The sequence below is a fragment of the Amycolatopsis sp. NPDC051128 genome (genome assembly GCF_040682715.1).
Lineage (GTDB): Bacteria > Actinomycetota > Actinomycetes > Mycobacteriales > Pseudonocardiaceae > Amycolatopsis.
Genome location: NZ_JBFBBN010000045.1, coordinates 1 through 54,539, shown reverse-complemented (window position 1 = coordinate 54,539; position 54,539 = coordinate 1). Strand labels below are relative to the sequence as shown.

Annotated in this window: 60 protein-coding genes (1 of these 60 running past the window's edge); 40 read left to right on the top strand and 20 right to left on the bottom strand. The window is 71.3% G+C overall.

Features of this window, described 5'->3' with window-relative positions:
• From pucL to AB0M82_RS34520, 4 genes are all read right to left on the bottom strand, one after another.
• Positions 1 to 282, bottom strand: the 5' portion of a protein-coding gene (gene pucL / locus AB0M82_RS34535) for a factor-independent urate hydroxylase (RefSeq protein ID WP_364731114.1). The gene continues 600 nt to the left of window position 1, outside the view; only the first 282 of its 882 coding nucleotides appear in the window; it begins with the start codon at positions 280 to 282; its stop codon lies beyond the left edge, outside the window.
• 2 nt (positions 283 to 284) lie between these two features.
• Positions 285 to 602, bottom strand: coding sequence for a hydroxyisourate hydrolase (gene uraH / locus AB0M82_RS34530; RefSeq protein ID WP_364731111.1), 318 nt, complete (start codon positions 600 to 602; stop codon positions 285 to 287).
• Positions 599 to 1,072 (bottom strand): 2-oxo-4-hydroxy-4-carboxy-5-ureidoimidazoline decarboxylase, encoded by a 474-nt coding sequence (gene uraD / locus AB0M82_RS34525; RefSeq protein ID WP_364731181.1) that lies wholly within the window; start codon positions 1,070 to 1,072, stop codon positions 599 to 601. The genes uraH and uraD overlap by 4 nt, the downstream gene beginning before the upstream one ends.
• Before the next feature lie 79 nt (positions 1,073 to 1,151).
• The gene (locus tag AB0M82_RS34520; RefSeq protein ID WP_364731108.1) at positions 1,152 to 1,625 is read right to left on the bottom strand and encodes a helix-turn-helix domain-containing protein; all 474 of its coding nucleotides are present in this window, start codon (positions 1,623 to 1,625) and stop codon (positions 1,152 to 1,154) included.
• Between the two features lie 143 nt (positions 1,626 to 1,768).
• Here AB0M82_RS34520 and allB point away from each other — a divergent pair, with 143 nt between their 5' ends.
• On the top strand, positions 1,769 to 3,097 hold the full coding sequence (gene allB, locus AB0M82_RS34515) for an allantoinase AllB (RefSeq protein ID WP_364731105.1): 1,329 nt from the start codon (positions 1,769 to 1,771) through the stop codon (positions 3,095 to 3,097).
• 1 nt (position 3,098) lies between these two features.
• On the top strand, positions 3,099 to 4,112 hold the full coding sequence (gene alc, locus AB0M82_RS34510) for an allantoicase (RefSeq protein WP_364731102.1): 1,014 nt from the start codon (positions 3,099 to 3,101) through the stop codon (positions 4,110 to 4,112).
• On the opposite strand, the gene AB0M82_RS34505 is transcribed toward alc, so the two are convergent.
• The 4 genes from AB0M82_RS34505 to AB0M82_RS34490 are packed head-to-tail and all read right to left on the bottom strand — an operon-like array spanning position 4,109 to position 6,867.
• On the bottom strand, positions 4,109 to 4,282 hold the full coding sequence (locus AB0M82_RS34505; RefSeq protein WP_364731099.1) for a hypothetical protein: 174 nt from the start codon (positions 4,280 to 4,282) through the stop codon (positions 4,109 to 4,111). The two genes, alc and AB0M82_RS34505, sit on opposite strands and share 4 nt — an antisense overlap.
• 25 nt (positions 4,283 to 4,307) lie before the next feature.
• Positions 4,308 to 5,057 carry an MBL fold metallo-hydrolase gene (locus AB0M82_RS34500; RefSeq protein ID WP_364731097.1) on the bottom strand — a complete coding sequence of 250 codons (750 nt, stop codon included), beginning with the start codon at positions 5,055 to 5,057 and terminating at the stop codon, positions 4,308 to 4,310.
• Positions 5,058 to 5,107: 50 nt separating this feature from the next.
• Positions 5,108 to 5,584 (bottom strand): CoA-binding protein, encoded by a 477-nt coding sequence (locus tag AB0M82_RS34495; RefSeq protein WP_364731094.1) that lies wholly within the window; start codon positions 5,582 to 5,584, stop codon positions 5,108 to 5,110.
• Positions 5,581 to 6,867 carry an O-acetylhomoserine aminocarboxypropyltransferase/cysteine synthase family protein gene (locus AB0M82_RS34490; RefSeq protein ID WP_364731091.1) on the bottom strand — a complete coding sequence of 429 codons (1,287 nt, stop codon included), beginning with the start codon at positions 6,865 to 6,867 and terminating at the stop codon, positions 5,581 to 5,583. The genes AB0M82_RS34495 and AB0M82_RS34490 overlap by 4 nt, the downstream gene beginning before the upstream one ends.
• A gap of 278 nt (positions 6,868 to 7,145) precedes the next feature.
• Here AB0M82_RS34490 and AB0M82_RS34485 point away from each other — a divergent pair, with 278 nt between their 5' ends.
• From AB0M82_RS34485 to AB0M82_RS34470, 4 genes are all read left to right on the top strand, one after another.
• The gene (locus tag AB0M82_RS34485) at positions 7,146 to 7,673 is read left to right on the top strand and encodes a DUF3887 domain-containing protein (RefSeq protein WP_364731088.1); all 528 of its coding nucleotides are present in this window, start codon (positions 7,146 to 7,148) and stop codon (positions 7,671 to 7,673) included.
• A gap of 40 nt (positions 7,674 to 7,713) precedes the next feature.
• Positions 7,714 to 9,012, top strand: a complete 1,299-nt coding sequence (locus tag AB0M82_RS34480) for a serine hydrolase (protein ID WP_364731085.1) — start codon at positions 7,714 to 7,716, stop codon at positions 9,010 to 9,012.
• Positions 9,009 to 9,446: a VOC family protein gene (locus AB0M82_RS34475; protein ID WP_364731082.1), complete on the top strand. Its 438-nt coding sequence runs from the start codon at positions 9,009 to 9,011 to the stop codon at positions 9,444 to 9,446. Before AB0M82_RS34480 ends, AB0M82_RS34475 begins: the two co-directional genes overlap by 4 nt.
• A gap of 62 nt (positions 9,447 to 9,508) precedes the next feature.
• Positions 9,509 to 9,922, top strand: a complete 414-nt coding sequence (locus tag AB0M82_RS34470; protein WP_364731079.1) for a PPOX class F420-dependent oxidoreductase — start codon at positions 9,509 to 9,511, stop codon at positions 9,920 to 9,922.
• Here the strand turns inward: AB0M82_RS34470 and AB0M82_RS34465 are convergent.
• Entirely contained in the window at positions 9,919 to 10,779 is an 861-nt protein-coding gene (locus AB0M82_RS34465; protein ID WP_364731077.1) for an SDR family NAD(P)-dependent oxidoreductase, read from the bottom strand. The genes AB0M82_RS34470 and AB0M82_RS34465 overlap by 4 nt on opposite strands.
• A gap of 70 nt (positions 10,780 to 10,849) precedes the next feature.
• Between AB0M82_RS34465 and AB0M82_RS34460 the strand changes: the two genes are divergently transcribed.
• Positions 10,850 to 11,779: a LysR family transcriptional regulator gene (locus tag AB0M82_RS34460; protein ID WP_364731179.1), complete on the top strand. Its 930-nt coding sequence runs from the start codon at positions 10,850 to 10,852 to the stop codon at positions 11,777 to 11,779.
• 78 nt (positions 11,780 to 11,857) lie between these two features.
• Positions 11,858 to 12,715: a sigma-70 family RNA polymerase sigma factor gene (locus AB0M82_RS34455; protein WP_364731076.1), complete on the top strand. Its 858-nt coding sequence runs from the start codon at positions 11,858 to 11,860 to the stop codon at positions 12,713 to 12,715.
• Here the strand turns inward: AB0M82_RS34455 and AB0M82_RS34450 are convergent.
• Together AB0M82_RS34450 and AB0M82_RS34445 are read right to left on the bottom strand one after the other, a co-directional pair.
• Complete coding sequence (locus tag AB0M82_RS34450) at positions 12,712 to 13,338, bottom strand: (2Fe-2S)-binding protein (RefSeq protein ID WP_364731074.1); 627 nt, start codon at positions 13,336 to 13,338, stop codon at positions 12,712 to 12,714. The two genes, AB0M82_RS34455 and AB0M82_RS34450, sit on opposite strands and share 4 nt — an antisense overlap.
• 43 nt (positions 13,339 to 13,381) lie before the next feature.
• On the bottom strand, positions 13,382 to 14,233 hold the full coding sequence (locus tag AB0M82_RS34445; RefSeq protein ID WP_364731072.1) for a putative RNA methyltransferase: 852 nt from the start codon (positions 14,231 to 14,233) through the stop codon (positions 13,382 to 13,384).
• A gap of 173 nt (positions 14,234 to 14,406) precedes the next feature.
• Between AB0M82_RS34445 and AB0M82_RS34440 the strand changes: the two genes are divergently transcribed.
• The 3 genes from AB0M82_RS34440 to AB0M82_RS34430 are packed head-to-tail and all read left to right on the top strand — an operon-like array spanning position 14,407 to position 18,455.
• On the top strand, positions 14,407 to 15,795 hold the full coding sequence (locus AB0M82_RS34440) for an ammonium transporter (RefSeq protein ID WP_364731070.1): 1,389 nt from the start codon (positions 14,407 to 14,409) through the stop codon (positions 15,793 to 15,795).
• On the top strand, positions 15,792 to 16,130 hold the full coding sequence (locus tag AB0M82_RS34435; RefSeq protein ID WP_093952295.1) for a P-II family nitrogen regulator: 339 nt from the start codon (positions 15,792 to 15,794) through the stop codon (positions 16,128 to 16,130). Before AB0M82_RS34440 ends, AB0M82_RS34435 begins: the two co-directional genes overlap by 4 nt.
• 9 nt (positions 16,131 to 16,139) lie before the next feature.
• A complete protein-coding gene (locus AB0M82_RS34430) occupies positions 16,140 to 18,455 on the top strand; it encodes a [protein-PII] uridylyltransferase (protein ID WP_364731067.1) in 2,316 nt (771 codons plus the stop codon).
• 94 nt (positions 18,456 to 18,549) lie between these two features.
• On the opposite strand, the gene AB0M82_RS34425 is transcribed toward AB0M82_RS34430, so the two are convergent.
• From AB0M82_RS34425 to AB0M82_RS34415, 3 genes are all read right to left on the bottom strand, one after another.
• Entirely contained in the window at positions 18,550 to 19,854 is a 1,305-nt protein-coding gene (locus AB0M82_RS34425; protein WP_364731176.1) for a GGDEF domain-containing protein, read from the bottom strand.
• A 233-nt stretch (positions 19,855 to 20,087) separates the two neighbouring features.
• Positions 20,088 to 20,849 (bottom strand): glucose 1-dehydrogenase, encoded by a 762-nt coding sequence (locus AB0M82_RS34420; protein WP_364731065.1) that lies wholly within the window; start codon positions 20,847 to 20,849, stop codon positions 20,088 to 20,090.
• Positions 20,850 to 20,872: 23 nt separating this feature from the next.
• Positions 20,873 to 21,460 carry a TetR/AcrR family transcriptional regulator gene (locus AB0M82_RS34415; RefSeq protein WP_364731062.1) on the bottom strand — a complete coding sequence of 196 codons (588 nt, stop codon included), beginning with the start codon at positions 21,458 to 21,460 and terminating at the stop codon, positions 20,873 to 20,875.
• Positions 21,461 to 21,601: 141 nt separating this feature from the next.
• Between AB0M82_RS34415 and AB0M82_RS34410 the strand changes: the two genes are divergently transcribed.
• Positions 21,602 to 21,982 carry a hypothetical protein gene (locus AB0M82_RS34410; RefSeq protein WP_364731060.1) on the top strand — a complete coding sequence of 127 codons (381 nt, stop codon included), beginning with the start codon at positions 21,602 to 21,604 and terminating at the stop codon, positions 21,980 to 21,982.
• Positions 21,983 to 22,035: 53 nt separating this feature from the next.
• Positions 22,036 to 22,917, top strand: coding sequence for a Ku protein (locus AB0M82_RS34405; RefSeq protein WP_364731057.1), 882 nt, complete (start codon positions 22,036 to 22,038; stop codon positions 22,915 to 22,917).
• 276 nt (positions 22,918 to 23,193) lie between these two features.
• On the opposite strand, the gene AB0M82_RS34400 is transcribed toward AB0M82_RS34405, so the two are convergent.
• Positions 23,194 to 23,658, bottom strand: coding sequence for a MarR family transcriptional regulator (locus AB0M82_RS34400; protein WP_364731055.1), 465 nt, complete (start codon positions 23,656 to 23,658; stop codon positions 23,194 to 23,196).
• Between the two features lie 9 nt (positions 23,659 to 23,667).
• Positions 23,668 to 25,461 (bottom strand): ABC transporter ATP-binding protein, encoded by a 1,794-nt coding sequence (locus tag AB0M82_RS34395; RefSeq protein WP_364731052.1) that lies wholly within the window; start codon positions 25,459 to 25,461, stop codon positions 23,668 to 23,670.
• 217 nt (positions 25,462 to 25,678) lie between these two features.
• Here AB0M82_RS34395 and ffh point away from each other — a divergent pair, with 217 nt between their 5' ends.
• From ffh to AB0M82_RS34310, 17 genes are all read left to right on the top strand, one after another.
• Entirely contained in the window at positions 25,679 to 27,220 is a 1,542-nt protein-coding gene (gene ffh / locus AB0M82_RS34390; RefSeq protein ID WP_364731050.1) for a signal recognition particle protein, read from the top strand.
• Positions 27,217 to 28,308, top strand: coding sequence for an amidohydrolase family protein (locus AB0M82_RS34385; RefSeq protein ID WP_364731047.1), 1,092 nt, complete (start codon positions 27,217 to 27,219; stop codon positions 28,306 to 28,308). The genes ffh and AB0M82_RS34385 overlap by 4 nt, the downstream gene beginning before the upstream one ends.
• Before the next feature lie 46 nt (positions 28,309 to 28,354).
• Positions 28,355 to 29,080: a type II CAAX endopeptidase family protein gene (locus tag AB0M82_RS34380; RefSeq protein WP_364731044.1), complete on the top strand. Its 726-nt coding sequence runs from the start codon at positions 28,355 to 28,357 to the stop codon at positions 29,078 to 29,080.
• Positions 29,081 to 29,183: 103 nt separating this feature from the next.
• Entirely contained in the window at positions 29,184 to 29,990 is an 807-nt protein-coding gene (locus tag AB0M82_RS34375; RefSeq protein ID WP_364731042.1) for a type II CAAX endopeptidase family protein, read from the top strand.
• A gap of 171 nt (positions 29,991 to 30,161) precedes the next feature.
• Positions 30,162 to 30,605: a 30S ribosomal protein S16 gene (rpsP, locus tag AB0M82_RS34370; protein ID WP_364731040.1), complete on the top strand. Its 444-nt coding sequence runs from the start codon at positions 30,162 to 30,164 to the stop codon at positions 30,603 to 30,605.
• Complete coding sequence (locus tag AB0M82_RS34365; protein WP_003103110.1) at positions 30,602 to 30,841, top strand: RNA-binding protein; 240 nt, start codon at positions 30,602 to 30,604, stop codon at positions 30,839 to 30,841. Before rpsP ends, AB0M82_RS34365 begins: the two co-directional genes overlap by 4 nt.
• Before the next feature lie 20 nt (positions 30,842 to 30,861).
• Positions 30,862 to 31,374 (top strand): ribosome maturation factor RimM, encoded by a 513-nt coding sequence (rimM, locus tag AB0M82_RS34360; RefSeq protein ID WP_364731037.1) that lies wholly within the window; start codon positions 30,862 to 30,864, stop codon positions 31,372 to 31,374.
• A 1-nt stretch (position 31,375) separates the two neighbouring features.
• Complete coding sequence (gene trmD / locus AB0M82_RS34355; protein ID WP_364731035.1) at positions 31,376 to 32,155, top strand: tRNA (guanosine(37)-N1)-methyltransferase TrmD; 780 nt, start codon at positions 31,376 to 31,378, stop codon at positions 32,153 to 32,155.
• 132 nt (positions 32,156 to 32,287) lie between these two features.
• Positions 32,288 to 32,656 carry a 50S ribosomal protein L19 gene (gene rplS, locus AB0M82_RS34350; protein WP_364731032.1) on the top strand — a complete coding sequence of 123 codons (369 nt, stop codon included), beginning with the start codon at positions 32,288 to 32,290 and terminating at the stop codon, positions 32,654 to 32,656.
• A gap of 31 nt (positions 32,657 to 32,687) precedes the next feature.
• Positions 32,688 to 33,626 carry a signal peptidase I gene (lepB, locus tag AB0M82_RS34345; RefSeq protein WP_364731030.1) on the top strand — a complete coding sequence of 313 codons (939 nt, stop codon included), beginning with the start codon at positions 32,688 to 32,690 and terminating at the stop codon, positions 33,624 to 33,626.
• Positions 33,627 to 33,716: 90 nt separating this feature from the next.
• Positions 33,717 to 34,559: a ribonuclease HII gene (locus AB0M82_RS34340; RefSeq protein WP_364731174.1), complete on the top strand. Its 843-nt coding sequence runs from the start codon at positions 33,717 to 33,719 to the stop codon at positions 34,557 to 34,559.
• On the top strand, positions 34,556 to 34,879 hold the full coding sequence (locus AB0M82_RS34335) for a DUF2469 domain-containing protein (protein WP_091297407.1): 324 nt from the start codon (positions 34,556 to 34,558) through the stop codon (positions 34,877 to 34,879). The genes AB0M82_RS34340 and AB0M82_RS34335 overlap by 4 nt, the downstream gene beginning before the upstream one ends.
• Positions 34,880 to 35,155: 276 nt before the next feature.
• Entirely contained in the window at positions 35,156 to 35,533 is a 378-nt protein-coding gene (locus AB0M82_RS34330) for a YraN family protein (RefSeq protein ID WP_364731027.1), read from the top strand.
• Positions 35,533 to 37,044 carry a YifB family Mg chelatase-like AAA ATPase gene (locus tag AB0M82_RS34325; protein ID WP_364731025.1) on the top strand — a complete coding sequence of 504 codons (1,512 nt, stop codon included), beginning with the start codon at positions 35,533 to 35,535 and terminating at the stop codon, positions 37,042 to 37,044. Before AB0M82_RS34330 ends, AB0M82_RS34325 begins: the two co-directional genes overlap by 1 nt.
• 121 nt (positions 37,045 to 37,165) lie before the next feature.
• Positions 37,166 to 38,308, top strand: a complete 1,143-nt coding sequence (gene dprA, locus AB0M82_RS34320; protein ID WP_364731022.1) for a DNA-processing protein DprA — start codon at positions 37,166 to 37,168, stop codon at positions 38,306 to 38,308.
• A gap of 102 nt (positions 38,309 to 38,410) precedes the next feature.
• Entirely contained in the window at positions 38,411 to 39,391 is a 981-nt protein-coding gene (locus AB0M82_RS34315; RefSeq protein ID WP_364731020.1) for a tyrosine recombinase XerC, read from the top strand.
• A gap of 109 nt (positions 39,392 to 39,500) precedes the next feature.
• Complete coding sequence (locus AB0M82_RS34310; RefSeq protein ID WP_364731019.1) at positions 39,501 to 40,349, top strand: FliA/WhiG family RNA polymerase sigma factor; 849 nt, start codon at positions 39,501 to 39,503, stop codon at positions 40,347 to 40,349.
• Here AB0M82_RS34310 and AB0M82_RS34305 read toward each other — a convergent pair whose 3' ends face one another.
• Positions 40,350 to 40,841: a M23 family metallopeptidase gene (locus AB0M82_RS34305; RefSeq protein WP_364731171.1), complete on the bottom strand. Its 492-nt coding sequence runs from the start codon at positions 40,839 to 40,841 to the stop codon at positions 40,350 to 40,352.
• A 600-nt stretch (positions 40,842 to 41,441) separates the two neighbouring features.
• On the opposite strand from AB0M82_RS34305, the gene rpsB reads away from it, so the two are divergent.
• The 5 genes from rpsB (at position 41,442) to AB0M82_RS34280 (ending at position 45,720) form a co-directional block, all read left to right on the top strand.
• Positions 41,442 to 42,314: a 30S ribosomal protein S2 gene (gene rpsB, locus AB0M82_RS34300; protein WP_364731017.1), complete on the top strand. Its 873-nt coding sequence runs from the start codon at positions 41,442 to 41,444 to the stop codon at positions 42,312 to 42,314.
• A 97-nt stretch (positions 42,315 to 42,411) separates the two neighbouring features.
• Positions 42,412 to 43,227, top strand: coding sequence for a translation elongation factor Ts (tsf, locus tag AB0M82_RS34295; protein WP_364731014.1), 816 nt, complete (start codon positions 42,412 to 42,414; stop codon positions 43,225 to 43,227).
• Between the two features lie 145 nt (positions 43,228 to 43,372).
• Positions 43,373 to 44,116 (top strand): UMP kinase, encoded by a 744-nt coding sequence (pyrH, locus tag AB0M82_RS34290; RefSeq protein ID WP_364731012.1) that lies wholly within the window; start codon positions 43,373 to 43,375, stop codon positions 44,114 to 44,116.
• A gap of 48 nt (positions 44,117 to 44,164) precedes the next feature.
• Positions 44,165 to 44,722, top strand: a complete 558-nt coding sequence (gene frr / locus AB0M82_RS34285; RefSeq protein WP_364731009.1) for a ribosome recycling factor — start codon at positions 44,165 to 44,167, stop codon at positions 44,720 to 44,722.
• Positions 44,722 to 45,720 (top strand): phosphatidate cytidylyltransferase, encoded by a 999-nt coding sequence (locus tag AB0M82_RS34280; RefSeq protein WP_364731006.1) that lies wholly within the window; start codon positions 44,722 to 44,724, stop codon positions 45,718 to 45,720. The genes frr and AB0M82_RS34280 overlap by 1 nt, the downstream gene beginning before the upstream one ends.
• Here AB0M82_RS34280 and AB0M82_RS34275 read toward each other — a convergent pair.
• Positions 45,717 to 46,562 carry a VOC family protein gene (locus tag AB0M82_RS34275; RefSeq protein ID WP_364731004.1) on the bottom strand — a complete coding sequence of 282 codons (846 nt, stop codon included), beginning with the start codon at positions 46,560 to 46,562 and terminating at the stop codon, positions 45,717 to 45,719. The two genes, AB0M82_RS34280 and AB0M82_RS34275, sit on opposite strands and share 4 nt — an antisense overlap.
• Positions 46,563 to 46,674: 112 nt before the next feature.
• Between AB0M82_RS34275 and AB0M82_RS34270 the strand changes: the two genes are divergently transcribed.
• Complete coding sequence (locus AB0M82_RS34270; RefSeq protein ID WP_364731002.1) at positions 46,675 to 47,484, top strand: class I SAM-dependent methyltransferase; 810 nt, start codon at positions 46,675 to 46,677, stop codon at positions 47,482 to 47,484.
• Here the strand turns inward: AB0M82_RS34270 and AB0M82_RS34265 are convergent.
• Positions 47,424 to 48,035 carry a PadR family transcriptional regulator gene (locus AB0M82_RS34265; protein WP_364731000.1) on the bottom strand — a complete coding sequence of 204 codons (612 nt, stop codon included), beginning with the start codon at positions 48,033 to 48,035 and terminating at the stop codon, positions 47,424 to 47,426. The genes AB0M82_RS34270 and AB0M82_RS34265 overlap by 61 nt on opposite strands.
• A gap of 242 nt (positions 48,036 to 48,277) precedes the next feature.
• Here AB0M82_RS34265 and AB0M82_RS34260 point away from each other — a divergent pair, with 242 nt between their 5' ends.
• The 3 genes from AB0M82_RS34260 (at position 48,278) to AB0M82_RS34250 (ending at position 52,083) form a co-directional block, all read left to right on the top strand.
• Positions 48,278 to 50,587 carry a pyruvate dehydrogenase gene (locus AB0M82_RS34260; RefSeq protein ID WP_364730997.1) on the top strand — a complete coding sequence of 770 codons (2,310 nt, stop codon included), beginning with the start codon at positions 48,278 to 48,280 and terminating at the stop codon, positions 50,585 to 50,587.
• A gap of 83 nt (positions 50,588 to 50,670) precedes the next feature.
• Complete coding sequence (gene rlmN, locus AB0M82_RS34255) at positions 50,671 to 51,777, top strand: 23S rRNA (adenine(2503)-C(2))-methyltransferase RlmN (RefSeq protein WP_364730995.1); 1,107 nt, start codon at positions 50,671 to 50,673, stop codon at positions 51,775 to 51,777.
• Positions 51,778 to 51,810: 33 nt separating this feature from the next.
• The gene (locus AB0M82_RS34250; protein ID WP_364731168.1) at positions 51,811 to 52,083 is read left to right on the top strand and encodes a hypothetical protein; all 273 of its coding nucleotides are present in this window, start codon (positions 51,811 to 51,813) and stop codon (positions 52,081 to 52,083) included.
• 676 nt (positions 52,084 to 52,759) lie between these two features.
• Here the strand turns inward: AB0M82_RS34250 and AB0M82_RS34245 are convergent.
• A complete protein-coding gene (locus tag AB0M82_RS34245) occupies positions 52,760 to 53,683 on the bottom strand; it encodes a hypothetical protein (RefSeq protein ID WP_364730993.1) in 924 nt (307 codons plus the stop codon).
• Positions 53,684 to 53,878: 195 nt separating this feature from the next.
• On the opposite strand from AB0M82_RS34245, the gene AB0M82_RS34240 reads away from it, so the two are divergent.
• Complete coding sequence (locus AB0M82_RS34240) at positions 53,879 to 54,064, top strand: trypco2 family protein (protein ID WP_364730990.1); 186 nt, start codon at positions 53,879 to 53,881, stop codon at positions 54,062 to 54,064.
• The last annotated feature ends 475 nt before the right edge of the window (positions 54,065 to 54,539 follow it).

The following is a 54,539-nucleotide window of genomic DNA, read 5'->3' as shown; positions in this document are numbered from 1 at the left end:
GATGTTGGCCTGGGTGCCGGTGAAGTGGCGCGCCAGGCGCAGGCCGAAGTCCTCGATCTCGCCGACCGGCGCTTCCTTAGCGAAGGCGTACACGGTGTTCTTCTGTGTGTCGGTCGCGAGCACCTCGGCGTTGTCGCCGGTCAGGTGCGTCGCGGCCAGCTCGCCGCGCAGCGCCGTCGACACAGTGAGGTCCTTCAGGTGGTGCACATGACCTTCGCGGCGCACCGTCACCAGACGGACCTCCGCCTTGCCGTACTGGTTGGGGCCCAGGGTGATGGCCACGGTCAGCTCCCTCGGTAGGTCGAATAGGCGAACGGGCTGAGCAGGAGCGGCACGTGGTGGTGCGCGGCGCCGTCGGCGATCCGGAAGGTGAGCGCCACCTCCGGGAAGAACGCGTCCGGGCCCAGGTAGGCGCCGGTGTCGAAGACCAGCCGGTAGCCGCCGGGTTCGAGGGTTTCGGGGCCGAGGTCGCGGACGCGGCCGTCGTCGTCGGTGCGGCCTTCGGCGATGGGCTCGCCGGTCGCGGTTTCGAACCGGACGGCGATCCCGGCCGCGGGCCGGCCCTTCGCCGTGTCGAGCACGTGGGTGGTCACCAGGCTCACGCGGTCACCGCCTTGGCCAGCCGCAGTTCGGCGATCTTGAGCAGTTCCCGCCCGGCGACGGCCAGTTCGGTCGCGGGGTCGTTGGCCAGCCGTTCGCGCAGGATCTTCAGCAGCTCGTCGCCGCCGCGGCCGGTGGCGCAGACCAGGTAGACGTGCCCGAACCTGGCTTCGTACTCGGCGTTCGCGGCGGCGAAGGCATCGGGGTTGTCCACACCGGACTGTTCGCTCCGCGACCACTCGCCCTCGGTGTCCCGGCGGGCCGGCTTTTCCCCGATCCGGGGGTGCGCGGCCATCGCCTGGCGGATCTCGTCGCTGCTCAGCGGCAGCTCGGCCGCGGCTCGCAGGGCGTCCAGGCTTTCGTACGGCCGGTGGCGCAGGATCGCGTCCACCCAGCGCGGGACGGCGAGACACGCCGTCAGCGCCGGGCGGAGATCGCCGGCCTCGGCGGCGTTGAAGTCGGTGAGCAGCACGGGGAACTCCTCGTGGGTGGCGTCCCGGTGACCGTACGTCGGCACCGGAGTTCCGTCAACATTCTGTTGAAAGACCTGGTCAGTCCGCTTCCCGGTTGAGGTAGTTGTAGACGGTGAACCGCGTGACGCCGAGCGCGTCGGCCACCGATGAGACGGATTTCCGCAGGCCGAAGGCGCCGCGTTCGCGCAGCAGCCGCACGGCGCGCTGCTTGCCGGGCCGGTCGAGTTCGCCCAGCCGGGCGCCCAGTTCGCGCTCGACGTCGGCGATGAGCCGGGCCAGCGCGTCGTTCAGTTCGACGGCCGGGGCGCTTTCGGCGTCGGCTCGGCGCAGTTGCAGCGTGACGCGCGTGGCGCCGCCCTCCAGTGCCGCCTTCGCGATCGCCGGAAGGGCTTCGAGCAGTTCCTTCGCCTCGCCGCGGGCGAGCGTGCCGAGCGGCCCGAAATCCGTGTCCAGCCCGGCTTCCACGGCGGCGTCGCGCGCGGCGACGGCGTGCTCGGGCGGCGAACCCTCGCCGCGGAACGGTTCGCTGGTGAACTCCGCTTCAAGCCGCACGAGGATGACGGTAACGCGCCACGTCCGTCGTTGACGAGCGGCGCGCGCCGTGGTTACTGTCGTTGTGCGAAACCGCCTTTCCGTAGTGTGAAATCGGCAGCGAAACCGGCGGTGGGCCAATTCTCCCGAAGAAGGGTTTGCGGATGGATCTTGTGGTGCGCGCGGCCCGGGCCGTGACGGCCGAGGGTGAGGTTCCGGCGACCCTCGGCGTCGACGGCGGGCGGATCGTCGCGGTCGAACCCGGCGGTGCCCGGCTGTCCGGGGACCGCGTGCTCGATCTCGGTGACGACGTCGTGCTGCTGCCGGGCCTGGTCGACACGCACGTCCACGTCAACGATCCCGGCCGCGCCGAGTGGGAGGGCTTCGAGACGGCGACCCGCGCGGCCGCGGCGGGCGGGGTGACGACGATCGTGGACATGCCGCTCAACAGCCTGCCGCCGACCGTCGACGTCGCGGCGCTGGAGGTGAAGCGCCGGGCGGCGGCCGGGCGGGTGCACGTCGACGTCGGCTTCTGGGGCGGCGCGATCCCGGGCAACGTCGCGGACCTGCGGGGCCTGCACGAGGCCGGCGTGTTCGGCTTCAAGTGCTTCCTGCTGCACTCGGGCGTCGACGAGTTCCCGCCGCTCGACCCGGCCGGGCTCGACCAAGCGTTGCGGGAGCTGAGTTCCTTCGACGCGCTGATGATCGTCCACGCCGAGGACGCGCACGAGATCGACGAAGCACCCGAGCCGCACGGAGGTCGCTATGTCGACTTTCTGCACTCACGGCCGCGTCAGGCGGAGAACCTCGCGATCTCGCACGTCATCGACGCGGCCCGGCGCAACGAAGCGCGGGCGCACATCCTGCACCTGTCCTCTTCGGACGCGCTGCCGCTGATCGCTTCGGCGCGTCGCGACGGCGTGGCCCTGACGGCCGAGACCTGCCCGCACTACCTCAGCTTCGTCGCCGAGGAAATCCGCGACGGCGCCACGCAGTTCAAGTGCTGCCCGCCGATCCGGGAGGCGGCCAACCGCGAGCTGCTCTGGCAAGGGCTCGCCGACGGGGTGATCGACTGCGTGGTCAGCGACCATTCGCCGTGCACGCCGGAGCTGAAACGCTTCGACAGCGGCGACTTCGGCCAGGCCTGGGGCGGGATTTCCAGCCTGCAGCTCGGCCTCCCGGCGATCTGGACGCAGGCGCGGCAGCGCGGGTTCGCGCTCACCGACGTCGTCCGCTGGATGGCCGAACGCCCGGCCGCGCAGGCCGGGATGCGCCGCAAGGGGCACCTGGCGGTGGGCCGCGACGCCGACTTCTGCGTCTTCGCGCCGGACGAGGCGTTCGTCGTCGACGTCGCGAAACTGAAGCACCGCAACCCGGTCAGCGCCTACGACCGGCGGCCGCTCGCCGGCGTCGTGCGCTCCACCTGGTTGCGGGGCACCGAAATCACCGGCGACGAGCCGCGCGGCGCGTTGCTGACCCGGGGGAACTGCTGAAATGGAGACTGCCGTGTCCGACCGTCCGGAGTGGACAGAACTGCCCGATCTCGCGTCCCGCCGCTTCGGGGGGACCGTGATGTGGGCGACCGACGAGCTGTTCGCCGAGAAGGAAAACCTGGTCAACCCGTGGACCCCGGCGCACCGCGCCGAGACGTTCGGTCCGAAGGGCCAGGTCTACGACGGCTGGGAGACCCGCCGCCGCCGCGAACCGGGCGACGACCAGGCGATCCTGCGGCTCGGCCTGGCGGGCACGGTCACCGGCGTCATCGTCGACACGGCGTTCTTCAAGGGCAACTATCCGCCGTTCGTCTCGGTCGAGGCGGCCTCGGTGCCGGGCTACCCGAGCGCGGCGGAAGTGTCCGAAGCGGACTGGGACGTCCTGGTCGACCGCGCCCCGGCGGCCGGTCACACGGAAAACTTCTACACGGTCATGGGTTCGCGGCGGTACACGCACGTCCGGCTCACCCAGCACCCGGACGGCGGCGTGGCCCGCCTGCGCGTGCACGGCGCCCCGATCCCGGACCCGGAGCTGCTCGACCTGGACGCGCTCGACCTGGCGGCCCTGGAGAACGGCGCCGTGGTCACCGGGTGCAGCAACAAGTTCTATTCGTCGCCCGGCAACCTGCTGTCGCCCGGCTTGGCCGCGCACCAGGCCGAAGGCTGGGAGACGGCCCGCCGCCGCGACGACGGCAACGACTGGGTGACGCTGCGCCTGGCCGGCGCGGGCGTCGTCCGGTTCGCCGAGCTGGACACGAGCAACCTCAAGGGCAACGCGCCCGGCTGGGCGTCGATCAGCGGCCGCGGCACCTACGGCGAATGGGTCGACCTGCTGCCGAAGACCCGCCTGCAGCCGGACACTCGTCACCGCTTCGCCCTGAAGGACGGCCCGGAGGTCACCGAGGCCCGCTTGGACATCTACCCGGACGGCGGGCTGGCCAGGCTGCGCCTGTTCGGCGGCCTCACCGACGCGGGCCGCGCCAACCTGAAGGCCCGCTTCGCGAAGACGCGTTAGTTCGCGTCGGGGCGGTTGAGGTAGGCCGAGGCCAGCGACAGGACGCACGCGCAGCCGACGATCGCGCTGACCCACCACGGCAGGCCGGCCACGATGCTCCAGACGAAGCCCGCCGCCGCCAGGACGGCGACGAGGATGTTCCGGAACTGCAGCGGGGTCGGCTTGGCCATGCCGCCAGCCTCTCACGAAGCCGCGTCAGACCTCCGCGCGCTCCCCGGGTTCGAGCAGCACGAGCCGGTCGGCGAGGCCGGCCGCCTCGAACTCCTCGCGCAGGACGTCCGGGCCCTCGCTGAAGTGCTGCCAGCCGCGGAAGTGCAGCGGGACGACCTTCGCCGCGCCGAGCACCTTCGCCGCTTCGACGGCGTTCGCGCTGGTCAGCGTCAGGGGAGCGCCGTCGAAGAGCACTGTGCGGGCGGCACCGGCGAAGAGCACCGCGACGTCGATGCTGAACCGCGACGCGATCTCCCGCACCAGGTCGACCGACGCGTTGTCGCCGCTCACGTACACCGTCGGCAGGCCGTCGCCGCTCAGCACGAACCCGGTGACCTCTCCGGTGAGCTGCTCGGCGCCTTCCGGCCCGTGCAACGCCGGGACGGCGGTGACGGTGAGCGGGCCGACGCGCGTCTCCTCCCACGGCTTCAGGCCCCGCGCCGTCCCGCCGAGCCGCTCGGCTCCGCTGGGTGTGACCAGGGTCAGCGGCACCGACGCCAGGTAGCCGCGGCCGCCGTCGTCCAGATTGTCGGGGTGCTGGTCGTGGGACAGCAGCACGGCGTCGACCACGCCGACGGCGTCCTCGGTCAGCGCCGAGTCCTCGGTCTTGACCAGCACGCGGGAGCCGACGGGGTGGTCGCCGGGCGCGTCGAAGGTCGGGTCGGTGAGCAGCCGGACGCCGCCCAGTTCCAGCAGGGCGGTCGGGCCGCCGGAAAACGTGATGCCCAAGGTCATATCCGGGCCAACAGCGGGAACGGCCGGTCTCTTCCTCCGGGCGCCGATCCTCAGGGTGCCGACTGCCGCCGGGAACTGATCACGCCGGTGTTGAACCCGGCCAGGTGCAGCCCGCCGGCGAAGCGCGCGTGCTCGATCTTCACGCACCGGTTCATCACGACATCCAGCCCGGCCTCCCGCGCCCGGTCGGCCACCGGCTCGTGCCACAACCCGAGCTGCAGCCACAGCGTCCGCGCGCCGGCGTCGATCACCTCGTCGGCCACCTGCGGCAGGTCGTCGTGCTTCCGGAACACGCTGACCAGGTCCGGCTCGCCCGGCAGGTCCTTGAGCGAGGCGTACACCGGCTTCCCGAACAGCGTGTCCAGGCGCGGGTTGACGAAGTTGACCTCGTAGCGCGTCGACGACAGCAGGTACGTCGCGACGAAGTAGCTGGGCCGCGCCGGGTTGGCGGACGCGCCCACCAGCGTCACCGACTTCGTCCGGTTCAGGATCGCGCGCCGCTCGACGGCGCCGGCCGCGTACGTCATCCGGCCACCGCTTTGCCCAGTGCCTGGTCGAGATCCCAGAGGATGTCGTCGACGTCCTCCAGTCCGACCGACAGCCGGACCAGGTCGGGGCCGACCCCCGCGGCGGCGAGCTGGTCCTCCGACAGCTGCGCGTGCGTCGTCGACGCCGGGTGGATGACGAGGGTCCGCGCGTCCCCGACGTTCGCCAGGTGCGACAGCAGCTCCACCGATTCGACGAACCTCTCGCCCGCGGCCCGCCCGCCGTCGATGCCGAACGAGAACACCGCGCCCGGCCCCGCGGGCAGGTACTTCTCCGCCAGGTCGTGGTGCGGGTGCGATGGCAGCCCGGCGTACGACACCCAGGCCACGCGAGGATCCGCTTCGAGGTGCTCGGCGACCGCCCGCGCTCCTGCCACGTGCGCGTCCATCCGCTGGGGGAGCGTCTCGACGCCTTGCAACAGCAGGAAAGCCGAGTGGGGCGAAAGGGCCGCGCCGATGTCCCGCAGCTGCTCGGCGCGCAGCCGGGTGCAGAACGCGTACTCGCCGAAGTTCTCCCAGTACCGGAGGCCGCCGTAGCTGTCGACGGGCTCGGTCATCCGCGGAAACTTCCCGTTGCCCCAGTCGAACTTCCCGGATTCGACGACGATCCCGCCGAGCGTCGTCCCGTGGCCGCCGAGGAACTTCGTCGCCGAGTGCAGCACGATGTCGGCCCCGTGCTCGATCGGGCGGCACAGGTACGGCGTCGCCAGCGTCGCGTCGACCACCAGCGGGATGTCGTGGGCGTGCGCCAGGTCCGCCAACGCCGCGAGGTCGGCGATGCCGCCGGCCGGGTTGCCGATCACCTCGGTGTAGAGCAGCCGGGTCCGGTCGGTGATCGCCGCCGCGTAGTCGTCGAGGCCGCCGCTGACGAACGTCGTCTCCACGCCGAACCGCCGGAGCGTGCCGGTGAGCTGGGTGACCGTGCCGCCGTAGAGGCCGCTCGCGGACACGATGTGGTCGCCCGCCTCGGTGAGCGCGCTGAAGGTGAGGAACTCCGCGGCCTGCCCGCTGGCGGTGGCGACACCGCCGATGGCGCCTTCGAGGCTGGCGATCCGCTCCTCGAACGCGGCCACGGTCGGGTTCCCGATGCGGCTGTAGACGTTCCCGTACTTCTGCAGCGCGAACAGGTTCGCCGCGTCGGCCGTGTCCTCGAACACGAAGCTCGTCGTCTGGTAGATCGGCACGGCGCGGGCGCCGGTCGCCGGATCGGGGGTGCCGCCCGCGTGCAGGGCGCGGGTGCGGAATCCCCAGCTGCGTTCACTCATCGGTTCTCACCGTAACCGTCCTCCCCTTCGGTTGGCCACGCCTCTCAGGTCGTGGGCGAGGCCATTTCGTGCTGCCGAGCTTAGCACGAAATAGAATTCCGTGCGCTACACTCGAAAGCATGAATTGTGCTGTGTGCGGCAAGCCGCTGCCACCTCGGCGCGGAGCTGGCCGGAATCGCCAGTACTGCGACGCCACTTGCCGGAGTGCCGCCCGCCGTCAGCGAGCGCACGTAAAGAACGACTTGACAACCCGGCCGCGTCAATCCACTCTTGACGGCATGCCGGGCGAGCCGCTGGCAGCGGTCACCGAAGCGTTGCGAAGAGTCCGTGACGCCGAAGCGACACTGCGGGACTCCGTGGACGCGGCCAGGGCGGCCGGGCACACCTGGCAGGAACTCGGTGACTTGCTGGGGACCAGCCGGCAGGCCGCCTTCCAGCGGTTCGGCCGGCCGGTCGATCCGGCGACGGGCACGTCCATGGCGGAGCTGAAGCTGCCGGACGCGATCCATCGCGCCGAGGAGCTCGTGGCGGAGCTCGTCGGGTGCCAGTGGCACGAGGTGCGCCGTGACTTCGACGACCGCATGCGCGAGGCGGTCGGCGAGGACGAGCTGCGGCTCGCCTGGGCCCAGGTGGCCGGATCGGTCGGGCACTACGAGCGGATGGGCGAGCCGTACGCGCGGTCCACGGGCGACTACACCGTCGTCCACATGCCTTTGTCCTTCGAGGCGGGGGAGCGGACCGTGCTGGTGACCTACCGCGAGGACGGACAGGTGGCCGGGTTGTGGATCCGGCCGCCGGAGGAGTAGCCGGAGCAAGGGGGGAACGATGAAACAGCAAGGGGGAACGATGAAGGCAGCGATAGCAGGCGTGTTGGCGGTGTTGGCACCGCTGGTGGCCCCGGCCGCCGACGCCGCCGAAGTGCCCACGGCGAAGCAGCAGCTCGAGTGGGTGGTCGACGCGACCGGACGCGTCCCGGTGTCCGATGGGGAGGTACGGCAGCACATCGCGCAGGTCCTCGTGACCGCGGCCGGGGGCACGGCGGGCGTCAACGCCGCGCTCACCGGGCTCGGCCGGATCGAGGTGAAACGGCTCATCACGGCGGCGCCGGACCATGTCGAAGCCGCGGTGCACGGCACCGTCGACGACTACCTGCTGAACCTGCACGTTGACCAGGCCGGGCTGATCGACGCGTTACGGGCCACCCCGGACGACCCGGTGCCGGCGTCGTGGCCGGAGGTCGACGCCCAGCTCGCGGCGCTCGGCGCGCGGGTGTCGTTCGGCGCGTCGGAGATCCTCCCGGACGGGCGCTGCCGTGACGTGCACGGTGTGCGCGACGACGTGCAGCGGCCCTTGGGGTCGGCGTTCAAGCTCTACGTCCTGGGCGCGCTCGGCAAGGCGGTCGCCGAACACAAGGCGTCGTGGAGCGAGCAGCTGGCGATCCGCGACGACTGGAAGAGCCTGCCGTCCGGGGTGCTGCAGAACGAGCCGGCCGGGACACGGCTTCCGCTGTCGGCCTACGCCGACAAGATGATTTCGATCAGCGACAACACCGCCACCGACCACCTGATCCACCGGCTCGGCCGGGACGCCGTGCAGCGGCAGCTCGGCGCGTTCGGCAACCAGCGGCCGGCGGCGACCATCCCGTTCCTGACCACCAAGGCGTTCTTCGAGCTCAAAGCCACGCAGTACCCGGCCCGCACCGACGCCTACCTGGCGCTGCCCCGCTGGGCGCGGCCTGCCGCGGTCGCCGGGCTGGAACGGCTTCCGCTCACCGGGCTCACCGGCTGGCCGACGCCGGAAAAGATCGACGAAATCGAGTGGTTCGGTTCGCCGGACGACATCTGCCGGGCTTTTTCGGGACTGCGAAAGGAAAAGCAGCCGGAGATCGGACACGCGCTGTCCCTGAACGACGGCGGGCTGGGTCTGGACCGGGCGAAGTTCCCGGAGGTGTGGTTCAAGGGCGGCAGCGAACCTGGCGTGCTGACCCTGAACTACCTGGCGCGCACGGCGGACGGCCGCTCACTGGTCACGAGCGTCATGGTGTCGGATCCGGCGGCCGCGCTGAACGAAAACCACGTCGCGGCGCGGGGAATCGCCGTCGCGAAGGGCGCGGTGGCGCTTCTCGCGGCTACGCTTCGTCCGTGACGGTGCGGTGGAGCCTGACGATCGACTGCGCGGAGCCCCGCGTGCTGGCGAGGTTCTGGGCGGTGGCCCTCGGCTACATCGAGCGGCCGCCACCCCCGGGGTTCGCGAGCTGGGAAACCTGGTTCGCGGAGCACAGCGTGCCCGAGGAGGAGTGGGACGACGGCGCGTACCTGAGCGACCCGGAGGGCGTCCTGCCGAGCCTGAGCTTCCTCAAGGTGCCCGAGGCCAAGGTCGTGAAGAACCGCCTCCACCTGGACGTCCAGGCCGGCGGCGGCCGGGAGGTCGCGTGGGAGATGCGCTGGGAGCGGGTCGTCGAAGCGGTCGCCCGGCTCACCGCGGCGGGCGCGACGGCCCTGCGGGAGTACGAGCTGGACGGCCGCCCGGACCACGTCCTCATGGCGGACCCGGAGGGCAACGAATTCTGCGTGCTCTGAGCTGTCGATCGGGACACCGCGCGTTCGTGTAACCGGTGCATCCGGGTCACGAAGGAGTCGCCATGGCATTCACGGCCGAAGAGATCGGCTATCTGCGTTCACAACCGCTCGCGCGTGTCGCCACGCTCGGCGCGGGTGAGCAGCCGGACGTCGTTCCGCTCGCTTTCGAGTACGACGGCGAGTACTTCTGGGTCGGCGGCGTCGGCGCGGCGGTGGCGGCGACGCGCAAGTTCCGCAACGTCGCCGCCGGCCGCCACAAGGTCGCCCTGCTGGTCGACGACCTGGTGTCGATGCAGCCGTTCATCGCGCGGGCGATCCGGGTGTACGGCGTCGCGGACGAACCCGTGGAGCGCACCGGCATGGTCGGGCCGGGGCTGTACTCACGGATCACGCCGCGGATTTCGTGGAGCTGGAACATGGCGGCGGAGCCGGTCGGCGAGACGTGGTACGAGCCGAGGCGGGCGGTGCACGGCTAACCGATCAGGTCTTCGTGGCGGCTCGGGCTGCCACCGGTCCAGGGCAGCACGCGGCCGAAGCGGACCAGTTCGCCGTAGGTCGCCGGGTCGAGATCCGCGAACACCAGGGCCAGCACCGCGCGTGCGGCCTGGTCCGGGGTCTGGGCCTGGCTGAAGTCGGTGAACCACGGCCGTGACGCGCGGGTGTCGACCAAGCCGGGGCAGACCGCGGCGACCAGGGTGCCGTCGGCGAGGTCGCGCTCCCGGCGCTCGGCGGCCACCGCGCGCACGGCGGCGACCTGCGCGACCTTCGACGGCACGTTGATCCAGTCCGGCCAGCCCTCCGCCCGGGCCGTGCCGGCGTGGATCGCCGAGCGCCAGTCCTCGACGGCCTTCTCGACGTCGTCGAGAGGGACGCCGTCGAAGCGCGGCCGCAGCGCCTCGGGCAGGTGGCCGAGGGTGCCCAGGGAGCTGGCGACGACGATCAGCCGCCCGCCCGGCCGGAGGACGGGGCCGAACGACCGGAGCACCGCGTGGGTGCCGCCGTTGGCGATGTCGAGGAAGACGTCGGCCTGCTCGCTCTGCGGGCGGCCCGGGTCGAGCGGGCCGATGGCGTTGGAGAGCACGATGTCCACGGCGCCGAGACATTCAACAAAGTGGGCGACGGCGCCGGCGTCGGAGACGTCGAGGACGCGGTCTTCGACCCGGCTGCGCGTCGCCGGATCGGCGGCGAGGCGGTCGGCGGCGGCCGCCACCCGGCCGGCGTCGCGGCCGGTGAGCAGGACGAGGTCGTCGGAAGCCAGCCGGGTCGCGAGACCCCGGGCGAGGGCGAAGCCGAGGCCCTGGTTGGCCCCGGTCACCACGGCGGTGCGTGTCATACCTGCACGCTAGGTCCGCCGCGCTCATGCGAAAAGCGAGAATCCGGCAACCCTGGTATGCGTGAACGTCATGGACTTCGGTGACGTCTCCCTCGTGGCCCTGCGCGTGTTCCGCGAGGTTGCCGAGCGCGGCACGCTCACCGCGGCCGCGGCGGCGCTGGGCTACACGCAGTCCGCGGTGTCGCGCCAGATCGCGGCGCTCGAGCGGGTGGCCGGGACGCCGGTGCTGGAACGACGGCCCGACGGCGTGCGCCTCACCGCCGCCGGGAACGTCGTGCTGCGGCGCGCCATCGCGGTGCTCGACGAGATCGACGCGGCCGGGCGCGAACTGGCCGGGCTGCCCGCCGACGCCGGCACGGTGCGCCTGGGCTGGTTCCCCAGCGCGGGCGCGGTGCTCGTGCCGCGCGCCGTCGCCGAGCTGCGGCGCACGCACCCCGCGGTCACTGTCATCACCCGGGAGGGCACGACGCCGGTTCTCGTCCGGACGCTGCGCGCGGGCACGGTCGACCTGGCCGTGCTCGGCTCGGCCCCGCCGTTCCGGCCACCGGACACCGAGACGCCGGCGTTGCGCCTGGAGACGCTCGCCGAGCGCAGCCTCTGCCTCGCGGTACCGGCGGGCCACCCGCTGGCCGGCGCCGGGGCGATCGACGTCGCGGACCTGCGCGGGCAGCGCTGGATCGCCGGGCCGTCGGCGGGGGAGGCCACGCTGATGGGCGTGTGGCCCGGGCTCGACGAGCGGCCCGAGATCGCCCACACCGCCCGCGACTGGCTGGCCAAGCTGAACCTGGTCGCCGCGGGCTGCGGGGTGACGACGTTGCCTGCTTCGCTGGCCGAGGCGGTTCCGCCGGGCGTGCGGGTGCTGGCGGTGCGCGGCGGCCCGTCCGAGCGGCGGCGCGTGGTGCTGGCGCGGCTCCCGGGTCCGGTGGCCGAACCCGTGGCGCTGCTGGCCGGGGCGCTGCGCCGGGCGGCCGCGGCCGTGCCGGACCGCCGGGATGACTGAGATCACTCCCGTTCCGGTCACATCGCCTGCCGCCGCGGGGTCTACTGCTCCGAGCCCGGACGAGAGGAACAGGACACCGTGGACGCGCTGACCGAGCGGTTCGAACAGGAGCGGCCGCGGCTGCGCGCGGTCGCCTACCGGATGCTCGGTTCGGCGAGCGAGGCCGACGACGCCGTCCAGGAGGCCTGGCTGCGGTTCCACCGCACCGGCACGGGCGAGATCGAGAACGTCGGCGCCTGGCTGACGACCGTGGTCGCCCGGGTGTGCCTGTCCCTGCTGCGCACGCGACGCAACCACCGCGAGGAGCCGCTGGACGGGCAGCCCGAGCCGGGTGAGGACCGCCGGGACCCCGGGCAGGAGGCGGAGCTGGCCGACTCGGTCGGGCTGGCGCTGCTGGTGGTCCTCGACGCGCTGGGGCCGGCCGAGCGGGTCGCGTTCGTGTTGCACGACATGTTCGCGGTGCCCTTCGACGAGATCGCGCCGATGGTCGGCAAGACCCCGGCCGCCACGCGGCAGCTCGCGAGCCGCGCCCGTCGCCGGGTCAAGGGCGGCGCCGCGGCGGACGCGGACCTGTCTCGGCGGCGCAAGGTCGTCGAGGCCTTCCTGGCCGCGTCCCGGGGCGGGGACTTCGAAGCGCTGCTCACCCTGCTCGACCCGGACGTGGTGCTGCACGCCGACCGGTTTGTCGGGCCGGGCCCGGCGCCGGTCGTGCTGCGCGGCGTCGAAAGCGTGCGCCAGGGCGCGCTGCTGGCCTCCGAACGGGCCCGCGCCAGCGAACTGGCCCTCGTCGACGGCGCACCCGGCCTGCTCATGGTGCGGGAGGGACGGCTGGCGGTCGTCCTGGCGTTCCGCGTCGACGGCGACCGGATCACCGGCATCGAGGTCATCGCCGACCCGGAGCGGCTGCGCGGGCTGGAGCTCGCCGTCCTCGACTAACCCAAGGCGGCGCGCAGGCGGGCTTCACGCTCGGACGGCGTCTGGCGCGGGCAGCTCACACACTTCGGGTTGCCCACTTCGTAGATCAGGCAGCACGAGGCACGGCGTACGGCGGGTGTGCGGCCGACGCGCACGAACCGGGGTTTCGGCAGGCTCAGGCCGATCGCGGCCACCAGGGGTTCGGCCAGCGCCATCGCCCGCCCGGGGTCCGGCGTCCACAACAGCCGGTTGCCGATCGAGTCGGTCGCGATCGCGCCCAGCGCGCGTTCGCGGGCCCCGGTGACCGCGGCGATCGTCGTGATCGCCGTGCCGAGGGCGCCGGCGAACGCGGCGCCCAGCTCGGGCAGCCCGCCGTCGAGGAGCCGGGTCGACCGGGCGCCGAGGAACCGGCCGTCGGCCATGAGGTCGAGCTCCGTGGCGTCCAGCGACGGGTCGGCCGGCGTCCCGGCGACCAGGCCGTCGAGGGCGGGGGCCACCAGCACCGACGAGAGCGAGTACCACCAGATCGTGCCGAGCACCTCCGGCCGGGCGCAGCCGTAGAGCTTCGCCGCGCCGCCGATGCGGGCTCCCACCCACTCCGCGTCCGCGAGCAGGGTCGCGGGGGCGGTCCAGTCGGGCTTCACGCTCCCAGCCTTCCAGACGTGCCGCCAGGCCTTCGGAAACCGGTCACCGCCGCCGGTAGGTGGAGACGGTGAACGACACCGTGACGACCTGGGGTTCCGTCAGCGCGTCCAGGCGTTCCCGGCGACCGCCGCGGTCGAGGTGGAACGCGGCGGGGCCCATCTCCACCGCCTGGCGCACCTGCTGAGGCGAGAACTCCGCGGTGTGGCGGACCTCCGTGCGGCCGGTGCGGGCGAAGTACTCGCCGAGGGTGCTGTCGAGGCGTTCGTCCTTGCGCTCGTCGACGGCCAGCACGAGGTCGCCCAGCTCGTGGAGGTGGTCGGGGGCCGGGCCGGCGACCACCAGCAGGCCGCCGGGCCGCAGGACGCGGTGGAACTCCGGTCCGTTGCGCGGCGCGAAGACGTTCAGCAGGACCGATGCCACCTCGTCGCCCAGCGGCCACGGCTCCCACAGGTTCCACACCGCCGCGCCCAGGCGGGGGTGGGCCCGGGCCGCGCGCCGCAGCGCCATCGCCGAGACGTCCAGGGCGAGCCCGGTCGCGTCGGGCGCGGCGTCCAGCACGTGCGCCAGGTAGTAGCCCGTGCCGGCGCCGGCGTCGACCACGAGACCGCCGGCCTTCGCGCACACCCGCGCCAGCTCGTCGGCGAGCGGCCGGTAGGCGCCCGACGCCAGGAAGCCGGCGCGCGCCGCGACCATCGGTGCGGTGTCCGCCGTCCCGGAGGGGATTCGCGCGTGCAACAAGTTCACGTAACCCTGGCGCGCTAAATCGAAAGAGTGGCGGTTTCCGCAACGCAGCGTGCGCCCGGTTGCGCCGATCGGGTCACCGCACACCGAACATCGCAACGCGTCCACGACCCGGGGTGGCAGTGGGTCATTCCCGTGGTCGTCAGGGGCCATGGGGATATTCGACCACGACGTTTCGCAACCGGACACTCCACCACGGGTCTCCGGAAACCTGGCCGTAACAACCGGGCGCGGACAGTTCACGTGGGCGAAACCTGGCGAGCCGCCCCGTGAAACACCGCGAGCCAAAACTGCCATCGCACCAACCCAGGGCACGGGAGGACGATGTGCTGAACGCAGGAGACACCGCATGGGTACTGGCCAGCGCCGCGCTGGTCATGCTCATGACCCCAGGACTGGCGTTCTTCTATGGCGGCATGGTCCGCGCGAAGAGCGTCTTGAACATGCTGATGATGAACTTCATCGCGCTGGCCGTAGTGGGGGTGTTGTGGGCGCTTTACGGCTTCTCGATGTCCTTCTCCAACGACGCCTTCGGCGGCCTCGTCGGTAACTTCGACCTCGTCGGGCTGAAGGACACCGTCGGCAAGCTCGCGGGCTTCGTCACGGCCGCCACCAGCACGTCACCCGAAGTCGCCTGGCCGGGCGCCGACGGGCTGCCGGTGCTCGCGTTCGTGATGTTCCAGCTGATGTTCGCGATCATCACGCCGGCGCTGATCTCCGGCGCGATCGCCGACCGCGCGAAGTTCTGGGGCTGGACGCTGTTCGTCGGCATCTGGGTGACGGTCGTGTACTTCCCGGTCGCGCACTGGGTGTTCTCGTTCAACGGCTTCATCGGCGCCGACGCGGTCGGCGGCTGGATCGCCAACAACCTCAAGGCGCTCGACTTCGCCGGTGGTACCGCGGTCCACATCAACGCCGGTGCCGCGGGCCTGGCGCTGGCGATCGTGCTCGGCAAGCGCAAGGGCTGGCCGAAGGACACCGGCCGTCCGCACAACGTGCCGTTCGTGCTGCTCGGCGCCTCGCTGCTGTGGTTCGGCTGGTACGGCTTCAACGCGGGTTCGGCGCTGGCCGCCAACGACCTCGCCGCGGTCGCCTTCACCAACACGACCGTCGCCACCGCCGCCGCCGTGCTCGGCTGGCTGCTGGTCGAGCAGCTCAAGTTCGGCAAGCCGACCACCCTCGGCGCCGCCTCCGGCGCGGTCGCCGGCCTGGTCGCGGTCACCCCGGCGTGTGGTTACGTGAGCCCGCTCGGTGCCATCGCGATCGGTGTCATCGCCGGTGCGGTCTGCGCGCTGGCCGTCTCCCTCAAGTACCGGTTCGGCTTCGACGACTCGCTCGACGTCGTCGGCGTCCACCTGGTCGGCGGCATCGTCGGCACCCTGCTGATCGGCTTCTTCGGCACCACCAGCGTCAACTCCCTCGGCGCCGACGGCCTGTTCTACGGCGGTGGGTTCACCCAGCTGGGTCGTCAGGCCGCGGCGGCCGGTGCGGTGCTCGCGTACTCGTTCGTCCTGTCCTTCATCATCGGCTTCGTGATCAAGAAGGCCGGCGGCTTCCGCGTCAGCGCCGAGGACGAGATCAGCGGTATCGACGAGGCCCAGCACGCGGAAAGCGCGTACGACTTCACCGGGTCCAGCGGCGGCATCGGCCAGCCGACGACGATCCCGGTCAAGTCCGCCACCGGCCACGCGAAACTCGAGGAGAGCAAGGCATGAAGCTCATCACGGCGATTGTGAAGCCGTTCACGCTCGACGACGTCCGCTCCGCGCTGGAGCAGCTCGGCGTGCTCGGCATGACGGTCAGCGAGGTCCAGGGCTACGGCCGGCAGAAGGGCCACACCGAGGTCTACCGCGGTGCCGAGTACTCGGTCGACTTCGTGGCCAAGCTGAAGATCGAGGTCGTCACCGACGACACCAACGTGGAGAAGGTGCTCGACGCCATCACCACGGCCGCGCACACCGGCAAGATCGGCGACGGGAAGCTGTGGGTGACGCCCGTCGAGACGGTCATCCGGGTGAGGACCGGCGAGCGCGGCACGGACGCCTTGTAAGGCGACGGGATGGCCGACGGGGGCGAACTGGTCAAGGCCACCGAGCGATTGCTCGAGGGCAGGCACGGGAGGCTGGGGGCGTCCGCACTGCGGGCGGCCCTGGTCGACCTTTACGAATTCTGGCTGGGCAGGGGAGCCTCGGCGGCCGGCGTCGACACCGCGGAACCGGGTGTCGCGCTGGTCGCCGTGGGCGGGCTCGGCCGGCGGGAGCTGGTGCCGTTCTCCGATCTCGACCTGCTGCTGGTGCACAACGGCAACAGCGGCGTCGGGGAGATCGCGGACGCGCTCTGGTATCCCTTGTGGGACGCGAAAATCGGGCTCGACCACTCGGTCCGGACGCCCGGCGAAGCGCTGAAGGTCGCTTCGGAGGACCTTCGGACCGCCATGGGCCTGCTCGACGCCCGGCACCTCGCCGGCGACGCCGAGCTGACGGGCCGGCTGGTCACCGCGGCGCGGGACCAGTGGCGCCGCACCGCGCGCAAGCAGATCCCCGACATGACCGCGTCGGTCCGGCAACGCTGGGCCCGCAGCGGGGAGATCGCGCAGTCCGCCGAACCGGACCTCAAGCACGGCCGGGGCGGGCTGCGGGACTTCGGCGTCCTGGAAGCACTGGCCGCGGCGCAGCTCACCGCGCGCCCGGGCGAAGAACTCCTGGAAGCGAAGGAACTCCTGCTCGACGTCCGCACCGAGCTGCGGCGTGAGATCCGGCGTGAACGCGACGTCCTGTCCGCGCCGGAGGCCGAGCTGGTAGCCGCCGAGCTGGGGTTCGGCGACCGGTTCACCTTGGCCCGCAAGCTTTCCGGTGCGGGCCGCACGATCGCGTACGCGCTCGACGTCGCGCTCCGGTCCACTGTGGAGCCGCCGAAGCCACGCTTCGGACGGCGCCCGGCCCGGACGCCGCTCGCCGAAGGCGTGGTGCTGCACGGGAACGAGGTCGCGCTGGCCCGCGACGCCGTCCCGGCGAAGGACCCGGCGCTGCTGCTGCGGGTCGCCGCCGCGTCGGCGCGCACCGGCAAGCCGATCGCGCTCGGCACCCTCAAGGCGCTGGCCGAATCGGCGCCGGAGCTGCGCGCGCCGTGGCCGGCCGAGGCGCTGAACGCCTTGGTGGAGCTGCTGGGCGCGGGGGAGGGCATGGTCGACGCGGTCGAGTCGCTCGACCGGACCGGGCTCTGGGCACGGCTGTTCCCGGAGTGGGGCGCGGTCCGGGACCTGCCGCCGCGCTCGCCGGTGCACCAGTGGACGGTCGACCGGCACCTCGTGCGCACCTGCGTCGAGGCGGCCCAGCTGACCACCACGGTGCCGCGGCCGGACCTGCTGCTGATCGGCGCGCTGCTGCACGACATCGGCAAGGGCCGCGACGCCGACCACTCGGAACTGGGCGCCAAGATCTCCGCCCAGGTCGCGACCCGGCTCGGCCTGAGCCCGGCGGACGCCGCCACGGTGTCGGCGATGGTGCGCCATCACCTGCTGCTGCCGCACACGGCGACGCGGCGCGACATCGGCGAACCGGCCACCGTGGCGCGGGTGGTGAAGACCCTGGACAACGACATCGTCCTGGTCGAGCTGCTGCACGCGCTCACGCAGGCCGATTCGCTGGCCACCGGGCCCGGCGTCTGGACGGACTGGAAGGCGCGGCTGCTCGCCGAGCTCGTCTCGGGCTGCGAGGAGGTCCTGCGCGGGACGGGGTTCACCGCGCCCGAGCCGATGGACGACGAACAGCGCGAACTCGTCGCCCAGGCCGTGGCGTCGGGCAACGGCGAGATCCGGATCAGCTCGCACGGCAAGGTCGTCACGGTGCTGCTGGCCGTGCCGGCCCGCGCGGAGCTCCTGGCCCCCGCGGCGGGCGTGCTGGCGCTCAACTCGATGGAGGTGCACTCGGCGATCCTGCGCGGCCACGACGGCGGGCGTGCCGGGGTGTTCACGGCGTCGCCGAAGTTCGGTTCCCTGCCGGACGCGACGCTGCTGCGCGAGCAGTTCGCCCGTGCGGTCGCGGGCACCCTCCCGCTCACCCAGCGACTGGCGGCGAAGGAGCGCGACTACGGCTCACCCGACGCGGCCCCGGTCGCGCCGAAGGTCCTCTGGTTCGACGACGAGACGAGCGGCCCCGACACGGTGGTCCTCGAGCTGCGCGCCGCCGACCGGATCGGCCTGCTGTTCCGGGTGGCGGGGGCGCTGCGCCGCTGCGGCGCGGAGGTCCGCTGGGCCAAGGTGTCGACGCTCGGCGGCGCGGTGGTGGACTCGTTCGGGGTGACGCCCCGCAGCGGCCGCATCGAGCCGGGCTGGCGCCGGGACGTCGAGCAGGCGGTGCTGGCCGCGGCTTCCTGAGCGGTCCGGCAGCAGCATCCAAAGCCGTGAAGGCCACCTTGAGGACTCTGGGTGGCCTTCACGGCGGCCGCGCCCTCGGTGCCGCGGCGGAGGATCAGGCCGTCGCGGTGCCGTCGACGACCTGGTTGCGGCCCGCGTCCTTGGCCCGGTAGAGGGCCTTGTCCGCGGCCTGCAGCAGGCGCTCGACGGCCGTGCCGCCGTCGGGGTAGGTCGCCACGCCGATGGAGGCCGACAGGGCGCCGATGACGCGGACGTGGCTGCCGTCCTCGTACTCGACCTGCAGCGCCGCGATCGCCTCGCGGATGCGCTCGGCCACGGCCAGCACCGCCGCCGGGCCGATGTCGGGCAGCAGGACCACGAACTCCTCGCCGCCGAAGCGGCCGACCGAGTCGTAGTCCCGGACCGCGCTCTTGATCGTCGCCGCGACCGCGCGCAGGACCGTGTCGCCGGCCAGGTGGCCGTGCCGGTCGTTGATCAGCTTGAAGTGGTCCAGGTCGATCATCAGCACGCCGAACGTGCTCCGCGTGCTGCGCTGCGCCCTGGCCAGCTCGCGCGAGGCGAGCAGGTGCCAGCCGGTCGTGTTGAACAGGCCGGTCTTCTCGTCGGTCGTCGCGGCGATCTCCAGCTGCTTGATCAGCACCGCCCGGTGCAGCACCAGCAGCGGCGGGACGATCGCGACGGCGAGCGCGGGCAGCGTCGCCAGGGTCAGCGCCGTCAGCATGCCCAGGCAGAGCGTCGCGACTTCGAGGAGGTTGTCGCCGAGGCCGCCGAAGAACGCCTTCACCGAGCGGGTCGTGATCGTCAGCGCCGGGAGGATGGTGATCGCCGCGACCATGAAGTAGGTCACCGCGGCGAGCGTGATGGCCGTGACGCCGCGCCAGCCCGATGTCAGCGCGGCGTACATGTCGCCGACCCCGGACTGTGCCAGCACGAAGTCGGCCGCGTAGCAGGTGACGACGACCAGCGTCGCGTTCAGCGTGGTCCGGAACGGCGGAACGCGCTTCATCCGCGACAGGCTGCGCGTCGCCAGGTGCACGTACAGAACGGCGACCAGCGCCGCGCCGAGGGCGGGTGGCAGGAGCAGCACCCCGGCGAACGTCCAGACCGACGTCAGGTTGATGTGCGGGGTGTCCGACACCAGCCGCCGGACGCGCTCGATCTGCCGGCCCAGCTCCGCCTGGAGCACGCCGAGGCCCGCGAGGACGCCGAAAACGGCCAGGTCCCACGCCCGCACGGGCACCGACACGGCGGTCCGGACGGTGACCACGAGTGCCACCGACTCGACGAGGAAGCAGTAGCAGAGCAGCGACCGGCGCTGCTGCCAGAGGGCCCAGTGAGCAGGGCGGAGCGCCCCTCGGATCCAGCCTGCCCGGGGCTCGGCCGGGCAGGCGCCGTCCATACTCAAGGCGGTGCCACTCCCCTGGGTGATCCGACGATCCGCGTCCACCCCATCACACCGGGCGGCCGCGATCGATGATTACCACACGATCGGAGCAGTGAAGGGAGGCCGCCACCATGCGCAACCGCGAATCCTGACCCACGCCGTACATCCAGTCCGTCTCAGCCACGAGAGGGGATCGTCACCATGCGCAACCGTGAATCCTGAAACCCCGCCGGCCGGGGTGGGGCCGCTCAGGCGGTCGCGCCGCCGTCGACCACCAGGTCGTGACCGACGGTGAACGCGGCTTCGTCCGAAGCCAGCCACAGCACCGCGGCCGCCACCTCGGCGGTGGCGCCCACCCGGCCCAGCGGAAGCGCTTCCTTCAACCGCGCGGCCCGGTCCGCCGCGGTCTCGCCGGGACGCAGCGACATCTCCGTGTCGGTCGGGCCCGGGCTGACGGCGTTGATGCGGACCCCGTCGGCGATGTGGTCGCGCGCCGCCGTACGGGTCAGCGCGCTCACCGCGGCCTTCGACGCCCCGTAGGCCGCCAAGTACGGCAGCCGTCCGTGCGCACCGATGTTCGAGGCCATGTTGACGATCGCGCCGCCGCCGTGTGCCCGCATGTGCGCGACCTCGTGCTTCAGGCAGAGCCAGGTGCCGGTGAGGTTCGTGGCGATGACGGCGTTGAAGCCGTCCTCGCCGAGGTCCGCGGCCGGCGCCGGCTCGCCGAGGATGCCCGCGTTGTTGAACGCGACGTCCAGGCCACCGTGCCGCGCGACGACCGTCCCGACCATCCGCGCCACGTCGGCGGAGTCGGTGACGTCGACGGTGACCGCGCTCGCCGTTCCGCCGTCGGCCTCGATTTCCTTCACTGTCGACGCGAGCCGCTGCTCGTCGCGCCCCGCGACGACCACGGTCGCGCCTTCGGTGGCGAACGCCCGCGCCGTCGCCCGCCCGATGCCCGAGCCGCCGCCGGTGACGAGGACGACCTTGCCCGTGAATCGTGCCCCCATGGTGTGCCTTCTTTCTGGTCCGATCATTCTTGAATGAGTACGCGCATTGCTTGAGACACGGCGGCGTCCAGCCGCGGCGCCGCGTCGGCGCCCTTGCCCAGGACCCGCAGGCCCTGGAGCACGGTGAGCAGGAACCGGGCCAGCGTCGCCGGGTCGCTGCCGCCGGGGAGTTCGTCCTGGGCCTTGGCGCGTTCCAGCGCCATGGTGAGGGCCACCTCGAGGGTGTCCCAGCTCCGCTCCACGATCCGGGCGACCTCCGGATCGCGGGGGAGCAGCTCGATCGCCGCGTTGACGACGAAGCAGCCGATGGGCCCGGCTTCGCCCAGGATGTCCGCCACGTAGCCCGCCATCAGCCGGCGGACCGCGGGCACGCCCGGCCCCGGCTTCGAGAGCTCCGCCATGACCCGGGCGTCGGTGCGCTCGGCGTAGCGCTTCAACGTCGTCACATAGAGGTCGTGCTTCGTGCCGAAGGTGGCGTACAGGCTCGCCTTCGCGACGCCGAGGTGGGTGACGAGGTCGCTGACCGACGTCGCTTCGTAGCCCTGACGCCGGAAGAGTGCGAGGGCGGCGTCGCAGGCTTCGTCGACGTCGAACTCCTTGATCCGGGACATGACTCGAACCCTAGCGGTTTCGAGAACGATCGGTCAAATAAGCCGCGCTCGCGATGACCCGGTGTGTCGCGTCCGGCGACGGCCGGTGCCGGTGGCACTATTGCTCCCCGACATGGCTCCCCGACCGGAGGGTGGTGAGCGGTGCTGGGGCACGAGCAGGATCCGCCGCGGCTGACGCTGCCGCCGACGGTCGTCGCCACCCACCTGCGTTCCTGCGCCGAAGAACTCGCCGCAGGCCTGCGCTGTGGCGGCCCGGGCGCCACGACCACCGAGCTCACCGACGTCGTCGCCCACCTCGTCGCCGGCCAGGAAGCCATCTCGCACGCGCTCGCCGGCCTCGTCGCCCGCGTCGAAGGCGGTGCGAACGCGCTCGCCGCGGCGCCGCCCGTGGACGTCGAAGTGGTCACCGAAGTGCTCCGGGCGGCGGCCATCGCGGCCCGATGTTCGGCCGAGGCGCTCGACGAGGTCACGCCGTCGTTCGAATGTGTGAGCGAATCCGTCGCCCCTGACACCCGTTTGTAGCTGTCGTCGCGCACGGCCGCGTGGCTAGCCTGGGAGCTGCGGAGGTGGCACGCATGCGCGCGGTGTGGACGGGCACGATCGGGTTCGGCAGTTACGCCATCCCGGTGAAGGCGTACAGCGCGACCGGGGAGCGGGAGATCCCGCTGCACCAGGTCCACGAAGCCGACGGCGGCCGCGTCCGGGTGAAGCGGGTGTGCGAGGTGGACGGCGCCGAGGTGCCGCCCGAGGAGATGGTCCGCGGCTACCCCGTCCCCGGCGGGGACGTCGTGCTGCTGTCCGACCACGAGCTGGCGTCCCTCCCGATGCCCGGCCGCACGATCGCCATCCGCGGCTTCGCCCCGCTCGCCGACGTCGACCCGATCTGGTTCGCGAAGAGCTACTACCTCGAGCCCGAGCCGGCGGGCACGAAGCCGTACGTGCTGTTCAGCGAGGCGCTCCAGCAGTCCGGCCGGATCGCGCTGGTCACCGTCGCGCTGCGCCGCCGCGAGACGCTCGGCGCGCTGCGCGTGCGCGACCAGGTGATCGTGCTCGAGACGATGCTGTGGCCGGATGAGGTGCGGGCCCCCGACTTCCCGTTCCGGCACGCCGACCTCGACATCCGCCCCGGCGAGCTGCGCCGCGCGGTGAACCTGGTCGAGGAGCTGACGGGCGAGTTCGACCCCGGGCGCTACCCGGACCGCTACCGGGTGGCCCTGGAGTCGCTGATCCGGTCGAAGATCGACGGCGCCGAGGTCGTCCAGCCGACGGCCGCCGAACAGGGCGAGGGCGTCACGCGGCTGCTGGCGGCGCTGCAGGAGACCGCGTCGGAAGCCGAGGACGCGCGCAACGCGGCCGTCGCGAAGGCCAAGGCCGCCGCATCGAGAGCGGCGAAGGCGCGTACGACGGCGAAGCAGGCCGCGACGCGCAGCCGTGGGCGGACGAAGACGTCCGGCTGAGTATTACTACCCACGGGTAATTGAGGGTTCTCACACTGAACCGGCCGCCGTCCGCGCGGCAGACTTCGTCCTGCCAGCGAGTACCGGATCGCTGGTGAGGGGGAAAGTCCGGACGGCCCCTGGGGAGGTGAGCTGTCCGGGTAGCAGGGTTCCGGGGCGGGCCGAAGGAGGAGCGGTCCGTTCCCGGGACCCGTGCCGCACCGCGGGGAGGCGGGGCGGCGAGGGGGTGGCTCGAAGGCTGCCGCGGAGGGATCGAGGGGTCTCCGCGGCAGCCTTTCAGGCGTCCGCGACCCGCAGGAGCAGGTCCGAAGCCAGCTTCAGCAGCTGCCGCTCGGTCGGGGAGAGCGTCGATTCGAGCGCCGCCGCCAGCCAGCGTTCCCGCCGCACGCTGTACTCCCGCAGCACCGCCAGCCCGGCCGGGGTGATGCTCACCAGCGAGCGGCGCCCGTCCTCGGGGTCGGCCGTGCGGGTGACGAGTTCGCGTTCGGTCACCCAGGCGAGGATCCGGGTCAGCGACTGCGGCTGCAGCCGTTCCGCTTCGGCCAGCTCGGTCGGCGTGTGCGTGCCCGCCCGGTAGAGCCGGCTCAGCACCGCGAGCACCGCCGGGCCGGGGCCGTTCGGGTCGCGCTCGGCGCGCATCCGCCAGTTGAGCCGCCCGACGCTCTCGCGCACCCGCCAGGCCAGGTCGGCCAGCTCGGGGTCCGCGCTGACCGGCGAAGCGACGTCGGGTTCGGGGTGCATGGCCCCAGATTACTGATCCGTTCCCCGCACCAGCCGGGCATAACGCCCGTCGCGCGCCAGCAGCTCCTCGTGCGTCCCGCGTTCGGCGATCCGGCCTTCGTGCAGCACCACGATCTGGTCTGCGTGCTCCACAGTGGACAGCCGGTGCGCGATCGTCAGCGTCGTGCGGCCCGCGGCGAGCCGGTCGAGCTCGGCCTGCACCGAGCGTTCGGTGCGGGTGTCGAGCGCGCTGGTCGCCTCGTCGAGGATGAGCACCGGCGGGTTGCGCAGCAGGATCCGGGCGATCGCCATCCGCTGCTTCTCGCCGCCGGAGAACCGGTAGCCGCGCTGCCCGACGACGGTGTCGTAGCCCTCGGGCAGGCCCGCCAGGGTGTCGTGGATGTGCGCGGCCTTCGCGGCCTGTTCGATCTCTTCGTCGGTCGCGTCCGGCCTGGCGAAGCGCAGGTTCTCGCGGACGGTGTCGTGGAACAGGTACGTCTCCTGCGACACCAGCCCGACCCCGGCGGCCAGCGAGGCGAGCGTGACGTCGCGGACGTCGGCGCCGTCGATCTTCACCGAACCTTCGTTCACCTCGTAGAGCCGCGCCACCAGGTACGCCAGCGTCGTCTTGCCGGAGCCGGTCGAGCCGACCAGCGCCGTCGTGGTCCCGGCGGGGACGTCGAGGTCGATGTCTTCGAGCGTCACCGGACCGTCGTCGTCGTAGCGGAACGAAACCCCGCGCATCGAGACGTCGCCGCGACGCACGACCAGCTCGGCGGCGCCGGGTTTGTCGGCGATCTCCGCCGGCAGGTCGAGCACCTCGAAGATGCGGCCGAACAGCGCCTTCGACGTCGCCACGTTCTGCCCGATCGTCTGCATCGCGGTGGCCGGGGCGACCAGCCTGTTCAGCATGCTGGTGAAGGCGACGACGGTGCCGAGCGAAAACGGCGTCGCGCCGCCCGCCAGCGCGAGCCCGGCGATCCAGTAGACCAGCGCGGGGATCGCCGTCAGGCTCATGCTCCGCGACGCGACCTGCCAGCGCCCGGCCAGCGCGCCGGCCCGTTCCAGTGTGGCGATCTCCCGCGATTCGGCGCCGAACCGCTCGCGCATGGCCCGTTCGTTGCCCATCGTCTTGGCGAGCAGCACGCCGGTGACCGACAGGGACTCCTCGACCATCGTGGTCAGCCGGGCCATCCGCCGCGTCCGGCCGCGGGCCAGCGAGCGCCGCTTGCGGCCGAGCCGCAGCGTGAACAGCAGGAACAGCGGCACGACGACGAGGGAGAGCGCCGCCAGCTGCCAGTCGAGCGCGACCAGGGCGACCGCGATGGCGATCGTCGTGGTGGCGTTCTGCACCACCGACCCCGCGGTCGTGGTGATCACGTTGTCGACGCCGCCGATGTCGTTGAAGACCCGCGAGAGCACTTCGCCGCTCTTCGTCCGGGTGAAGAAGCCCAGCGACATGCGCTGCAGGTGGCCGTAGACGGTGACGCGCAGCTCGTTCATCACCCGCTGCCCGATGGTGTTGGACAGCCCGGTCGTGGCGACGCCGAGGGAGCCGCTGCCGACCGCGCAGGCGATCATCCCCCCGGCCAGCAGGCTGATCAGGACCGTGTCGCGGTGCGGCAGCGCTTCGTCGAGGATCTCGCGCAGGAGGAACGGCGAGACGACGCCGAGGCCCGCCTGCAGCACGATCAGCGCGAACAGTGCGCAGAGCGGCCCGCGGTGCGGGCGGAACAGGCCGGCGATCCGGCTCAGGGGGACCGGCTCGTCGGCGTCTGCGGCCGGTTCGGCGAGCGACGGACGCGGTCTGGTCGCGGAAGTCATACACGTATGTTTACTTATCGGCGGCGCCGACGCCAGCAAGTTTCGTTCAAGGGTCCATTTTGTGGCGTTACTGCCCGGAAGAGTAGTAAGTTAATGTTTACTAGTCATGTAAGGGACTTTCGCGTACCCGCGAGGTAGGGGAGCCGGAGCGACTACCCTCGGAGGGGCCGGCCCGGTCCGGCACGCCACTCTCGACCCAGCTGGAGCGTGCACACCCGTGTTCGACACCCTGTCCGATCGGCTCACCGCCGCCCTGCAGACGCTCACGCGCAAGGGCAGGCTGTCCGACGCCGACATCGACGCCACCGCGCGCGAAATCCGCATCGCGCTGCTGGAGGCCGACGTCGCCCTCGGCGTGGTCAAGACCTTCATCGCGAGGATCAAGGAACGAGCGAAGGGCGCCGAGGTCTCCGAGGCGCTCAACCCCGCGCAGCAGGTCGTCAAGATCGTCAACGAGGAGCTCGTCGGGATCCTTGGCGGCGAGACGCGCCGTCTCAACCTGGCCAAGACCCCGCCGACCGTGATCATGCTCGCCGGCCTGCAGGGCGCGGGCAAGACGACGCTCGCCGGCAAGCTCGCGATGTGGCTGAAGAAGCAGGGCCACGCGCCGATGCTGGTCGCCTGCGACCTCCAGCGGCCCAACGCCGTCACGCAGCTGCAGGTGGTCGGCGAACGCGCCGGGGTCGTCACCTTCGCGCCCGAGCCCGGCAACGGTGTCGGCGACCCGGTCGACGTCGCGCGCCGCGCCATCACCGAGGCGAAGCACGCGCAGCACGACGTCGTCGTGGTCGACACCGCGGGCCGCCTGGGTGTCGACGAAGAGCTGATGAAGCAGGCCGCCGACATCCGCGACGCGGTCGAGCCGGACGAGGTCCTGTTCGTCGTCGACGCGATGATCGGCCAGGACGCCGTGACCACGGCCCAGGCGTTCCAGGACGGCGTCGGCTTCAGCGGCGTCGTGCTCACCAAGCTCGACGGCGACGCCCGCGGTGGTGCCGCGCTGAGCGTCCGCGAGATCACCGGCCAGCCGATCCTGTTCGCCTCCAACGGCGAGAAGCTCGAGGACTTCGACACCTTCCACCCGGACCGGATGGCGTCGCGGATCCTCGGCATGGGTGACGTGCTCACCCTGATCGAGCAGGCCGAGCAGGCCTTCGACCAGAAGCAGGCCGAGAAGACCGCCGAGAAGCTCTCCAGCGGCCAGCTCACCCTCGAGGACTTCCTCGAGCAGATGCTCGCGGTCCGCAAGATGGGCCCGATCGGCAACCTGCTGGGCATGCTGCCCGGTGCCGGCCAGATGAAGGACCAGCTGGCCCAGGTCGACGACAAGCACCTGGACAAGCTGCAGGCGATCATCCGCGGCATGACGCCGGCCGAGCGCGAGGACCCGAAGATCATCAACGGCTCGCGGCGGCTGCGCATCGCCAACGGTTCCGGCGTCACCGTCCGCGAGGTCAACGACCTGGTCAACCGGTTCTTCGAGGCCCGCAAGATGATGGCCCAGATGGCCGGCCGGTTCGGCTTCGGCGGCGGAGGCGGCGGCTCGAAGTCCCGGAAGGGCAAGAAAGGCAAGAAGGGGCGCGGGCCGACGCAGCCCAAGGTCCGCGGCGGCTTCCCCGGCATGCCGATGCTGCCCCCGGGTGGCGGGATGCCCGGCGGCGGGGGGATGCCCGACCTGTCGAAGCTCGGCGGCATGAACGACGTCCCGGGCTTCGACCCGACGAAGTTCAAGCTGCCGAAGAACCCCAAGGACAATTGAGCGGGGCGTCGGGGGAAACGACACTGCACGTCGCCGGGGTGCTCCTGCCCGGCGGCGAACCGGCGGAGCTGTGGATCACCGGCGGCCGGATCTCGTTCGAGCCGGTGCCCGGCGCCGGATCGCTCGGCCGGGACGTCTTTCTCGTGCCCGGCCTGGTCGACGCGCACTGCCACCCCGGCATCGGCGTCGGCGGGCCGGTCTCGCTCGAAGAGGCGGCGGCCCAGGCGGTCGCGGACCGGGATGCGGGCACGCTGCTCATCCGGGACTGCGGCCTGCCGATCGACGTCCGGCCGCTGCAGCGGCGGGCCGACCTGCCCACGATCATCCGCGCCGGCCGGCACCTCGCACTGGCCAGGCGCTACATCCCGGGCCTCGGGATCGAACTGGACGATCCGTCGCAGCTGCCGGAGGCCGTCGCCGAGCAGGCGCGCGACGGCGACGGCTGGGTCAAGCTGGTCGGCGACTGGATCGACCGCGGCGCCGGCGACCTCGCGCCGCTGTGGCCGGACGACGTCCTGGCCGAGGCGGTGAAGGTGGCGCACGAACACGGCGCCCGCGTCACCGCGCACGTGTTCGGCGAAGCCGCGCTGCCGGGGCTCATCGCGTCCGGCATCGACTGCCTCGAGCACGGCACCGGCCTGAGCGCGGACCAGCTGGCGGAACTGGCGCGCCACGACGTCGCGCTGGTGCCGACGTTGATCAACATCGAGAACTTCCCGGGCATCGCGGACCGGGCGGGCAAGTACCCCACGTACGCGGCGCACATGCGCGCGCTGCACGCCGGCGTCGGGGAGATGGTCGCCTCGGCCGTCGAAGCGGGCGTGCGCGTCTTCGCGGGCAGCGACGCCGGCGGCATGGTCGAGCACGGCAGGCTCGTCGACGAGATCGAGGCGCTGCACCGCGCGGGGATGACCCGCGAGCAGGCCCTCGCGAGCGCGTCCTGGGCGGCCCGCGACTGGCTCGGCCACCCCGGCATCGCCGACGGCGCGCCCGCCGACCTGCTCGTCTACGCGAGCGACCCGCGCGAGGACCTGGGCGTCCTCCGGCATCCGTCGCGGATCGTGCTGGGCGGCGTCGTCTACGCGTAGACCCCCGCCGTTTTCCTTGCGGGGTCGGCACTTTAGCGTTGGGCCCGTGACGGAAGACGACGGCGCACGGCGCGTGCTGGGGGCGCACTGGTGTTTCGTGGCGTTCTTCGCGGGCATCGCCGGCTACTACCTGACCAACCTCGTCATCGCCGCGGCGGTCAACCGCGACGTCGGCGAGTTCGACCCGCTGGAACTGCGCGACGTCGGCCCGCTTCTGCTCCTGGCGTTCGTGCCCAACCTCCTGCTCGGCCTCGGCCCGGCGGCGGGCTCGTGGCTCTGGGGCGACGGGCTGCGCGCGGACTTCGGCCTCAAGCCGACCTGGCGCGACGTCCGGATCGGCCTCGCGTGCGGCGTGCTCGCGCTGGTCGTCGGCTACCTGCTCAACCTGGTGCTGATCGCGGTCTACGGCGCGGACGACGGCTCGGACGGCCCGTTGACCGACCTCGCCGACACCTTCGACGGCGACACGGTGTGGCTGGTCCTCGCGGCGGTGATCGTCATCGCGGGCGCGCCGATCACGGAGGAACTTCTGGTCCGCGGCACGCTGTGGAAGGCGCTGTCGGTCCACCGGATCCCGTCCTGGGTGGTGCTTCTCCTCACGGCATTGGTGTTCGCCCAGCTGCACGGCGAGCCGACCCGCACGATCGCCCTGTTCGGCCAGGGCATCGCGATCGGGCTGGCCCGCCACCTGTCCGGCCGCGTCAGCGCCGGGGTGATCGCCCACGCGGCCAACAACCTCCCGCCCGCGGTGCTGCTCTTCGTCACCCACTGACGTTGCGAAGATCGATGGACAGTAGCCGGACAGATACTGTGAGATCACATTCCGGCGGCTAATCTCGGAAGCCAGGAGCCGAGCGAGCGCGGAGGGGCAAGGCGTGACCACTTCCCAGCCTCGGGACCCGGCTCCCGACGCGACGCCGTTCCCCGAGGAGCCGCCGCCGCCCGAGGAGCCCGCCTTCCTGCCGCCCCCGCCACGGCACCGGTGGGGGTTCGGCGCCTTCCTGCTCGTCGAGGTCGTCCTGCTGGCGTCCGCGGCGTTCATCTCCGCGCTGGTCGGCGACACCGGTCCCGGCCCGCTGCCGATGCGGGTCGTGCTGCTCGGCACCATGCTGCCGACGATGATCGCGGCCGGCGTCGCGGTGCTGATCACCTTCGTGCGCGGCAACGGTCCCGTGCTCGACCTCCGGCTCGAATGGCGCTGGGCCGACGTGAAGACCGGCTTCCGGTTCGGCTGCGTCGGGCTCGTCTTCACCACCTTCGGCGCCTACCTCTGGACGCAGCTGGTCGGCAACGCCAACGCGACGTCGGCGATCAGCGCGCTGGTCGAGGACCGCAAGATGTCGGTGTCGGCGGCCGTGGTGATGTTCGTCTACCTCTGGCTGCTCGGGCCGATCTGCGAGGAGATCATCTACCGCGGCCTGCTCTGGGGCGCCGCGGAACAGCTGCAGTGGCGCAGTGAGCGCTGGGGCCGCGTCGCGGCGTTCCTGCTGACGACGGCGGTGTTCGCGGCCAGTCACCTCGAGCCGCTCCGGACGACGTTGCTGCTGGTCATCGCGGTGCCGATCGGCCTGGCGCGGCTGGTCACCGGGCGGCTGCCGGGCAGCATCGTCGCGCACCAGGTCAACAACTTCCTGCCGGCGCTCACCATCCTGCTCGGCGCGCTCGGCGTGGCCTCTTTCTGAGCCTCTTTCCCGGCCCGCCGACACCGTCTGGCAGAATGGTGCACTGCCTGCTTCCGCCGGACCCTCTCACCGTGCGAAAGCTCCTGACCTTCGGGTGCCCGCGTCCGTGTCCCCACTCGGCCCGCGTGTGCCCAGCCCAGCACCAGAGAGATTCGAGGAGAACCCACACCCGTGGCCGTCAAGATCAAGCTGCAGCGCCTCGGCAAGATCCGTGCGCCGTACTACCGCATCATCGTCGCCGACGCGCGCACCCGCCGGGACGGCAAGGCCATCGAGACGATTGGCAAGTACCACCCGAAGGAAGAGCCGAGCCTGATCCAGGTCTCTTCCGAGCGCGCCCAGTACTGGCTGGGAGTCGGCGCGCAGCCGACCGAGCCGGTCCAGCGCCTGCTCGAGATCACCGGTGACTGGCAGAAGTTCAAGGGTCTGCCGGGCGCCGAGGGCACCCTGAAGGTGGCCGAGCCGAAGCCGTCCAAGCAGGACCTGTTCAACGCGGCGCTGGCCGCGGCCGGCGAGGAGCCCACCACCGAGGCCACCACGCCGAAGAAGAAGTCCGCCCCGAAGAAGGCCGAGGCCGAGAAGGCGGAGGCCGCTGAGGGCGAGAAGTCCGAGTGAGTTTCCTCGCGGACTCCCTCGAACACCTGGTGCGCGGGATCGTCGACAACCCGGACGAGGTTCGGGTCGAGCTGCTGACCACGCGCCGTGGCCGCACGCTCGAGGTGCACGTGCACCCCGACGACCTCGGCAAGGTGATCGGCCGGGGCGGTCGCACGGCGACCGCCCTGCGCACCGTCATGGGCGGCATCGGTGGCCGCGGCGTCCGGGTGGACGTCGTCGACACCGATCGCTGAGCCGGGTCGGACTGGTCAGGATGGACGTCGTAGTCGGCCGCATCGCGAAAGCGCACGGCATCCGCGGGGAACTAGCGGTGGACGTGCGCACGGACTCGCCGGAAGAGCGGTTCAAGATCGGTGCGGCTCTCACGACGAAGCTGCGTGACGGCAGCAAAAGGGAACTCACCATCGCAGCCGCCCGCGAACACAGCGGGCGGCTGCTGGTGCGTTTCGAGGAGGTCCTGACCCGCGACGTCGCCGAGACGCTGCGGGGGGCCCTCCTGCTCGTCGACACCGAGTCGCTCCCGCCCACCGGGGACCCCGAAGAGTTCTACGACCACGAGCTGGCCGGCCTCCGGGCCGAACTGCTCGACGGGACGGTGGTGGGCAAGGTCGTCGAGGTCGCCCACTCGCCGGCGGGTGAGCTACTCGAGCTGGACGTCGACGGCCGCGAGGTCCTGGTGCCGTTCGTCCGCGCGATCGTCCCGACGGTGGACATCGCCGGCGGCCGGGTCGTCCTCGACCCGCCGGAAGGGCTCCTGGACGCCTGAGATGCGCATCGACGTCGTCACGATCTTCCCCGAATACCTCGACCCGCTGCGCGCCGCGCTGCTGGGCCGGGCGATCGACCGCGGCCTGATCGAGGTCGGCGTGCACGACCTGCGCGAGTGGACGCACGACGTGCACCGCGCGGTCGACGACGCGCCGTACGGCGGCGGTCCCGGCATGGTGATGAAGCCGCAGGTCTGGGGTCCGGCGCTGGACGACGTCTGCCGTCCCGGGACGCGGCTGGTCGTGCCGACGCCGGCGGGGCGGCCCTTCACGCAGGAGCTCGCGCACGCCTATGCCGCGGAGGAGCACCTGGTCTTCGCGTGCGGCCGGTACGAGGGCATCGACCAGCGGGTCGTCGACGACGCGGCCCGCCGGATGCCGGTCGACGAGGTGTCGATCGGCGACTACGTCCTGGTCGGCGGCGAGGCGGCGGTGCTGGTCATCGTCGAGGCCGTCGTCCGGCTGCTGCCCGGCGTGCTCGGCAACGCGCGCTCGGCCGCCGAGGACTCGTTCTCCGACGGCCTGCTCGAAGGGCCCAGCTACACGCGCCCCGAGGTGTGGCGGGACCTGGCCGTCCCGGAGGTGCTGCGGTCGGGCAACCACGCGCTGATCGACCGCTGGCGGCGTGACCAGGCCCTCGAACGCACCGCCCGGCGCCGCCCCGATCTCCTGGCGCGGCTGCCGGAAGACAGTCTCGACAAGCACGATCGCGGGGTCCTGGAGGGCTTGGACCCCGAGCAGGCCGAGGGCCGGTTCTCCGCGCCCAATACCGGTCTGTAATACTTGACAGGTTGGCGTGAGTGGACTTCCTCGTTCACCAGCCCGCCATCAGCCCCCTGGGTCGCCCGCAGCGGGATCGCTGCGCGCCCGGGATGTGTACGCAAGCCATACGAAGACGAGGACGGACCACCGATGAACACCCTGGACGCGCTGGACAAGCAGTCGCTGCGTTCCGACATCCCGGACTTCCGCCCGGGCGACACGCTCAAGGTGAGTGTCCGCGTCATCGAGGGCAACCGCGAGCGCAACCAGGTCTTCCAGGGCGTGGTCATCCGCCGCCAGGGCGGGGGCATCCGGGAGACCTTCACTGTGCGCAAGGTTTCGTTCGGTGTCGGCGTCGAGCGCACCTTCCCGGTGCACTCGCCGAACATCGCCTCGATCGAGGTCCACAAGCGCGGTGACGTGCGGCGCGCGAAGCTGTACTACCTGCGCGAGCTGCGCGGCAAGAAGGCCAAGATCAAGGAGCGCCGCGAGAACCGCGAGACGGCGTCGGCTAACTGAGTCGAAACCCGGTTACCGGTAGCCTGACGACGTGGCCGAACCTGTGTCCCAGAACGCTCCTGAGGATGACCCCGATCGCTTCGAGGAGGACAAGCCTCGGCTGTCCCGTTCCGAGGAGCGCGGGGGATCCCGCCGGCGGCGAGCCAAGCCCGCCAAGAAACGGTCGTTCTGGAAGGAACTGCCGATCCTGCTCGTGATCGCCCTGGTGCTCACGATTCTGATCCAGACATTCCTTGCGAAGGTCTTCATGATCCCCTCGGGGTCCATGGAGGCCACGCTGCACGGGTGTCCCGGCTGCACGGGTGACCGGATCCTGGTGGACCGGGTCACCTACGACTTCACCGAACCCTCGCCGGGCGACGTGATCGTGTTCAAGGGCCCGCCGGCGTGGATCAACAACGAGATCGCGCCCCAGGAGTCGGACAACATCATCGTCCGAGGCCTGCGCGGCCTCGGCTCGCTGGTCGGGTTCGCTCCGCCGGACGAGCGCGACTTCGTCAAGCGGGTGATCGCGGTCGGCGGGCAGACCGTCCAGTGCTGCGACCCCCGTGGCCGCATGATCGTGGACGGCAAGGCGCTCGACGAGCCGTACATCTACTGGGACGACCCGTCGAACCAGGAGCAGAAGGCCTTCGAGCCGGTCAAGGTCCCGGCCGGGATGCTCTGGGTGCAGGGCGACAACCGGAACAACTCCGACGACTCCCGCTTCCAGGGCGGCGGCCGGGAGAACGGCGCGGTCCCCGTGGACAACGTCATCGGCAAGGCGCGGATCATCGTCCTGCCGCCGGGCCGCTGGGGCGGGATCACCGACCACAACCCGCAGGCGTCGGCCCAGCCGGTGGCGCTCGGCGCGCCGGCCTGGCAGAGCGGGCTTCCGCTCGGTGCCGGGATCGCGGCGGCGTGGCCGACGTTGTTCCTCGGGCGCAAGCTCAAGTCCGGACTGCGCCGGGCGGCCGGGCGGAAACCCTAGCCACTCGATCCTTGTCGGCAGACGGGTGATCCAGCCTTGACACTTCCCGTTCCCCTCACCGCGGCCGAGCCGATCCGGCCACCGCGGGCCGTGGTGCGCGGCGACCTCTTCTGGGGTCTGCAGGGCGCGCTCGACCGCCGTGGCCTCGGCCCGGTCGCCGGTGTGGACGAAGCCGGCGCCGGGGCGTGCGCGGGGCCGCTGGTGGTCGCGGCCTGCGTGCTCAAACAGGGCGACGCGGCGAAGCTCACCGAGCTGACGGACTCCAAGCTGATGACGGCCAAGGCGCGCGACCGGGTCTACGACCTGGTCCTCGCCCGGGCCGTCGACTACTCGGTGATCGTCATCCCCACCGCCGAGGTCGATCTCTACGGCATCCGGGTGATGAACCTGGAGGGCATGCGCCGGGCCGCGGCGGCGCTCCGCGTGTCCCCGGGCTACATCCTCACCGACGGGTTCCGGGTCCCCGGCCTCACCGCCCCGAACACGGCGGTGATCAAGGGTGACCGTTCGGTGGCCTGCATCGCGGCCGCGTCGGTGCTGGCCAAGGTCACGCGGGACCGCATCATGGCGGGTTACCACGACGACCTCCCGCACTACGGCTTCGACGTGCACAAGGGCTACAGCACGTCCGACCACCTGGCGGCGCTTCGCGAACACGGGCCGAGCGACGTCCACCGATGGTCGTACACGAACGTGGCGACGGTGGCGATCAAGCACGGCATGCGCCCCGCGCGGCCGGTCCTGCTGACCTACGCGGCGCTGGAAAAGGCCGTGGAGGCCGGCGCCGCGGCGGGCCTGGCCGCGGTCCTCGACGAAGCACTCGAGCCACAACTCAGCCTGCCGCTGCATGCCCCGGCCGCGGGTGTGGGTCACAATGAACGTTCCGCCGGCGGAGCAGCGGCACGATCCCGAGGAGGGGCGCGGATTTCATGAGCGCAGAGGATCTCGAGAAGTACGAGACCGAGATGGAGCTGTCGCTGTACCGCGAGTACCGCGACATCGTCAGCCAGTTCTCGTATGTGGTGGAGACCGAGCGGCGGTTCTACCTGGCGAACGCGGTCGACGTCCAGGTCCGCGACGGCGGCGGTGAGGTGTACTTCGAGGTCCGCATGTCCGACGCCTGGGTCTGGGACATGTACCGTCCCGCCCGCTTCGTCAAGCACGTCCGCGTGATCACGTTCAAGGACGTCAACGTCGAGGAGCTCGACAAACCCGACCTTCGCCTGCCCGAGGACGGTCCGTTCTCGGGCTGAGTCCCGTCTTCGACCGCCGCGCCGGCTCATCCGACCTGGATGAGCCGGCGCGGCGCTTTTCGGCCCTGTGCGATCTCGTTGCCCTAGCACAAGGGGCTGACAGTTCGTGCCCTTCGCCGCGGATTCGTGGACCAGTTGTCCACATCCCCCCGGTTGTCCACAGCGCGGAGATTCGGGTCTGGCTCCGCCGTCCCGCGCCCTGGCATCGTCGAACGCACACGCACCGTGATCACCGGGACCGTCCCGGTGACCGGCGCACGACGAGGGGCGAACACGATGACGGGCACCGACCAGCTCGCAAGACACCGCCGCGACCTGGGCGCCTGGGGCGAAGACCTCGCCCTCCGGTACCTGCGGGACCACGGCCTGATCCTGCTCGGCCGCAACTGGCGCTGCCGCGAGGGCGAGATCGACCTCATCCTCACCGACCGCGTCCGGGTGATCTTCTGCGAGGTCAAGACCCGCACCGGAACCGAGTTCGGCCTGCCGTCGGAGACCGTCAGCGAGGAGAAGGCCGGCCGCGTGCGCCAGGCCGCCCAACGCTGGCTGCGCGAGCTCCGCATCGGCTGGTGCCCCGTCCGCTACGACGTCGTCACGATCCTCGCCGAGCCCGGCACCCGCCCCCGCCTGCAGCACATCGAGGCGGCGTTCTGATGCCCATCGCCAAAGCGTGGTCGGTGGCGCTGCTCGGCATCGACGGCCGGGTCATCGAGATCGAGGCCGACCTCGGCGGCGGTCTGAGCCGCGTGACGCTCGTCGGCCTTCCCGACGCCGGGCTGCGCGAGGCCAAGGACCGCGTCCGGTCCGCCGTCCGCAACTCCGGGCAGCCCTGGCCGGACGGCAAGGTGACGCTCGGCCTGTCCCCGGCGAACCTGCCGAAGGTCGGCTCGGCCTACGACCTGGGCATCGCCGCCGCGGTGCTCGCCGCGACCGGCGCCGTGCCGGCGACCCGGCTGCTCGGCACGGTGTTGCTGGGCGAACTCGCCCTCGACGGCCGCGTCCGCCCGGTCCGCGGCATCCTCCCCGGCCTCCTGGCGGCTCGCGCGGCCGGCTACGAGCGGGCCGTCGTCCCGGCCGAGTCCCTGGCCGAAGGGGCGCTGGTGGACGGCATCGACGTCGCAGGCGCGGTGAGCCTGCGCGATGTGGTGGTGTGGCTGAAGGGCGAGGCCGGCCTCGTGCCGCCGGAACCGCCCGGACCCGTCGCGCCACCGTCCGTGCCGGACCTCGCCGACGTCGTCGGTCAGCCGGAAGCGCGTTGGGCGCTCGAGGTCGCCGCCGCGGGCGGGCACCACCTGCTGTTCACCGGATCACCCGGCGTCGGCAAGACGATGCTGGCCAGGCGGCTGCCCGGCCTGCTGCCGCGGCTGTCGCCCGAGGAGTCCCTGGAGGTGACGGCGGTGCACTCGGTCGACGGCTCGCTGTCGAAGTCTTCGCCGCTGGTCACGGTGCCCCCGTTCGTGGCACCGCACCACTCGATCACGGTCGCCGCCTTGATCGGCGGCGGCAGCGGGCTCGCGTCGCCCGGCGCGATCAGCCGCGCTCACCGCGGTGTCCTGTTCCTCGACGAGGTCTGCGAGTTCGGCGGGCAGCGGCTCGAATCGCTCCGCACGGTGCTGGAGGAGGGTGAGGTGCGCATCGCCCGGGTCAAGGGCTCGATCACGTACCCGGCGCGGTTCCAGCTCGTCTTGGCGACCAACCCGTGCGCGTGCGCGCCCCCGAAGGAAGCCGACTGCGTGTGCTCGCCGACGGCCCGCCGTCGCTACCTCGGCCGGCTCTCCGGACCGCTGCTCGACCGGGTCGACCTGCGCGTCCGCCTTCGTCCGCTGAGTGCGCTCAACGCGCACGAAACCGGGACGGCGGAGCCGTCGGAAACCGTCCGCGGACGCGTGCTGCAGGCCCGCGAACGTGCCACGCGGCGGTGGCGGGAGCACGGCTGGCGATCGAATTCGGAGGTGCCCGGCCCGGCGCTGCGGCGCCAGTTCGCCCTGCCCGCCGAGGCGACGACCCTGCTCGACCGGGCCATGGACCGCGGCGTGCTGAGCGGCCGAGGCGCCGACCGTTGCTTGCGCATCGCCTGGACCCTGGCCGACCTGGACGGCGAGCCCCGCCCAGGAGCCGACCAGATCGGCTCGGCACTGGCCTTCCGCGAACGGGTAGCCGCATGACCACCGAGAGGCCGGGGGAGCGCTCGCGCGTCCCGGCCCGGCCGAGCCACTGGCGGTCCGCGCGTGCCGGCCGCACCCAAACCGGTGGCGCAGCCGACCGATGCCCGACAGGGGAGGACGTATGACTGCCGATGAACTGCGGCAGGCCCGCGCCTACCTGCTCCGGGTGGCCGAGCCACCGGCCCCGGCGCTCGTCGCCTTCGTGGCCGAACACGGCCCGGTGGACGCCGCCGGGCGGGTTCGGCGGGGCGACTGCCCCGGCGAGGTGCTGAAGGCGACCGAGGCGCGCCGGGAGTACGACCTCGTCACCCAGGACTTCGCGCGCGCCGCCGCGGCAGGCGCTCGCCTGGTCGTGCCCGAGGACGACGAGTGGCCCGCCTGGCCGCTGCTCGCTCTCGACCTCGCCGCCCGGCGCGGGGTGGCCGAAGCGGTGCCTCCGCTGGCGTTGTGGGTCGCCGGCGAAGCGGCGCTCGGCACCGCCGCCGACCGCGCCGTGGCCGTGGTCGGCGCCCGGGCGGCGACCGAGTACGGCGAACACCACGCGGCCGAGCTCTCCTACGGGCTGGCCACCCGCCGCGTGCCGGTGTTCTCCGGCGCCGCCTACGGCATCGACGGCGCCGCGCACCGCGGTGCGCTCGCCGCCGAGGGGGTCACCGTCGCGGTGCTGGGCTGTGCCGTCGACGCGGGCTACCCGGCTGGCCACGTCGGGCTGCTGAACCGGATCGTCCGGTCGGGTGGCGCGGTGGTCAGCGAGTACCCGCCCGGCACGCCACCGGCCCGGCACCGCTTCCTCGTCCGCAACCGGCTCATCGCCGCCCTCACCGAGGGCACCCTGGTGGTCGAGGCGGGGCGCCGCAGCGGCGCCCGCAACACCGCGAGCACCGCCGGCGCGCTCGGCAAGGTGGTGATGGCGCTGCCGGGGCCGGTCTCGTCCGGGATGTCCGTCGGCTGTCACGAACTGATCCGCGAAGCCCGGGCGACGCTGGTCTCGACGGTCGACGAAATCCTCGAGACCGTAGGCCGTTTCGGCATCGCCGAGGACACCGCCTCGGCCCGCCCGAAACGGCCCACGGACCGGCTGGGACCCGAGGCATTGCGGGCCTACGAGGCACTGGCCGTCCGCGCCGGCCGGTCCGACACCGAGATCGCGGCCGAATCCGGCCTCCCGCTGGGGCGGGTGCGAGCCCTGCTGCCGGAACTGGAGATCGACGGATTCGCCGTCCGCGGGGAAGGAGGCTGGCGACGACGGAAGCAAAGCGCGTGAACGTCACGAAATCCGGAGAAATCGTCGAAGGTGTTCAGCCGGTCCGGTGGGCCCGCGTGGCGATCCTTGACCGGCGGCGGTTGTTCGCGCAGCGTGACATCCATGCCGCCACCACGTTCCGGCCGGGCCCGTCGTCCGGACCTGCGCGCGCTCCGGGCCGCGCTGCCCGAGCCGGTCCGGGCCGTCGTCGCCGGGTACGAACGGCACCTCGGACTCGAACGAGGCCTGTCCGCGCACACCGTTCGCGCGTACGTCGGCGATGCGGTATCGCTGCTCGGGTTCGTCGTCGCGGGCGGGGGCGGGCCGGCGGACCTGGACCTCGCCCGGCTGCGGGCGTGGCTGGCCGTCCAGCAGTCGGGCGGGGCGAGCCGGACGACGCTCGCCCGGCGGGCCGCGTCGGCCCGGACGTTCACCGCCTGGGCGCACCGCACGGGCGTCCTGGCCACCGACCCGGGTGGCCGGCTCGCCGCCCCGCGGGCGCACCGCACCCTGCCCGGGGTGCTGCGCGCCGGGCAGGCGGGGGAGGTCATGCGGGCGTCGGCGACCGGCGCGGCGGAACGCGATCCGGTCGCCCTGCGTGATCACGCGATCGTCGAGCTGCTCTACGCCACCGGCATCCGCGTGTCCGAGTTGTGCGGGCTGGACGTCGGCGGGGCCGATTTCTCCCGTCGTGTCGTGACGGTCCTCGGCAAGGGCGGCAAGGAACGGGTGGTCCCGTTCGGCGTCCCCGCGGCGCGGGCGCTCACCGACTGGATCGAGGAGGGCCGGCCGAAGATCGTCGCCGAAACCGGTGGTGACAGCGTCGAGCCCGCGCTTTTCCTTGGTGTCCGGGGCAAACGCGTCGACCCGCGAGCGGTGCGGCGCGTCGTCCACGAGGCCGTCTCGGCGGTGCCCGGAGCGGTCGACATGGGGCCTCACGGCCTGCGCCACTCCGCGGCGACGCATCTGCTCGAAGGCGGCGCCGACCTCAGGAGCGTTCAGGAACTGCTTGGTCACGCTACGCTTGCCACGACGCAGCTCTACACTCATGTGACCGTCGACCGGTTGAAAGCGATCCATGACCGAGCGCACCCCAGGGCCTGAGGCGGCCCGGGGAGGCTCGCCGGGGTCGTCACCAGCGGGCCCGGCGGCGCACGCGCATCCGCACGAGCACGGAGACGATACTGACCCGCATGCCGAGAACGACGGTGCGATGACCGCAGGGCCGCACGTGACCGAAGCCGCCGGAGTGACCACTCACGGCGACGTCGCCGCGCCCGCGGAGACCCGCGCCGGGGTCGACGTCGACGCCGGGATCGCGGCGCTGTGGCAGCAGTTCGCCGACAGCCCCGACCAGGCGTCGCGCGATCGGCTCGTGCTGCACTACGCCCCGCTGGTCAAGTACGTCGCGGGCCGGGTCGGCACCGGCCTGCCCACCCACGTCGACGTGGGTGACCTGGTGCAGTCCGGCATCTTCGGCCTCGTCGACGCGATCGAGAAGTTCGATCCTGCCCGTGGCCTGCGTTTCGAGACGTACGCGATGCAGCGCATCCGCGGCGCGATCCTCGACGACCTCCGTTCCCAGGACTGGGTCCCGCGTGCCATCCGCAGCAAGGCCAAGGAGGCCGAGCGCGCCCTGGAGCGCCTCGGCGCCCGCCTGCGCCGCACCCCGACCGACGCGGAGCTCGCCACCGAACTCGGCATCGGCCTCGACGAGCTGCGCGACTTCTACGGCCAGCTGCAGCTCACCAGCGTCGTCGCGCTGGAGGACCTGGTGGCCGCGGGCAAGGACAGCGGCTCGCTGGTCGACACGCTGCCCGACGACGACGCCGTCGACCCGGTCGCGGTGCTCGTCGACCGGGACAACCGCCGCCAGCTCGCGCAGGCCATCGCGCAGCTCTCCGAGCGCGACAAGATCGTGGTCAGCCTCTACTACTTCGAGAGCCTGACCCTCGCCGAGATCGGCAAGGTCCTCGGCGTCACCGAATCGCGGGTCAGCCAGTTGCACACCCGGGCGGTCATGCGGCTGCGCGCCAAGCTCGTCGAGCAGACCGGCACCTGATCATCGATCACCGCCCCACGGCTTGAGCCGGTATTCGCCCACCTCGCCGGCCAGGGCCAGCGGGTCGACGTACTCCTCGCCCCGCCGCACGCCCCAGTGCAGGCAGGCCGCGACCGGGCAGCCGGGGTGCCCGGCGAGGACGGTGCCGAGCACCTGGCCCCGGTGGACCTGCTCGCCGACGGCCACCTTCGGCACGACGGGCAGGTAGGTGGTGCGCAGGCCGCCATCGTGGTCGACGGAGATCACCGGCCGCCCGGCCACCGGCCCGGCGAACACGACGACGCCGGCATCCGCCGCCAGCACCTCCTGCCCGGGCACGACGGCCAGGTCGACCCCGCGGTGCCCGGCGCTGTAGGGCGTTTCGGGGGCGTCGAAGTACCTCACCACCACCGGAACGGGTGATAAAGGCCAGGACAACCGAGATTGCTGTGGAGTTCGCGGCTCGCTCGCCCAGGGCGCTGCTGAGGTGATCGGCACCTGCTCGGCAGCCATGGAGCCCGCCGCACCGCCCATCCCCGACCCGACCGCGACCGAAGCGGCCGCCCGGGCAGCAGGTGTCCCCACCGCCCCCACCACGACCGGCCGTCCGGACGTCACCGGCGTCCGCGCGGGCCCGCCTCCAACCGCCCCTCCGCAAGCCGCGAATGCCATCGTGACCAGGGCGAACAGAGTCACGAAACACCCCGGCGCCCAGCGCCGGAACCGACTGATCAACTCCACGTCCCCAGCGTGCGGCACCCGGCATCCCCGTGGGGGCCCGCCGCCGAATCTGTGGACAACCGGACCCGATGTGGACAACTCCGCCTTCGAGCGGCCGCCGGTGGGGGCGGGGCTGGTGACAGGGGGTAGAATCTTTTGCGCGGTCCGCGTAAGCGGGCTGACTTCGCGTGCACGTGCGCGTTTCCCGGGCTTCGAAACATCAGCCGGGCGAGTCGCACGGTGTCCGGCGGTCCCTGGGGTCTCACACCGCAGGGTCCGGACATCGCCACGGGCACCAGGGCGAGCGGCCACCCGGCCGCGAGCGACAAACCGAGCAGCGCGTCCGCGGGACCACCGCGAGCGCGCACGACACAGAAGAGGTTGATTCCGGCAATGGCCGTCGTCACCATGAAGCAGCTGCTCGACAGCGGCGTGCACTTCGGGCACCAGACTCGTCGGTGGAACCCGAAGATGAAGCGCTACATCTTCACCGAGCGCAATGGCATCTACATCATCGACCTGCAGCAGACGCTGACCTACATCGACCGTGCGTACGAGTTCATCAAGGAAACCGTCGCGCACGGCGGCACCATCATGTTCGTCGGCACCAAGAAGCAGGCTCAGGAAGCCATCGCGGCCGAAGCCTCGCGCGTGGGCATGCCCTACGTGAACCAGCGCTGGCTCGGCGGCATGCTGACCAACTTCCAGACCGTGCACAAGCGTCTTCTCCGCCTGAAGGAGCTCGAGTCGCGGGAGCAGACCGGCGGCTTCGAAGGCCTCACCAAGCGCGAGATCCTGACGCTGACCCGCGAGAAGGACAAGCTCGAGAAGACCCTCGGCGGTATCCGCGACATGGCCAAGGTGCCGAGCATCGTGTGGATCGTCGACACCAAGAAGGAGCACATCGCCGTCGGCGAGGCTCGGAAGCTGAACATCCCGGTCGTCGCGATCCTGGACACCAACTGCGACCCGGACGAGGTCGACTACCCGATCCCGGGCAACGACGACGCGATCCGCTCCGCCGCGCTGCTGACCAAGGTCGTCGCCGAGGCCGCGGCCGCCGGTCTGATGGCCCGCTCCAGCCGCAACGGTGCTTCGGCCGACGCGAAGCCGGAGCCGGGTGTCGCCGCGGACGAGCCGCTGGCCGAGTGGGAGAAGGAGCTGCTCGCCGGCTCCGAGACCGCCGCCGCCGACGCGACCGAGGCCGCCGCGGCCGTCGAGGCTCCGGCCGAGGCCGCGCCCGAGCAGGCGACCGCCTCCTCCTGATGCTCCACCGCCCGTGCGGCCGGCCCACCGCGGCCGGCCGCACGGGCGTAGCTCCCCCTCAAGTTTTCACGTACCTGAAAAGGACGGATCCACCACAATGGCGAACTACACCGCCGCTGACGTGAAGCGCCTGCGCGAGATGACCGGCGCCGGCATGATGGACTGCAAGAAGGCGCTGGAGGAGAACGACGGCGACTTCGAGAAGGCCGTCGAGTTCCTCCGCATCAAGGGCGCCAAGGACGTCGGCAAGCGCGCCGAGCGCGCCACCGCCGAGGGCCTGGTCACCGGCGAGGGCGGCGTCCTGATCGAGCTCGACTCCGAGACCGACTTCGTCGCGAAGAACGCCGACTTCCAGGCGCTCGCCGCGAAGGTCGTCGAGGTCGCGAAGACCCTCAAGACCAGCGACGTCGAGGCGCTCAAGGGCGCCGAGCTCGAGGGCAAGACCGTCAACGAGGTCATCCAGGAGCTGTCGGCCCGCATCGGCGAGAAGCTCGAGCTGCGCCGCGTCGTGGCCTTCGAAGGCCAGACCGCGACCTACCTGCACCGCCGCGGCTCCGACCTGCCGCCGGCCGTCGGCGTGCTCGTCGAGTACACCGGTGACGACGCCGACGCCGCCCGCGGTGCCGCGATGCAGGTCGCCGCGCTGCGCGCGAAGTACCTGACCCGCGACGAGGTGCCCGCCGAGATCATCGAGAACGAGCGCCGCATCGCCGAGCAGACCGCCCGCGAGGAAGGCAAGCCGGAGCAGGCTCTGCCGAAGATCATCGAGGGCAAGGTCACCGCCTACTACAAGGACAACGTCCTGCTCGAGCAGCCGTCGGTCAAGGACAACAAGAAGACCGTCAAGGCCCTGCTCGACGCGGCCGGCGTGACGCTGACCAAGTTCGCCCGCTTCGAGGTCGGCCAGGCCTGAGGGCAGGTCCGGGCGTAGCTTCACCCAGTGCCCCGTCTCCGTCCATCGGGGACGGGGCACTGTCGGGTCCAGACGGAAAACACCGAAGGCGCCCGCCGACGTACTCCCACCCGCGGAGGCGGCAACAACACAGGAGGCGACATAGATGGGTGACCGGGTCGAAGGTGGCTACCGGCGGGTGCTGCTCAAGCTGGGCGGCGAAATGTTCGGCGGTGGTTCGATCGGCGTCGATCCGGACGTCGTCCACTCGGTCGCCCAGCAGATCGCCGACGTCGCCCGCACCGGCGTCCAGGTCGCGGTCGTGATCGGTGGCGGCAACTACTTCCGCGGCGCCGAGCTGTCGCAGCGCGGCATGGACCGCGACCGCGCCGACTACATGGCGATGCTGGGCACCGTGATGAACTGCCTGGCGCTGCAGGACTTCCTGGAGAAGGAGGGCCTGCCTACCCGCGTGCAGACCGCCATCACGATGGGCCAGGTCGCCGAGCCCTACATCCCGCGCCGCGCCGAGCGGCACCTGGAGAAGGGCCGCGTGGTGATCTTCGGCGCCGGGGTCGGCATGCCGTACTTCTCCACCGACACCGCGGCCGCGCAGCGGGCGCTCGAGCTGGGCTGCGAAGCCGTGCTCATGGCCAAGGCCGTCGACGGCGTCTACACCGCGGACCCGAAGAGCGACCCGGACGCCGAGATGTTCCGCGAGATCACCCACCGCGAGGTCCTTGAGCGGGACCTCAAGGTCGCCGACGCGACGGCGTTCAGCCTCTGCATGGACAACAACATGCCGATCATCGTGTTCAATCTGCTCACCGAGGGGAACATCGCCCGCGCGGTGAGTGGTGAAAGAATCGGCACGTTGGTCTGTACCCCCGCCGACGGGGTGCCGGCCTAGACCTGCTGGGATCAGCAAGCGCCACCCATCACAACTACGGGAGTGACCGTGATCGACGAGACCCTCCTCGATGCCGAGGAGAAGATGGAAAAAGCGGTGTCCGTCGCCAAGGACGAGCTGTCGTCGGTACGCACCGGCCGGGCTTCGTCGTCGATGTTCTCGCGGATCGTCGTCGAGTACTACGGCGCGCCGACTCCGCTGAACCAGCTGGCCAGCGTCAACGTGCCGGAAGCCCGGATGGCGCTCATCAAGCCGTACGACCAGACGCAGCTCGGCGCCATCGAGAAGGCGATCCGTGAGTCGGACCTGGGGGTCAACCCGAGCAACGACGGCCAGGTCATCCGCATCGTCATCCCGCAGCTCACCGAGGAGCGGCGCAAGGAGATGGTGAAGGTCGCCAAGGGCAAGGGCGAGGACGCCCGGGTGTCGATCCGCAGCATCCGCCGCAAGGCCAAGGACGAGCTGGACCGCATCGCCAAGGAAGGCGAAGCCGGCGAGGACGACGTCGCGCGGGCGGAGAAGGAACTGCAGAACCTGACCGACACCTACGTGCACAAGGTCGAAGAGCTGGTCAAGCACAAGGAAGCCGAGCTGCTCGAGGTCTGATGGCACAGGTGAGCGAGGAACGCGAGGACCGGGTGGACGCCACCGGAGAGCAACCGGCGGCCGCCCCCGGTACGCCGGAGCCGGGCGACGCCGGCACCCCGGCCGCGGCGGGCACCCCGGGAACCGGCGGGCCGGCGGCGACGCCGGCCGCACCGGAAACGGCCGGGGGCCCGGAGGTCAAGAAGGCCTCCAAGGCCGGCCGGAACCTGCCCGCGGCGATCGGCGTCGCGCTGCTGCTCGGCGCCGCGATCATCGTTTCCCTGCTCACCGTGCGGTTCCTGTTCATCGGGATCATCGCGATCGCGATCGCGGTCGGCACCTTCGAGTTCGCCGGGGTGCTGCGCCGGGTCGCCGACATCCGGGTCGCGATGATCCCGGTGCTGGTCGGCGGGCAGGCGATGATCTGGCTCGCGTGGCCGTTCGGCCGCGAGGGCGCGCTCACCGCGTTCGTCCTCACCGTGCTGGCCTGCCTGCTGTGGCGGTTGCCCGGCGGCGCGAAGGGCTACCTGCGCGACATCGGCGCGTCGGTGTTCGCCGCCGCGTACCTCCCGCTGTTCGGCGCTTTCGCGGCGATGCTCGTGCCGCCTTCCGACGGCGTCGGGCGCGTCCTGGCCTTCCTGATCGGCGTCGTCGCGTCGGACACCGGCGGCTACATCGCCGGCGTGCTCGGCGGCAAGCACCCGATGGCGCCCACCATCAGCCCGAAGAAGACCTGGGAAGGCTTCGCGGGTTCGGTGATCGGCGGCGTCGTGGCCGGGGCGCTGACGCTCAGCCTGCTGCTCGACGGCCAGGTCTGGCAGGGCGTGCTCTTCGGCGTCGCGATCGTGCTGACCGCGACCCTGGGCGACCTCGTCGAGTCGCTGATCAAGCGCGACCTCGGCGTCAAGGACATGGGCACGCTGCTGCCCGGGCACGGCGGGATCATGGACCGCCTCGACTCGCTGCTGCCCTCGGCCGTGGTGTCGTGGCTGCTGCTTTCGGCGTTCGTGCCGGTCTAGTCGTCGTAGGGGTCGTCGACTTCGGCGCGGCCCCAGCCTTCGGCAACGCGCGAGTGGTCGATCACCGCGAAAACCGCGCCCTCGGGGTCGGCGAGAATCGACATGCGGCCGAACGGCGTGTCATACGGCTGGATCACCACCGTGCCGCCGTGCATGAGCGATTCCCCCGCGACCGCGTCGACCCCGCGCGCGGGGTCGATGTCGAAGTACACGAGCCAGTGCGGCGGGGTGTCGAGGCTGTACTCCGACCCCATCACGTACCGGTACAGCACCGGCTCGTGCTCGATGAGCCATTCGACGTAGTCGAGGGCCTCGCCGTCGCCGATCTGGTGGCTCGCGTACGTGAACAGCTTGGTGTAGAAGTGGTCCGCCGCGACGCCGTCATGGGTGTTGAGGTCCGCGCCGCTGAAAGTGTTGGGGATCCCGGTGACGAACTCCCAGGTGGGCGGCACCTCCCAGAACACCACCGGCGCGCCGCACGCGTCGAAGGCGTGCAGGATCGTGCCGCGGTCCGGGATCGGCACCGGTCCGAGGGTGATCCGCCCGCCGAGGTGCTCCACCCACTCGGCCGCGCTCGCGGTGTGGGGGACCGAAATGTGCGGCACCCAGCCCAGCGGGGCGCCCTGCGCGGCGCGGTAGAGCCCGCCGACCGGGAGGTTGTTGAGGGTCGCGATGGCGTAGCGCCCGTCGGACGTCGCAGGGTCCCGCTGAGTGGTGTACTCCCAGCCGAAGAGGGAACCGTAGAATCTCTCCGCCACGGCCTGCTCCCGGCAGGCCAGCTCGATCCAGCACGGGATTCCGGCCGGGACCGGGGACGGGGTACTGGACGGGCCGAATGCCATGTGGTGCTCCTCCCGAGACCCACCGAATTCTAGGCGTAGTCAGTGTGTTTTCCGCCAAGATTTCGCCGCCGGAAGATCACTCCCGGCAATGAGGCCCCGGAAGGAGCAGCGGGTGCGGTGGTCGTCGCGGCGCACGGAGGTCGTGCCGAGCCCGAACATCTGGTACTACCAGGCCGATTACGAGCTGGAGAACCAGGCCCAGGACAGCGGTGGCGAGATCTGGCGCGTCCTGCGCGAGGAGTTCGACTGGACCGGCTGTGACGTGCTGGACGTCGGCTGCGGCGACGGGTTCCACCTGCCGCGCTTCGCCCGCGACGCGCGTTCGGTGCTCGGGGTGGAGCCGCACCAACCCCTGGTGCGCAGTGCGCTGGAGCGCGTGAAAGATCTGTCGAACGTGGACATCCGGCACGGCCGGGCCCAGCGGCTGCCGGTCCGCAGCGCGAGCGTCGACGTCGTGCACGCGCGCACGGCGTACTTCTTCGGGCCCGGGTGCGAGCCGGGGCTGGCGGAGGCCGAACGGGTGCTGCGGCCGGGCGGGGCGATCCTGATCGTCGACCTCGACGTGACCAGCGAGCCCTACGGCGGCTGGATGCGCGCCGACCTACCGCACTACGACCCGGCCGCGGTGGAACGGTTCTTCGTCCGGGCCGGGTTCGGCTGCCGCCGCGTCGCCACCGAGTGGCGGTTCGCGACGGCCGCGGACCTCGAAGCGGTGCTGAAGATCGAGTTCAGCAAGCCGGTCGCCGAACAGGCGATCGCGGAGTCCTTGCAGCGTAACGGGAATCGCGCGACCGACCTGACGCTGCCGGTGGGCTACCGCGTCCACACGCGGGTCAAGCCCACCGGCCTCGTCCTGCCAGGTCACTCGGCTGCCTCTTCGGGCGCCGAGGACTCGTCCTCGTCCTCGCCGAGGATGCCGTAGAGCGAGCGCCGGGCGTCGTTGAGCACCTCGGCCGCGCGGGCCTGCTGGCTCTCGGTGCCCGCGCGCATGATCTGCACGACGGCGGCGGCCAGGTTCTTGCCCGCCTTGGCGAGCCCGATCTCCGACGGGTCGACGTCCTGGGCGATCTGCTCCCACGGCGGGGTGCCGTCCTGCGCCTCCGCGGCCGTGCGGCCGGCGTCGGTCAGCTCGAACAGCTTCTTGCCGTGCTCGTCCTTGCTGATCACCAGGCCTTCGTCGGCCAGGAGCTGCAGGGTCGGGTAGACCGAGCCGGGGCTCGGCCGCCAGAAGCCGCCGGAGCGCTCGCCGATCTCGCGGATGATCTCGTAGCCGTGCCGGGGCTGCTCGGCGAGCAGCGCCAGGATCGCGGCGCGGACGTCACCGCGACGGCTGCGCCGTCCGCCGTGACCCCGCCTGCCCGGACCGTGGCCGCGACCGCGTCCACCGGGGCCGAAGCCCGGGGGGAACTCGCCGAAACCACCGAAGGGTGCGCGCCCACGCTCGTGGGCGAAAGGGTGTCGTTGCCTACGCATGTCTGTGTTCCTTTCTCGAACTGTTGCGACACGTTCACGATATATCGGAACCGGTCGGCTGGCAACCAGTTGCCGGTGATGCCGCTCATGCGAGGCCGCGTGGCGCGCGGGCATTCTGTGCACCCGGAGGCCTGAGCCGTCCGCTTCCGGCGGGCATTCTGCCCACCTTCGGCGGCATCGGTTGTGCGATGCGTTCACCAGTGCTGTCCTGGTGGGCGCTTCCTGCACGAAGGGTGTCGACGATGACTCAGGTCTCCCCGACCGTTCCGGCGACCGGCGCGCAAGACCTCGCCGCGATCGAACGGCGGGTCCTGTGGCTCGCCACGGCGATCGTCCACCAGGCCAACCGGGTCCGGCCCAACCCGTCCGGGCTCAAGGTCGGCGGCCACCAGGCGTCGTGCGCGTCCCTGGTTTCGATCATGACGTCGCTGTGGTTCCGGCACCTGCGGCCCGAGGACCGAGTCTCGGTGAAGCCCCACGCGTCGCCGGTGCTCCACGCGATCAACTACCTGCTGGGCGAGCTCGACGAGGCGTACCTGCCGACGCTGCGCGAGTTCGGCGGCCTGCAGAGCTACCCGAGCCGCGCCAAGGACCCCGACCCGGTGGACTACTCGACGGGATCGGTCGGCATCGGCGCGACCGCCCCGATCTGGGGCGCGCTGGCGCGCCGCTACCTGACGACCCGGGGCTCGGAAGCGGGCACCGGGCGGCAGTATTCGCTGGTCGGCGACGCCGAGCTCGACGAGGGCGCGATCTGGGAGGCGATCCTCGACCCGGCCGTCGCCGAGCTCGGCGAGATCGTCTGGATCGTCGACCTCAACCGCCAGTCGCTGGACCGCGTCGTCCCGAACATCGCCGCCGGGCGGCTGCAGGGCATGTTCGACGCCGCCGGGTGGCAGGTGCTGACGCTGAAGTACGGACGGCTGCTGGAGGAGCTGTTCACCCGGCCCGGCGGCGCCGAGCTGCGCGCCCGCATCGACGCGATGCCGAACCCGGAGTACCAGCGGCTGCTGCGCTGCGACGCCGCGCAGGTGCGCGACCGGCTGCCGGCGGGCAACGCCGCGCTGGCCGGGCTGGTGGCGTCGCTGGACGACGAGACGCTGCCGGCCGCGATCCGCAACCTCGGCGGGCACGACCTCGGTTCGCTCGATGAGGTCTTCGCGTCCATTTCGGACAGCCGGCCGACGGTGATCTTCGCCTACACCGTCAAGGGCCGGGGGCTGCCGACGCAGGGGCACCCGCAGAACCATTCGTCGCTGCTGACCGTGGCGCAGATGGAGGAGCTGGCGGCTTCTCTGGGGGCCGACCTCGCTTCGCCGTGGCAGCGCTTCGCGCCGGGTTCCGCTCAGGCTGCGTTGTGCGCCGAAGTTGCTTCGCGCCTTCGCCGTCCTGATGTCCCTACGGCACCTTCGGTGGAACTGCCGGCCGACATCGGGCGTACGCCGTCCGGGACGGCGACGACGCAGGCGGCGCTGGGGCGTGTCCTGCTCGACCTGACGCGCGAAGCGCCTGAAGCGGCGAAGCGCGTCGTGACGGTCAGCCCCGACGTCAGTTCGACGACCAACCTCGGCGGCTGGGTCAACAAGGTCGGTGTCTGGTCGGCGACCGAGCGCCGCGACTGGTTCGAGGACGACCCCGAGACGATCATGCACTGGCGGGAGAAGCCGACCGGTCAGCACGTCGAGCTGGGCATCGCCGAGACCAACCTGGTCGGCCTGCTTGGCGAGCTCGGCGCCACCTGGAGCCGGTGGGGTGAGCCGCTGCTGCCGATCGGCGTCATGTACGACCCGTTCGTCGAACGTGCGCTGGAACCGTGGTCGTTCGGCATCTACGCGGGCGGGCAGTCGATCCTGATCGGCACGCCGTCCGGCGTCACGCTCGCCCCCGAGGGCGGCGCGCACCAGTCGATCACCACGCCGTCGATCGGCATCGAGCAGCCCGGCTGCGTCAGCTACGAACCGGCGTTCGCGATCGACACCGAATGGACGCTGCTCGCGGCGCTCGCCCGCCTCGGCAAGCCGGGCGGCAGCTCGTCGTACTTCCGGCTGTCGACCCGGCCGGTCGACCAGACCCTGGCGGCGGTGCCCGCGGACCCGGCCGCCCGCGAACGCCGTCGCCGCCAGGTGGTGGCGGGCGCGTACCTGCTGCGGCGGGCGGGCTCGCCGGCCGTCACGCTGGCGGCGATGGGCGCGCTGGTGCCGGACACCCTGGCGGCGGCCGAGCGGCTGGCCCAGGTCGGCGTCGAGGCCGACGTCGTCTGCGTGACCAGCCCCCGCCTGCTGTTCGAGGCGGTGCAGTCACGGGCCGGGCGGGGGAGCGCCGAGTCGTGGATCCTCGACCAGGCCTTCCCGGCGTCGCGGGCGCGGCCGCTGGTCAGCGTGCTCGACGGCCACCCGCACACACTGGCGTTCCTGGCCGGGATCAACCGCGTCCCGTCGGTCGCGCTGGGCGTCACGGGCTTCGGCCAGTCCGGGTCGCTGGAGGACGTCTACCGCCACCACGGCATCGACACCGACGCGATCATCCGGGCCGCGCTGGACGTGGTGGCCTAGCGGTCACGTGCCGGTGACCTGGCCTACATCCGGCCGGGGCGGCCCGGGCGATGCCGGTGGGGGCGTGGGAGACTGGTCGGGTTATGACTGCCCTTCCGCTTGTCTTCGACGCCCCCAAGCGCGGCCTGCCGCCGCGCCACCTCGCCGACCTCTCCGTGGCCGACCGCGCGGCCGCGGTGGCCGAGCTGGGGGAGAAGCCGTTCCGCGCGAAGCAGCTGTCGAACCACTACTTCTCGCGCCTGACGGTGGACCCGGCGGAGATGACGGACATCCCGGCGGCGTCGCGCGACCGGCTGGTCGCGGACCTGATGCCGACGCTGCTGACCGAGGTCCGCGCACTGGCGGCCGACAACGGCGCGACGCGCAAGACGCTGTGGCGCGCCCACGACGGCACGCTGCTCGAGAGCGTCCTGATGCGCTACCCGGACCGCGCGACGCTGTGCATCTCGAGCCAGGCCGGCTGCGGCATGGCCTGCCCGTTCTGCGCGACGGGCCAGGGCGGCCTGGACCGCAACCTGTCGACGGCGGAGATCGTGGACCAGGTCCGCTCGGCGGCGGCGGTCATGCGCGACGGCACGATGCCGGGTGGTCCCGGGCGGCTGTCGAACATCGTCTTCATGGGCATGGGTGAGCCGCTCGCCAACTACAAGCGGGTGGTGGCCGCGGTGCGGCGGATCACGGATCCGGCTCCTGGTGGTTTGGGGATCGGTCAGCGTTCGGTGACGGTGTCGACGGTGGGGTTGGCGCCGGCGATCCGGAAGCTGGCGGACGAGAAGATGCAGGTGCGTCTGGCGGTGTCGTTGCACACGCCGGATGACGAGCTGCGGGACACGTTGGTGCCGGTGAACGAGCGGTGGTCGGTGGACGAGGTGCTGTCGGCTGCGCGGTACTACGCCGACACTTCCGGGCGGCGGGTGTCCATTGAGTACGCGTTGATCCGGGACATCAACGACCAGCCGTGGCGGGCGGAGTTGCTGGCGAAGCGGCTGCGGAAGCACTTGGGTCAACTGGTGCACGTGAACGTCATTCCGTTGAACCCGACGCCGGGCAGCAAGTGGGACGCGTCGCCGAAGCCGGTGGAGCGGGAGTTCGTGCGGCTGGTGAACGCCGGCGGTGTTGCCTGTACCGTTCGGGATACTCGGGGCCAGGAGATCGCGGCGGCTTGTGGTCAGCTCGCGGCCGAAGGCTGAGTTGTTCGTTTCGATGATGGAGTGTTTGTCGTGATGTATGCCCCCAGCCTGTTGGATCCGGCTGCGGACGAGCTTCGGCTCGCGGACGTGGTCGGCCGCGGCGCCACCGAAGTGGCGCGCGAGGCGCGGACCCTGTTGGGTGAGCGGTTCAGCTCGGTGACGTTCATGTACGTGCTGATGCGCGCTTTCGACGTGGAGTACACGGCCGCGTGCGACGCGTCGCGGTGGCACGAGTTCCACGGCGGTCCACGTGCCCTGTCGGACGCTGACCTGGAGAAGCTGCTCGCTCCCTGGCTTAGCCGCTGATCCTGGTAGGCCTCGCCCGCCGCGTGTGGTCGTCGGCGACGTTTGCCGAGTTAGTTGGCCCGGACCGGGTGAACAGCACGGGCCGCTCGGCCTGCCTCGCGAGTGGGATCACGGGTTCTGTAGGCAGCCGGGGGGAGAACGCGGGGCCTTGTCGGTCACCTGAGTCGATTCCAGAGCGCGTGTTCGGCGAGTGCGGAGAGTATCTCCTTCTCTAGCGTTCGTGCTGCGGGGCCATCGGCGGCGACGGCCCACGAGACGTGCAGATCGGCTCGTTCGAAGGCGAGCACACCCCCAATGCGTTGCGCGACGGGCGTGGCCGCCGTCGACTTCGCGGATTCGGGCGTGCAGCCACTGCGAGTCGGCGAGTGCGCGGTCGAGAACGGCTTCGCCGAGGCCGCTGGCGAGGGCTTTGCCGCGTGCGTAGACGGTTAGGCGCCCGCGAATGCCTTGGCCACGGCGTTCGCCGGCCATGCCGACGTAGACCAGGTCGCCAGTGGCGCCTTCACGTGCGAGATAAACACCGGGCATCTGAGGTGCCGACTCGCGGGCTGCGGTGAAGGGTACCCAGTGCGACCAGTCGGCGAGCTGGCGGACGACCTCGAGCGCAGGCGATTTCACTTCGGCAGTATGATGCTTGCGCACGGCTCCAGCGGGTCAGCAACACTCGCGCGCACTGCTAGATCCCGAATCCTCTGGGACTGTCCGGCTGGTCGATTTGAGAATCCTGCCAGCCGGGATGTCTTTTTTTAGAGCCAAGGTCGATCTCGAACTCTGAGACGGCTAAGTGCTCGCTGTAATGGTCGTCTCGACTGTCTCTTATGAGCTTATCCGAATCGCTAACCGTTGGTTCATCGATGCTAGTGTGTGGAATATTTGGGTCGTTTGCATGTTCGCGGCGCAGCGGCCAGTCGGTGAACTCGAATGTCTCATACTCATGGGTGAGTGTCGCAATGATTTGTACGATTCGAACCGTCGCATCCTCTACGTCCTGGATTGTTTTGGGCAAGTCTTGCTCAAGGCCGGCGAGTGCTCCTACCAAGGCTGCGATCGTGGCTCCGCGCTTCAGCAATGCTCTTGCTGTCCTGCGATCCCCTTGTGTAGCCTGGCCGGACTTCATTTTATTTGCCAACCTACATGTGCTCTTCCGAAGCTTCGTGAGTGCTCGAGGAAGGTTGTGCTCCTTTAAGGGGCTTCCGCCAAGTCGAGTTAGGTTGGTGGCCAGCGCCTTGTATACGTAAATGAGCTCGTATTTCAGTTCCCCTGACCCGGAGTCTGCTGCAGCGTCACGTAAAACGCGGTCAATCTGACGACATTTTGCCAGATCGCGTTGCACAGCCTGGTCTGCCAGGAAATTCGTTCCGCGCATGGCGTTCTCTTGTGAGTTGAGCGCCTGATGTAGGGCGGCAAAGCGATAGCTTTCCAGCTCGTATAGGTCTTTGCAGAGAAGGGTCATTGCCTGTGTTAGTAGATCATTCTTGCTGCCAGACTGGGGGAGATGTTCAAGATCCTTGACCTGGCGAAGCAGTTCTCGATGTTGCGGCAAGGCGATCTTTAGTAAAGATTTCCGGAATGTCTCGTCGGTGTCGCTGTCGCTTGCCAACTCGCCACGCTCCCATCCAGAGGTCTCGCTGTAGTCGAGTCGTCTGGCAGCGTGGAATCGTTACTGCGACTCGCTCGTATCACTGCCGCGGTGACGCTCCTGCGTCCTAGCCGGGTACGGCAGGAAGAATGTCGCCCGTTCGCAGTCGGCGCAGGTCGGCTTCGCGACCGGAATGGTCGTGGTCACCGACAGAACGTGGGCCAGCGGCGGGTACGCCGCGGGCACGGCGGGCCGGGGTCGAGTGCGCGCGTCGTCGTGGTGGTCCAGGAAGTCTGCCAGCTCACCGGCTCCGCCGTCGAGCTGGAGTTCGCGGTCGAGATGCACCGGGACGCCAAAGTGAAGGCCGGGTTCAAAGCGTGGCTGATCTCCGCCGAGGCCTAGGGCGGGCTGGCGCAGGGCCGCACGCACAAGGTCAAGCTGACGCGTGCACGGTGGGACACGCGGGGCCAGGAGATTGCTGCGGCGTGTGGTCAGCTGGCTGCTGAAGGCTGAGTTGTTCGTTTCGATGTTGGAGTGTTTGTCGTGATGTATGCCCCGAGGCTGTTGGATCCGGCTGCGGACGAGCTTCGGCTCGCGGTCGCGGTGCGACCGAGGTGGCGCGTGAAGCGCGGACGTTGTTGGGTGAGCGGTTCAGTTCGGTGACGCTACGAGGGGTGCGTTACTGGTGTCGTCTCGGTGACCCGCAACACCCAAGTTGCCGCGGGTCACGGGTCTGCCCAGGGTTTGGTTGACATCTCACCTGTGAGGCTTCGGCCTCGCCTGGAAGGATGTCACCGTGCCCAAGCCCTACCCCCGTGAGTTCCGCGACGACGTCGTGGCTGTGGCCCGCCGCGGCGATGCCCCGTTGAAGCAGGTC

Coding starts and splice junctions, on each gene's coding strand:
- allB (WP_364731105.1), top strand. CDS start 1,769: ATGGATCTTGTGGTGCGCGCGGCCCGGGCCGTGACGGCCGAGGGTGAG.
- alc (WP_364731102.1), top strand. CDS start 3,099: ATGGAGACTGCCGTGTCCGACCGTCCGGAGTGGACAGAACTGCCCGAT.
- AB0M82_RS34505 (WP_364731099.1), bottom strand. CDS start 4,282: ATGGCCAAGCCGACCCCGCTGCAGTTCCGGAACATCCTCGTCGCCGTC.
- AB0M82_RS34500 (WP_364731097.1), bottom strand. CDS start 5,057: ATGACCTTGGGCATCACGTTTTCCGGCGGCCCGACCGCCCTGCTGGAA.
- AB0M82_RS34495 (WP_364731094.1), bottom strand. CDS start 5,584: ATGACGTACGCGGCCGGCGCCGTCGAGCGGCGCGCGATCCTGAACCGG.
- AB0M82_RS34490 (WP_364731091.1), bottom strand. CDS start 6,867: ATGAGTGAACGCAGCTGGGGATTCCGCACCCGCGCCCTGCACGCGGGC.
- AB0M82_RS34485 (WP_364731088.1), top strand. CDS start 7,146: ATGCCGGGCGAGCCGCTGGCAGCGGTCACCGAAGCGTTGCGAAGAGTC.
- AB0M82_RS34480 (WP_364731085.1), top strand. CDS start 7,714: ATGAAGGCAGCGATAGCAGGCGTGTTGGCGGTGTTGGCACCGCTGGTG.
- AB0M82_RS34470 (WP_364731079.1), top strand. CDS start 9,509: ATGGCATTCACGGCCGAAGAGATCGGCTATCTGCGTTCACAACCGCTC.
- AB0M82_RS34465 (WP_364731077.1), bottom strand. CDS start 10,779: ATGACACGCACCGCCGTGGTGACCGGGGCCAACCAGGGCCTCGGCTTC.
- AB0M82_RS34460 (WP_364731179.1), top strand. CDS start 10,850: ATGGACTTCGGTGACGTCTCCCTCGTGGCCCTGCGCGTGTTCCGCGAG.
- AB0M82_RS34445 (WP_364731072.1), bottom strand. CDS start 14,233: ATGGCCCCTGACGACCACGGGAATGACCCACTGCCACCCCGGGTCGTG.
- AB0M82_RS34435 (WP_093952295.1), top strand. CDS start 15,792: ATGAAGCTCATCACGGCGATTGTGAAGCCGTTCACGCTCGACGACGTC.
- AB0M82_RS34430 (WP_364731067.1), top strand. CDS start 16,140: ATGGCCGACGGGGGCGAACTGGTCAAGGCCACCGAGCGATTGCTCGAG.
- AB0M82_RS34425 (WP_364731176.1), bottom strand. CDS start 19,854: ATGGACGGCGCCTGCCCGGCCGAGCCCCGGGCAGGCTGGATCCGAGGG.
- AB0M82_RS34420 (WP_364731065.1), bottom strand. CDS start 20,849: ATGGGGGCACGATTCACGGGCAAGGTCGTCCTCGTCACCGGCGGCGGC.
- AB0M82_RS34415 (WP_364731062.1), bottom strand. CDS start 21,460: ATGTCCCGGATCAAGGAGTTCGACGTCGACGAAGCCTGCGACGCCGCC.
- AB0M82_RS34405 (WP_364731057.1), top strand. CDS start 22,036: ATGCGCGCGGTGTGGACGGGCACGATCGGGTTCGGCAGTTACGCCATC.
- AB0M82_RS34400 (WP_364731055.1), bottom strand. CDS start 23,658: ATGCACCCCGAACCCGACGTCGCTTCGCCGGTCAGCGCGGACCCCGAG.
- AB0M82_RS34395 (WP_364731052.1), bottom strand. CDS start 25,461: ATGACTTCCGCGACCAGACCGCGTCCGTCGCTCGCCGAACCGGCCGCA.
- rimM (WP_364731037.1), top strand. CDS start 30,862: ATGGACGTCGTAGTCGGCCGCATCGCGAAAGCGCACGGCATCCGCGGG.
- trmD (WP_364731035.1), top strand. CDS start 31,376: ATGCGCATCGACGTCGTCACGATCTTCCCCGAATACCTCGACCCGCTG.
- rplS (WP_364731032.1), top strand. CDS start 32,288: ATGAACACCCTGGACGCGCTGGACAAGCAGTCGCTGCGTTCCGACATC.
- AB0M82_RS34335 (WP_091297407.1), top strand. CDS start 34,556: ATGAGCGCAGAGGATCTCGAGAAGTACGAGACCGAGATGGAGCTGTCG.
- AB0M82_RS34330 (WP_364731027.1), top strand. CDS start 35,156: ATGACGGGCACCGACCAGCTCGCAAGACACCGCCGCGACCTGGGCGCC.
- AB0M82_RS34325 (WP_364731025.1), top strand. CDS start 35,533: ATGCCCATCGCCAAAGCGTGGTCGGTGGCGCTGCTCGGCATCGACGGC.
- dprA (WP_364731022.1), top strand. CDS start 37,166: ATGACTGCCGATGAACTGCGGCAGGCCCGCGCCTACCTGCTCCGGGTG.
- AB0M82_RS34315 (WP_364731020.1), top strand. CDS start 38,411: ATGCCGCCACCACGTTCCGGCCGGGCCCGTCGTCCGGACCTGCGCGCG.
- AB0M82_RS34310 (WP_364731019.1), top strand. CDS start 39,501: ATGACCGCAGGGCCGCACGTGACCGAAGCCGCCGGAGTGACCACTCAC.
- AB0M82_RS34305 (WP_364731171.1), bottom strand. CDS start 40,841: ATGGCTGCCGAGCAGGTGCCGATCACCTCAGCAGCGCCCTGGGCGAGC.
- rpsB (WP_364731017.1), top strand. CDS start 41,442: ATGGCCGTCGTCACCATGAAGCAGCTGCTCGACAGCGGCGTGCACTTC.
- tsf (WP_364731014.1), top strand. CDS start 42,412: ATGGCGAACTACACCGCCGCTGACGTGAAGCGCCTGCGCGAGATGACC.
- pyrH (WP_364731012.1), top strand. CDS start 43,373: ATGGGTGACCGGGTCGAAGGTGGCTACCGGCGGGTGCTGCTCAAGCTG.
- AB0M82_RS34280 (WP_364731006.1), top strand. CDS start 44,722: ATGGCACAGGTGAGCGAGGAACGCGAGGACCGGGTGGACGCCACCGGA.
- AB0M82_RS34275 (WP_364731004.1), bottom strand. CDS start 46,562: ATGGCATTCGGCCCGTCCAGTACCCCGTCCCCGGTCCCGGCCGGAATC.
- AB0M82_RS34265 (WP_364731000.1), bottom strand. CDS start 48,035: ATGCGTAGGCAACGACACCCTTTCGCCCACGAGCGTGGGCGCGCACCC.
- AB0M82_RS34260 (WP_364730997.1), top strand. CDS start 48,278: ATGACTCAGGTCTCCCCGACCGTTCCGGCGACCGGCGCGCAAGACCTC.
- rlmN (WP_364730995.1), top strand. CDS start 50,671: ATGACTGCCCTTCCGCTTGTCTTCGACGCCCCCAAGCGCGGCCTGCCG.
- AB0M82_RS34250 (WP_364731168.1), top strand. CDS start 51,811: ATGTATGCCCCCAGCCTGTTGGATCCGGCTGCGGACGAGCTTCGGCTC.